The 57,671-nt window shown below is 31.7% G+C and carries 49 protein-coding genes and 1 tRNA gene (2 of these 50 running past the window's edge); 19 read left to right on the forward strand and 31 right to left on the reverse strand.

What is annotated here, in order from left to right; genetic code table 11:
* The 6 genes from ABNT22_RS17770 to ABNT22_RS17795 form a co-directional block, all read left to right on the forward strand.
* Window positions 1–441: the end of an FAD/NAD(P)-binding oxidoreductase gene (locus tag ABNT22_RS17770; RefSeq protein ID WP_348718059.1), read on the forward strand. It extends 900 nt beyond the left edge of the window; only the last 441 of its 1,341 coding nucleotides appear in the window; its start codon lies beyond the left edge, outside the window; the stop codon is at window positions 439–441.
* Between the two features lie 3 nt (window positions 442–444).
* Complete coding sequence (locus ABNT22_RS17775; RefSeq protein ID WP_348718060.1) at window positions 445–2,067, forward strand: 4Fe-4S binding protein; 1,623 nt, start codon at window positions 445–447, stop codon at window positions 2,065–2,067.
* The gene (locus ABNT22_RS17780) at window positions 2,057–2,566 is read left to right on the forward strand and encodes a hypothetical protein (RefSeq protein ID WP_348727186.1); all 510 of its coding nucleotides are present in this window, start codon (window positions 2,057–2,059) and stop codon (window positions 2,564–2,566) included. Before ABNT22_RS17775 ends, ABNT22_RS17780 begins: the two co-directional genes overlap by 11 nt.
* Before the next feature lie 81 nt (window positions 2,567–2,647).
* Window positions 2,648–3,343, forward strand: a complete 696-nt coding sequence (locus ABNT22_RS17785) for a glycosyltransferase family 2 protein (RefSeq protein ID WP_348718063.1) — start codon at window positions 2,648–2,650, stop codon at window positions 3,341–3,343.
* On the forward strand, window positions 3,343–4,833 hold the full coding sequence (locus ABNT22_RS17790) for a cellulose synthase family protein (protein WP_348718064.1): 1,491 nt from the start codon (window positions 3,343–3,345) through the stop codon (window positions 4,831–4,833). The genes ABNT22_RS17785 and ABNT22_RS17790 overlap by 1 nt, the downstream gene beginning before the upstream one ends.
* Window positions 4,833–6,209: a mannosyltransferase gene (locus tag ABNT22_RS17795; protein WP_348718065.1), complete on the forward strand. Its 1,377-nt coding sequence runs from the start codon at window positions 4,833–4,835 to the stop codon at window positions 6,207–6,209. The genes ABNT22_RS17790 and ABNT22_RS17795 overlap by 1 nt, the downstream gene beginning before the upstream one ends.
* Here ABNT22_RS17795 and ABNT22_RS17800 read toward each other — a convergent pair.
* The 8 genes from ABNT22_RS17800 to ABNT22_RS17835 all read right to left on the reverse strand — a co-directional run bounded on the left by ABNT22_RS17800 (window position 6,157) and on the right by ABNT22_RS17835 (window position 19,873).
* The gene (locus tag ABNT22_RS17800; protein WP_348718066.1) at window positions 6,157–7,107 is read right to left on the reverse strand and encodes a carbon-nitrogen hydrolase family protein; all 951 of its coding nucleotides are present in this window, start codon (window positions 7,105–7,107) and stop codon (window positions 6,157–6,159) included. The genes ABNT22_RS17795 and ABNT22_RS17800 overlap by 53 nt on opposite strands.
* A gap of 210 nt (window positions 7,108–7,317) precedes the next feature.
* Window positions 7,318–8,079, reverse strand: coding sequence for an energy transducer TonB (locus tag ABNT22_RS17805; protein ID WP_348718068.1), 762 nt, complete (start codon window positions 8,077–8,079; stop codon window positions 7,318–7,320).
* Window positions 8,080–8,180: 101 nt separating this feature from the next.
* Window positions 8,181–8,903, reverse strand: coding sequence for an energy transducer TonB (locus ABNT22_RS17810; protein WP_348718069.1), 723 nt, complete (start codon window positions 8,901–8,903; stop codon window positions 8,181–8,183).
* A 73-nt stretch (window positions 8,904–8,976) separates the two neighbouring features.
* A complete protein-coding gene (locus ABNT22_RS17815) occupies window positions 8,977–9,240 on the reverse strand; it encodes a VanZ family protein (RefSeq protein WP_348718070.1) in 264 nt (87 codons plus the stop codon).
* 73 nt (window positions 9,241–9,313) lie between these two features.
* Window positions 9,314–9,694, reverse strand: coding sequence for a glycine cleavage system protein GcvH (gcvH, locus tag ABNT22_RS17820; RefSeq protein ID WP_348718071.1), 381 nt, complete (start codon window positions 9,692–9,694; stop codon window positions 9,314–9,316).
* 36 nt (window positions 9,695–9,730) lie between these two features.
* The gene (gene sprA / locus ABNT22_RS17825; protein ID WP_348718072.1) at window positions 9,731–16,936 is read right to left on the reverse strand and encodes a cell surface protein SprA; all 7,206 of its coding nucleotides are present in this window, start codon (window positions 16,934–16,936) and stop codon (window positions 9,731–9,733) included.
* A 6-nt stretch (window positions 16,937–16,942) separates the two neighbouring features.
* The gene (gene ruvA / locus ABNT22_RS17830; protein ID WP_348718073.1) at window positions 16,943–17,524 is read right to left on the reverse strand and encodes a Holliday junction branch migration protein RuvA; all 582 of its coding nucleotides are present in this window, start codon (window positions 17,522–17,524) and stop codon (window positions 16,943–16,945) included.
* A gap of 69 nt (window positions 17,525–17,593) precedes the next feature.
* Window positions 17,594–19,873, reverse strand: coding sequence for an NADP-dependent malic enzyme (locus ABNT22_RS17835; protein WP_348718074.1), 2,280 nt, complete (start codon window positions 19,871–19,873; stop codon window positions 17,594–17,596).
* A gap of 187 nt (window positions 19,874–20,060) precedes the next feature.
* On the opposite strand from ABNT22_RS17835, the gene ABNT22_RS17840 reads away from it, so the two are divergent.
* On the forward strand, window positions 20,061–20,696 hold the full coding sequence (locus ABNT22_RS17840) for a PAS domain-containing protein (RefSeq protein WP_348718076.1): 636 nt from the start codon (window positions 20,061–20,063) through the stop codon (window positions 20,694–20,696).
* Between the two features lie 27 nt (window positions 20,697–20,723).
* Here ABNT22_RS17840 and queG read toward each other — a convergent pair whose 3' ends face one another.
* Window positions 20,724–21,662, reverse strand: coding sequence for a tRNA epoxyqueuosine(34) reductase QueG (gene queG, locus ABNT22_RS17845; protein WP_348718077.1), 939 nt, complete (start codon window positions 21,660–21,662; stop codon window positions 20,724–20,726).
* A gap of 202 nt (window positions 21,663–21,864) precedes the next feature.
* Between queG and ABNT22_RS17850 the strand changes: the two genes are divergently transcribed.
* The 3 genes from ABNT22_RS17850 to ABNT22_RS17860 all read left to right on the forward strand — a co-directional run bounded on the left by ABNT22_RS17850 (window position 21,865) and on the right by ABNT22_RS17860 (window position 27,321).
* Entirely contained in the window at window positions 21,865–24,471 is a 2,607-nt protein-coding gene (locus ABNT22_RS17850) for an AsmA-like C-terminal region-containing protein (protein WP_348718078.1), read from the forward strand.
* Window positions 24,472–24,603: 132 nt separating this feature from the next.
* On the forward strand, window positions 24,604–27,069 hold the full coding sequence (locus tag ABNT22_RS17855; protein WP_348718079.1) for a DUF5686 and carboxypeptidase regulatory-like domain-containing protein: 2,466 nt from the start codon (window positions 24,604–24,606) through the stop codon (window positions 27,067–27,069).
* 9 nt (window positions 27,070–27,078) lie between these two features.
* The gene (locus tag ABNT22_RS17860; RefSeq protein ID WP_348718080.1) at window positions 27,079–27,321 is read left to right on the forward strand and encodes a MoaD/ThiS family protein; all 243 of its coding nucleotides are present in this window, start codon (window positions 27,079–27,081) and stop codon (window positions 27,319–27,321) included.
* A gap of 5 nt (window positions 27,322–27,326) precedes the next feature.
* Here the strand turns inward: ABNT22_RS17860 and ABNT22_RS17865 are convergent, their stop codons facing one another.
* The 3 genes from ABNT22_RS17865 to recO are packed head-to-tail and all read right to left on the reverse strand — an operon-like array spanning window position 27,327 to window position 30,831.
* Window positions 27,327–27,596, reverse strand: a complete 270-nt coding sequence (locus ABNT22_RS17865; RefSeq protein ID WP_348718081.1) for a DUF3817 domain-containing protein — start codon at window positions 27,594–27,596, stop codon at window positions 27,327–27,329.
* A gap of 10 nt (window positions 27,597–27,606) precedes the next feature.
* Window positions 27,607–30,105 carry a TonB-dependent receptor domain-containing protein gene (locus tag ABNT22_RS17870; protein WP_348718082.1) on the reverse strand — a complete coding sequence of 833 codons (2,499 nt, stop codon included), beginning with the start codon at window positions 30,103–30,105 and terminating at the stop codon, window positions 27,607–27,609.
* A gap of 3 nt (window positions 30,106–30,108) precedes the next feature.
* Window positions 30,109–30,831: a DNA repair protein RecO gene (gene recO, locus ABNT22_RS17875; protein ID WP_348718083.1), complete on the reverse strand. Its 723-nt coding sequence runs from the start codon at window positions 30,829–30,831 to the stop codon at window positions 30,109–30,111.
* A gap of 95 nt (window positions 30,832–30,926) precedes the next feature.
* Between recO and ABNT22_RS17880 the strand changes: the two genes are divergently transcribed.
* Entirely contained in the window at window positions 30,927–31,397 is a 471-nt protein-coding gene (locus tag ABNT22_RS17880) for a CYTH domain-containing protein (RefSeq protein WP_348718084.1), read from the forward strand.
* A gap of 200 nt (window positions 31,398–31,597) precedes the next feature.
* Here ABNT22_RS17880 and ABNT22_RS17885 read toward each other — a convergent pair whose 3' ends face one another.
* Genes ABNT22_RS17885 through ABNT22_RS17910 form a run of 6 tightly spaced genes read right to left on the reverse strand, consistent with a single transcriptional unit; the run spans window position 31,598 to window position 37,714 of the window.
* The gene (locus tag ABNT22_RS17885; RefSeq protein ID WP_348718085.1) at window positions 31,598–32,926 is read right to left on the reverse strand and encodes a sensor histidine kinase; all 1,329 of its coding nucleotides are present in this window, start codon (window positions 32,924–32,926) and stop codon (window positions 31,598–31,600) included.
* A 1-nt stretch (window position 32,927) separates the two neighbouring features.
* The gene (locus ABNT22_RS17890; RefSeq protein WP_348718086.1) at window positions 32,928–34,247 is read right to left on the reverse strand and encodes a sensor histidine kinase; all 1,320 of its coding nucleotides are present in this window, start codon (window positions 34,245–34,247) and stop codon (window positions 32,928–32,930) included.
* On the reverse strand, window positions 34,247–34,954 hold the full coding sequence (locus ABNT22_RS17895; protein ID WP_348718087.1) for a LytTR family DNA-binding domain-containing protein: 708 nt from the start codon (window positions 34,952–34,954) through the stop codon (window positions 34,247–34,249). The genes ABNT22_RS17890 and ABNT22_RS17895 overlap by 1 nt, the downstream gene beginning before the upstream one ends.
* The gene (locus ABNT22_RS17900; RefSeq protein WP_348718088.1) at window positions 34,948–36,300 is read right to left on the reverse strand and encodes a sensor histidine kinase; all 1,353 of its coding nucleotides are present in this window, start codon (window positions 36,298–36,300) and stop codon (window positions 34,948–34,950) included. Before ABNT22_RS17900 ends, ABNT22_RS17895 begins: the two co-directional genes overlap by 7 nt.
* Before the next feature lie 6 nt (window positions 36,301–36,306).
* On the reverse strand, window positions 36,307–36,948 hold the full coding sequence (gene trhA, locus ABNT22_RS17905; protein WP_348718089.1) for a PAQR family membrane homeostasis protein TrhA: 642 nt from the start codon (window positions 36,946–36,948) through the stop codon (window positions 36,307–36,309).
* The gene (locus ABNT22_RS17910) at window positions 36,920–37,714 is read right to left on the reverse strand and encodes a lysophospholipid acyltransferase family protein (RefSeq protein ID WP_348718090.1); all 795 of its coding nucleotides are present in this window, start codon (window positions 37,712–37,714) and stop codon (window positions 36,920–36,922) included. Before ABNT22_RS17910 ends, trhA begins: the two co-directional genes overlap by 29 nt.
* A gap of 93 nt (window positions 37,715–37,807) precedes the next feature.
* On the opposite strand from ABNT22_RS17910, the gene trpS reads away from it, so the two are divergent.
* The 3 genes from trpS to ABNT22_RS17925 all read left to right on the forward strand — a co-directional run bounded on the left by trpS (window position 37,808) and on the right by ABNT22_RS17925 (window position 39,505).
* Complete coding sequence (gene trpS / locus ABNT22_RS17915; RefSeq protein WP_348718091.1) at window positions 37,808–38,776, forward strand: tryptophan--tRNA ligase; 969 nt, start codon at window positions 37,808–37,810, stop codon at window positions 38,774–38,776.
* Window positions 38,777–38,882: 106 nt separating this feature from the next.
* Complete coding sequence (locus ABNT22_RS17920; protein ID WP_348718092.1) at window positions 38,883–39,137, forward strand: hypothetical protein; 255 nt, start codon at window positions 38,883–38,885, stop codon at window positions 39,135–39,137.
* Between the two features lie 62 nt (window positions 39,138–39,199).
* Entirely contained in the window at window positions 39,200–39,505 is a 306-nt protein-coding gene (locus ABNT22_RS17925; RefSeq protein WP_348718093.1) for a DUF6370 family protein, read from the forward strand.
* Window positions 39,506–39,535: 30 nt separating this feature from the next.
* Here the strand turns inward: ABNT22_RS17925 and ABNT22_RS17930 are convergent, their stop codons facing one another.
* From ABNT22_RS17930 to ABNT22_RS17945, 4 genes are read right to left on the reverse strand one after another with little or no spacing between them, the layout of a single operon-like run.
* A complete protein-coding gene (locus ABNT22_RS17930) occupies window positions 39,536–39,886 on the reverse strand; it encodes a c-type cytochrome (RefSeq protein WP_348718094.1) in 351 nt (116 codons plus the stop codon).
* A complete protein-coding gene (locus tag ABNT22_RS17935; protein ID WP_348718096.1) occupies window positions 39,886–40,926 on the reverse strand; it encodes an NADP(H)-dependent aldo-keto reductase in 1,041 nt (346 codons plus the stop codon). Before ABNT22_RS17935 ends, ABNT22_RS17930 begins: the two co-directional genes overlap by 1 nt.
* Entirely contained in the window at window positions 40,923–41,420 is a 498-nt protein-coding gene (locus ABNT22_RS17940) for a hypothetical protein (protein ID WP_348718097.1), read from the reverse strand. Before ABNT22_RS17940 ends, ABNT22_RS17935 begins: the two co-directional genes overlap by 4 nt.
* 1 nt (window position 41,421) lies before the next feature.
* On the reverse strand, window positions 41,422–42,609 hold the full coding sequence (locus tag ABNT22_RS17945; RefSeq protein ID WP_348718098.1) for a phosphoglycerate kinase: 1,188 nt from the start codon (window positions 42,607–42,609) through the stop codon (window positions 41,422–41,424).
* 101 nt (window positions 42,610–42,710) lie between these two features.
* Here ABNT22_RS17945 and ABNT22_RS17950 point away from each other — a divergent pair, with 101 nt between their 5' ends.
* The 4 genes from ABNT22_RS17950 to ABNT22_RS17965 all read left to right on the forward strand — a co-directional run bounded on the left by ABNT22_RS17950 (window position 42,711) and on the right by ABNT22_RS17965 (window position 44,924).
* The gene (locus tag ABNT22_RS17950) at window positions 42,711–43,133 is read left to right on the forward strand and encodes a molybdenum cofactor biosynthesis protein MoaE (protein ID WP_348718099.1); all 423 of its coding nucleotides are present in this window, start codon (window positions 42,711–42,713) and stop codon (window positions 43,131–43,133) included.
* An 89-nt stretch (window positions 43,134–43,222) separates the two neighbouring features.
* Window positions 43,223–43,924: a hypothetical protein gene (locus tag ABNT22_RS17955; RefSeq protein ID WP_348718100.1), complete on the forward strand. Its 702-nt coding sequence runs from the start codon at window positions 43,223–43,225 to the stop codon at window positions 43,922–43,924.
* On the forward strand, window positions 43,911–44,666 hold the full coding sequence (locus tag ABNT22_RS17960) for a hypothetical protein (RefSeq protein ID WP_348718101.1): 756 nt from the start codon (window positions 43,911–43,913) through the stop codon (window positions 44,664–44,666). Before ABNT22_RS17955 ends, ABNT22_RS17960 begins: the two co-directional genes overlap by 14 nt.
* 184 nt (window positions 44,667–44,850) lie before the next feature.
* A tRNA-Ala gene (locus ABNT22_RS17965) sits at window positions 44,851–44,924 on the forward strand.
* 5 nt (window positions 44,925–44,929) lie between these two features.
* Here ABNT22_RS17965 and ABNT22_RS17970 read toward each other — a convergent pair.
* Window positions 44,930–47,677 (reverse strand): PD-(D/E)XK nuclease family protein, encoded by a 2,748-nt coding sequence (locus ABNT22_RS17970; RefSeq protein ID WP_348718103.1) that lies wholly within the window; start codon window positions 47,675–47,677, stop codon window positions 44,930–44,932.
* A 75-nt stretch (window positions 47,678–47,752) separates the two neighbouring features.
* On the opposite strand from ABNT22_RS17970, the gene ABNT22_RS17975 reads away from it, so the two are divergent.
* Window positions 47,753–48,538: an amidohydrolase gene (locus ABNT22_RS17975; RefSeq protein WP_348718105.1), complete on the forward strand. Its 786-nt coding sequence runs from the start codon at window positions 47,753–47,755 to the stop codon at window positions 48,536–48,538.
* A 30-nt stretch (window positions 48,539–48,568) separates the two neighbouring features.
* On the opposite strand, the gene ABNT22_RS17980 is transcribed toward ABNT22_RS17975, so the two are convergent.
* The 8 genes from ABNT22_RS17980 to ABNT22_RS18015 form a co-directional block, all read right to left on the reverse strand.
* Window positions 48,569–49,549 carry an acyl-ACP desaturase gene (locus ABNT22_RS17980; RefSeq protein ID WP_348718106.1) on the reverse strand — a complete coding sequence of 327 codons (981 nt, stop codon included), beginning with the start codon at window positions 49,547–49,549 and terminating at the stop codon, window positions 48,569–48,571.
* Window positions 49,550–49,565: 16 nt separating this feature from the next.
* Window positions 49,566–50,297: a lysophospholipid acyltransferase family protein gene (locus ABNT22_RS17985; protein WP_348718107.1), complete on the reverse strand. Its 732-nt coding sequence runs from the start codon at window positions 50,295–50,297 to the stop codon at window positions 49,566–49,568.
* 60 nt (window positions 50,298–50,357) lie between these two features.
* Window positions 50,358–50,768 carry a hypothetical protein gene (locus tag ABNT22_RS17990; RefSeq protein WP_348718108.1) on the reverse strand — a complete coding sequence of 137 codons (411 nt, stop codon included), beginning with the start codon at window positions 50,766–50,768 and terminating at the stop codon, window positions 50,358–50,360.
* A 168-nt stretch (window positions 50,769–50,936) separates the two neighbouring features.
* A complete protein-coding gene (locus tag ABNT22_RS17995) occupies window positions 50,937–53,501 on the reverse strand; it encodes a TonB-dependent receptor (RefSeq protein WP_348718109.1) in 2,565 nt (854 codons plus the stop codon).
* Window positions 53,502–53,620: 119 nt separating this feature from the next.
* Window positions 53,621–55,192, reverse strand: coding sequence for a glucose-6-phosphate isomerase (pgi, locus tag ABNT22_RS18000; protein WP_348718110.1), 1,572 nt, complete (start codon window positions 55,190–55,192; stop codon window positions 53,621–53,623).
* 9 nt (window positions 55,193–55,201) lie between these two features.
* A complete protein-coding gene (locus ABNT22_RS18005; protein WP_348718111.1) occupies window positions 55,202–56,482 on the reverse strand; it encodes a peptidoglycan DD-metalloendopeptidase family protein in 1,281 nt (426 codons plus the stop codon).
* Between the two features lie 96 nt (window positions 56,483–56,578).
* Entirely contained in the window at window positions 56,579–57,358 is a 780-nt protein-coding gene (locus ABNT22_RS18010) for a DUF3108 domain-containing protein (RefSeq protein ID WP_348718112.1), read from the reverse strand.
* Window positions 57,359–57,591: 233 nt separating this feature from the next.
* Window positions 57,592–57,671, reverse strand: the end of a protein-coding gene (locus ABNT22_RS18015) for a tryptophan 2,3-dioxygenase family protein (protein WP_348718113.1). It continues 838 nt past the right edge of the window; 80 of the gene's 918 nt are visible here — the last part of the coding sequence; its start codon lies off the right edge, out of view; its stop codon occupies window positions 57,592–57,594.

A 57,671-nucleotide genomic window follows, 5' to 3' on the forward strand; every position in this document is an offset into this window, starting at 1 on the left:
ATGATGGGGGAAACCGTAGCGCAAACCATTTGTGGAAACCGCATTGAATACAAACCTGGACATTGGTTTAACTCAGCTAAGTTTATTGATATCGAATACCAAACCTATGGTTGGGTTTGGGCGCAGCCTAAAGAAAATGAAGCTCGCTTTTATTGGGAACATGAGAGTGGTAAAAAATGTATTCATATAAATTACGATCAAAAATCTAGAACATTTATAGGTATCAACACTTTTGGTATTAGAATGCGTCATGAGTTTTTTAATAAGGTTCTTACAGAGAAGAAAACAGTTGATTACGTTTTAGAACATTTAGCAGATGCCAACTTTGATCCAGAATTTTATAAGCTTCACGAACCTGAAATCGTGGCAAAATTCAACAAAGAAAACAACACTAACATTCAACTTAAAAAGAAGAGTTGGAAACGAATTTTTAGCGTTTAAAACATGAAGAATATTAAACATACTGGACTAATCATTTTTTTAATTGGTCTATCAATCTTTACAGGAAGTATTTTCTTAGGTTCATTTAGTTTAACCTCAGGAGAATTAGATGAATTCTTAAAAGAGAAAAATTATAAAAGTGAAGTAATTAAAGAAGAACTTACCAAAGCAGTAGTTACTTCTGATGAACTAAACATCTTTGAGTTCTCTAGTAGAGTCCGAGGTGCTTACCAAGCTTCAAATGATCATTACGATGCATTGATTGCAAAGTATGACGCGGAAAAAAACTGGGACAAAAAAGGAGAACAATATCAATATAAAATCTTTGGAAAACCACATACTTTAAGTTTCGATCTAGCAAAAAAAGCAGGAAAAGGATTTGTAAAAGAGAACCAAGGGTTACTTTGGTGGCTTACCTTTGGATTAGGAATCCTTGGAGCTCTGTTATTTATTCTTCCAAATCTTAAATTATTAGGAAATCCTGGAATCAAAAACAATGGAATTTACCTGGAATCAAGTACCAACCGCGGAGCAATTGCATGGTTCGTTTTAGTATACTTAGTAACTTTTTACCTATTGTTATATTTCATGCCAGATTATGTGGTTAACTGGACTTATATATTAGACCCTATTAGCAAGGCTTTAAACGGAGGTGCAGCTTCTCAGTGGTTTGTATACGGATTCTTATACTGCGTTATCATGATTGTGATGGCAGCAAGAATGTATATTAAATACAGACACAATAAGTACCAGGTTGTAAGAACTACTTCAGTTTTGTTTTTTCAAATAGTATTTGCCTTTTTGATTCCAGAAATTATGACCAGCTTAAACATGCCTGGATATGATTTTAAAAATGCATTTCCTTTAGATTACGATTTCTTTTTTGAGTGGAATTTAGACAGTTTAAAAAACAGTGGTGCTGTTGGTATTTTTATACTGGTTTGGGGTATTGTTTTAACGCTTATTATTGTTCCTGTAATGGTTTATTTCTTTGGAAAAAGATGGTACTGTTCTTGGGTTTGTGGTTGTGGAGGATTGGCTGAAACATTAGGAGACCCATATAGACAACATTCTGACAAAAGTTTAAATGCATGGAAATTAGAACGATGGTTAATTCACTCTGTGTTGGTTTTTTCTTTGGTGATGACTCTGGTAACTTTATATTGTTATTTTACAGGAGCCGAGTCATTTATCGGAATTAAATCTCAATGGATAAAAGACACGTACAGCTTTTTAATTGGAGCTTGGTTTGCGGGAGTTATTGGAACTGGTTTTTACCCAATATTCGGAAACCGTGTATGGTGTCGCTTTGGTTGTCCATTAGCTGCTTATTTAGGTTTAGTACAACGTTTCAAATCAAGGTTTAGAATTACTACCAATGGAGGGCAATGTATTTCTTGTGGAAATTGTTCTACTTATTGTGAACAAGGTATTGATGTTCGTTCTTATGCACAAAAAGGAGAGAATATTGTTCGTGCTAGTTGTGTTGGATGTGGAATTTGTTCGGCAGTATGTCCTCGTGGTGTATTAAAACTTGAAAATGGACCGGAAAAAGGACGTATTAATCCTACAGAAGTTCTATTAGGAAACGATGTTGATTTGATGAAATTAGTGAATGAAAAATAATTTTTTATATCTGTATATCTTAAAAAAAGAAATAATGTGTATTGCATTGTTTCTTTTTTCTCTTCAATTATTTTCTCAAAAAGAATATCACAAAGCTTTTTATTCTAATGGACAAGTTAAGGAAGAGGGTTGGTTACAAAAAGATAAAAAAACTAAATATTGGAAGTTTTATTACAAAAACGGTGTCTTAAAAAAAGAAGGTCATTTTAAGAATAATCTTCCTACAAAATATTGGTACTTTTACCGCAAAGATACCTCTAAAGAAAAAGAGGGACATTTTGTAAATGGTAAACAAAATAAATGGTGGCTTTATTATGATAAAAACGGAAATGTAAATCATAAATGTCAACTTAAAAACAACAAAAAAAACGGTTATTGTTTACTCTATAGAAAACAAAAGCTTGTAAAAGCAGTAAAATTTAAAAACGGTAAAAAAATAAATGAATGGACCGATTTTTCTTCCTTTAAAAAAGAAAATAGCTTAACAGACTTACAATAAACCATCTATATTAGTTTTAAGTCATGCTTCTTTTGAGTAAAGAGAAAATTGAGAACATTTAATTAGCGTTAATTCACAAGAATGAAAAAAGTAACAATTAAGGTAATTATTCCTGCTTATAACGAACAAGATTCTATTGCCAATGTAATTAATGATATTCCGAAGATAGTGGATGAAGTAATTGTTATTAGTAATAACTCTACTGATAATACAGAATTAAACGCTAAAAATGCAGGCGCAACTGTTTTAAGTGAGAACAGAAAAGGGTATGGGTACGCTTGTTTAAAAGGAATGGATTATGTTGCCAACCAAGAAAACCAGCCTGATATTATTGTTTTTTTAGACGGTGATTATTCCGATTATCCTGAGCAACTTACAGAAATTGTTAATCCAATTCTTAATGACAACCTAGATTTTGTAATCGGAGCTCGTGTAAAACGACTACGTGAACAAGGATCTATGACTCCGCAACAAATTTTCGGAAACTGGTTAGCAACTTTTTTAATGAAGTTATTTTTTAGTGCAAAGTTTACCGATTTAGGTCCCTTTAGAGCTATCAAGTACGATAAGCTTCTTGACTTAAAAATGGAAGACAAAACTTATGGTTGGACCGTTGAAATGCAATTAAAAGCATTGAAACAAAAATTGAGTTACACAGAAATCCCCGTAAAATATAGAAATAGAATTGGAGTTTCTAAAGTTTCAGGAACCGTAAAAGGTAGTATATTAGCGGGCGTTAAAATATTAGGTTGGATATTTAAATACAGTTTTAAATAATGGTTTTAGAATATATAATTATAACGGTTTATACCATTTCTCTTGTATTAATACTTATGTATGCTTTGGCACAGTTAAACTTATTGTTTAACTATTTAAAATCAAGAAAAAAGCAAGATAATTGCCCTAAATTTGATTTATCAAAACCTGAAGAAATTCCATATGTAACTATTCAATTACCCGTGTTTAATGAATTGTATGTTATGGAACGTTTATTAAACAATATTGCTAAAATAAAGTACCCAAAAGACAAATTAGAAATTCAGGTTTTAGATGACTCAACAGACGAGTCGGTTATTGCTACAGCTAAACAAATAGAAGAACTTCAAAAAACTGGATTAGATATTCAACACATACGTAGAGAAAATCGTGTTGGATTTAAAGCAGGGGCTTTAAAAGAAGGACTAAAAACAGCCAAAGGTGAATTTGTAGCAATTTTTGATGCCGACTTTTTACCGGAAGAAGATTGGCTAGAAAAAACAGTTCCTTATTTTAAAAATGAAGAAATTGGTGTTGTACAAACACGATGGGGTCATATTAATAGAAATTATTCTACTTTAACAAAAATTCAAGCATTTGCGTTAGACGCTCATTTTACCTTAGAGCAAGTAGGTAGAAACAGCAAAGGGCATTTTATCAATTTTAATGGAACTGCTGGTATTTGGCGTAAAGAATGCATATACGATGCTGGTAACTGGGAAGGAGATACCTTAACTGAAGATTTAGATCTTAGTTACCGCGCACAATTAAAGAAGTGGAAATTTAAATATTTAGAGCATGTAGTAACTCCTGCAGAACTTCCTGTAATTATAAGCGCTGCTCGTTCACAACAATTTAGATGGAATAAAGGTGGAGCTGAGAACTTCCAGAAAATGTTAAAAAGAATTATTACAAGTAGTACTATTCCTTTTAAAACCAAAATTCATGGAATTTTACACTTGCTTAATAGCTCTATGTTTACATGTATTTTCTTAGTTGCTGTTTTGAGTATTCCTATGCTGTATATTAAAAACGAATATGCACATTTACGAATATATTTCATTGTTATGAGCTTCTTTGTAATAAGTACGCTTATCTTCTTTGTTTGCTATTGGTTTATGTACAAGCGAACTTATGGTGGCGGTTTTCTAAACTTTATAAAGTACATAGGCGCATTTTTCTCTTTCTTCTCTATAGCAATGGGCTTTTCATTGCATAATACTGTTGCTGTATTAGAAGGGCATATTGGAAAGAAAAGTGAATTTGTACGTACACCTAAATTCAATATAAAAACTTTAGCTGATAGCTGGAAAAACAATAAATACATCAAAAAAAGACCTTCTTTAAATGTGGTAATAGAAGGTTTATTAACGCTTTATTTTGCTTTTGGTATGTATAGTGCGTTTATTGTTGGTGATCAAGGGGGAGATTTCGGTTTATTCCCATTTCATTTGATGTTATTTATTGGATTTGGATATGTATTCTATAAATCTATTTTCTCAAAAGCTTAATGAATAGTTTTAAAAAATACAGTAATCCTTTATTGGTTATTATTTGCCTATTACTGTATTTTTACTTTTCCTATTTTCTGGAAAGAACGGAGTTTAATACACTGATATTTTTATGGTGTTCACTATTCGCGGGTTCTTATATTCTTTGGAAAAGAAACCTAGATAACTTTCAGTTTTTAGCCAGTGCTTCATTGCTTTTTAGATTGGTATTTTTATTTGCCATTCCCAATCTATCTCAAGATTTTTATCGTTTTATTTGGGATGGAAGAATGATCTTTGAAGGATTAAATCCTTATTTATCACTACCAGAAACATTTATCGAACAAAGAAATTACCCTATTCATCAGGCTGTTGAACTTTATGAAGGAATGGGAGCTATGAACGGTAGTCATTATACAAACTACCCTCCAATCAATCAGCTTTGTTTTTTCATTGCTGCTTTATTTTCTAGTAAAAGTATCTTAGGTAGTGTAATTGTATTAAGAGCTTTAATCATATTTGCAGATTTTGGTATTTTATATTTTGGTAAAAAGCTTTTAGAAAAGCTTAATTTACCTGTACATAGTATTTTCTTGTACATGTTAAATCCATTTATCATTATCGAACTTACAGGAAACCTTCACTTTGAATCGGTTATGTTATTCTTTTTAATTTGGTCTTTGTATTTGTTATCTCAAAGAAAATGGATTCTTTCGGCTATACTCTTGGCGTGTTCTGTTTCTGTTAAATTGATTCCTTTATTGTTTCTTCCACTTTTCTTTCAATGGTTTGTAAATAATAAATCATCTCTTTTTAGTGGATTAAAACAATTGGTTGGTTTTTACACATTAACCCTGTTGACCATTCTCTTATTTTTTGTACCATTTTTCTCACCAACATTAATTGATAATTATGCCAATTCTGTTGGTTTATGGTTTCGAAATTTTGAGTTTAATGCGAGCTTTTATTACATCGCTAGAGAAATAGGCTACCTGTTTAGAGGATATAATGAAATTGCCATTATTGGTAAAATCGCACCCGTTTTAACAGTTATATTTCTATTGGTTCTAACTTTTTTTAGAAAGAATAAATCTTTTACAGAACTTATAACCGCAATGTTATTTGGGCTTTCCTTTTACTATTTCACAACAACAACAATGCATCCGTGGTATATAGCAACATTGTTAATTTTATCGGTATTTACAAAATATCGATTCCCTGTGATTTGGAGTCTGGTTATCATTTTAAGCTACCAAGCTTATGCCAACACGCCTTGGAAGGAAAATTTATGGTTTATAGTTCTTGAGTATGTTGTTGTATATGGTTTTATGTTTTGGGAACTTTTTAGTCGTAAAAAACAGTACTCTGACGCTCGCGATTCACTTGTAACCTTGTAACATCTGGTCTTGAATAATGACCTACTGGATCAAAGTTTTGTCGTTCTTCTAATACACTATTAAAATCGATTGTTTCAATTATCAACCCTTCTTTGTTTATTACTGGAGGAATTACCCATTCTCCATCGGGTCCTGCAATACAAGAACCACCATTAGCCAGTGTATCTTTAGCATTGGCCAGAATCTTATCTAAATGTGGAGTATCTTTAGGAAAGTCATCTTTTCTCATCATACTAGATACAGAAATAACAAATGACCTTGATTCTCTTGCTATAAATCTTGTAATGTCTTTGGTATTAAAATCACTTCCAGGCCAAACGGCTATATGCAAATTTTCACCCAAACCATAAAGTGCTGTTCTTGGTAATGGCATCCAATTCTCCCAACAATTGAGTCCTCCCACAGTAAAATCTTTTAGAGGATGCACTTGTAATCCATTTCCATCTCCTGGAGACCAGGTTAAACGTTCTTCATATGTAGGCTGTAACTTTCTATGAACCGATTTAATTTCACCTTGTTGATTTATATAAACCAAAGAAGCATAAATACTATGTCCTCCTCTATTCTGAGCACGTTCCATGATTCCTAAATAAACAGCTATATTATGTTGTTTTGCTAAAACACAAATAGTATCCAACTCTCCCTTTTCAATAGTTATAGAATTCTTTACATAATGTGCATGGATTTCCTTTTGAACTTTGGAATTAAACTGTGCTCCATTTGTTAACTCAACCCAAAAAGGATATCCAGGAAGCAACGCTTCTCCAAAAACGATAAGTTCACAATTACTTTCGGAAGCTTCTACAATACTCTTTTCTATTTTTTCTAAAGTTAATTCTTTGTTTAACCATACTGGGCTAATTTGAGCTAAAGCTACTTTAAGGAAGTTATTAGACATACTATCTTTTTAGATAAAGATATAAAAAAACCCACTCAAAAAAACTGAGTGGGAAAAATTGCTATGAAAAAGAAAAAGAAAGTGGTTTTTCAACCACGTCTCAAATATAAATAAGTTTTTCTTTTAACCAAAAGCTTTTATCGAAAAAATAATATTTTTTTAACCTATGTTAAATACTCAATTAAAACGAGTTTTTTAACTGTATCAAATTTACTCTACTTTAAAAGCAATTGGTAGTGTATATCTAACTTTTACTGGTTCATTATTTTGTTTTCCTGGCTCAAACTGAGGTATTTTAGTAATCACTCTATTTACCTCTTTTTGCAATCTCTTATGAGGTGCTTTAATTTTTACATCGGTAATGTTCCCATTCTTATCAATTACAAATTGTGTATATATTTTATACTTTCCAGACCTTAAACCCGCGTCTTGAGCAATATCAGAATTAAAATAACGCTTTACATGCTTTTGAATTTTGTTTTCAAAGCATATTCTAGTTTCTTTCTCACTTAAGCCTTCACATCCTCTAAAAACAGGCACATTCTGGACATTTCTAATTGAAACTGGATTAGGATCATCTTTTGTATCAATATCTTCTTCATAAGCTTCTTTGAACGAATCCACATCTATAACAGCTGTTGTATCATCTTTCGAAGTATCAATAATAGTTTCAACTACATCATCATCATCTGCTTTGATAACATTACTCAAATCTTTAATTGGCTTTTTCTTTTTAGCTGGCTCTAGCTTTTGCTTTTCTACTTTTTTAACCAAAATAATAGGTTGCTGATCAAAATTAAAAGTTTTAGGCAATTCTGTTCCTTCATTCATAGCAACGGTGCTCTGTGAAACCGAAGTTTCGTGTTCTAAAGCTAAATAAACAACAAACAGTACTAGGACTAGACCTAATTGCATAAAAATTGCTGAGAACTTTTCAAGTTGCTTTTTTGGGTACTTTTTGGGCATTTTCATAGTTTTAAATTTTAATGTTAATATTTTCTTAAAACCAAAAAACATGCCATAAAAAAAGACAACCGATTGGTTGTCTTTATAATATCTTAAATAGCTACGTATTATTCTACGTTGAAAGTAATTGGTAATGTATATCCTACTCTTACCGCTCTACCTCTTTGTCTACCAGGTTTCATCTTTGGAATCTTCTTAGCAACACGCATTGCCTCCTTTTTTAATCTTGGGTGTGGTGCTCTTGCTCTTACGTCAATGATAGATCCATCTTTGTCAATCTTAAACTGAACGTAGATTCTTTTTTTACCAGGAGCTAATCCTAATTCGTTTGCCAATTCAGCGTCAAAATAACGTTGAACGTGCTTTTGCATCTTTTTATTTAAACATGCCTTCTTTTGAGCTTTTGTACCAGAACATCCAGGAAATACCGGTACTTCTTCGATAATTGCAAAAGGTACATCCTCAACTAATTCCTCTTCCTCTTCTACTTCTACAATCTCATCAACCTCAACAGCTTCTGATTCGTCTGTTTCAGTAGATTCAAGGACAGTCTCTTCAATCTCTTTTTCATCCTCTACCACTTCAATCTTTTCAGGTGTTGGTGGTGGTGGAGTTTTAGGTTGTGGTTTTGGGGGCTCAATTTGAAGTTCAATAGTTTCTTCGTCTACGTCAGAAGCCATATCAGCAACTCCTAAGTCTCCATACTCTTTATCGTATGTTTTGTTTTCAATCGCTACATAAGTAACAAATAAAGCTAAAACCAAACCTAGTTGCATGAACAACTTGCTATAATTTTCAAGATTTGATTTTGGATTTTTTTTAATTTCCATCCTAAATGTTTTTACTAGGTTGCTAATTTAATTAATTTATTTCAACTTTTACAAGCCTTATCCTTTAAATAGCTCACTTTTTAACAATAAAAAACCGAAAAAAAATAAATGCTATTAAAATTCCAATAGAATTTGCTAAAATATCGTAATACTCAGCTATTCTATAATTGGTTAGAACACTTTGTAATACCTCAATAATTATACCATAAACAAAGCAACAAAATACAACAATATAGTTCACTGCCTTTTTACGAAAAGATATTAACCAAAAAAAGGTTAACATAAAATAAGCTATGCCATGTTCAATTTTATCTATACCAGAAAAACTGATAGGCATAGGTTGCTTATTGAACTTGACTAAACTTAAAATAGCAATAGATATCGTAATACCTATTGCTATTGTTAAACTGTTATCCTTTAATAATTTCTTGATAAGATTCAGCACTTAATAATCCTTCTATTTGCGAAGCATCTGATAACTTTACTTTAATCATCCATCCTGCTCCATAAGGATCAGAGTTTACTAACTCTGGCTCATCTTCTAATGTTTCATTAAATTCAATTACCTCTCCTGTTAAAGGCATAAATAAATCTGAAACTGTTTTTACTGCTTCAACTGAACCAAATACCTCTTCTATTTCTACAGTTTCATCAAGCGTGTCAACATCTACATAAACGATGTCTCCTAATTCTCCTTGTGCAAAATCAGTAATACCAATTGTAGCAACATCTCCTTCTATCTTAACCCACTCGTGGTCTTTTGTGTACTTTAATTCTGATGGAATATTCATTGTAGTTTTCTTTATATAATTTTGAATTGTGTGTTTCTAGTTTCCTAGGTTGTATACCAAATTAATCCCTGCATTAATTGATTGTCTTGGGAATGTTGTTGAAATTGCATAATTAAATGTTTGATGATTATAATACAATGATGCAGTTAAATTACTACTCAAGTTATAATCTGCTATAAACTTCAACCCAAACAATCTTTCTCCTCCTGTAATTTGATTATTGTTTTCGTCTATACTTCTTATTAACGTTAAATTATCTCTTAAAGAAATATCTGCTCTTAAATTAATATCTCCTTTTAGGGTTTCCTTTTTACCCGTAAAATGAGTTACAAATTTAACATCTCTAATCTTATAACCTAATCCTATTACATATTCTGTTCCTTTAATATCTGTTAACGTGTTATTATTAAAGTTTAAGGTTAAACTTCTATCACGTCTTATTTCTCCTTTAAAAGAGAATGAATTCTTCATTCTAAAATCAACTTTTATTAATGGCGAGAACTCATCTATTAAAGTTGCGGACGAAATTAACAATTGTGGTTGATAATTACCAGAACTATTTGTAATTGGTGGATTTCCTACAGATACTGGCATAGTTGGGTCAACTCCTTCGTATTGTAAATTATTCGTAAAGTTACCAATAGTGTAAGATGACTTGTATCCATGTGAAAGTGTAAATGAAGAGAAATTCTTTTTAAACCACTTATATTTCATTAATCCATTAAAACGTAAAGTCCAATTTGGAATTGGTATGTTTCTAAAAATACCTGTATCAACAGAACCTGGACTACTTCCTGAATACGCAGCCATAAATGCTGGCAACATTACCTGTTGTCCTTTTTCATTAAATCCAGACTGATCGAAACCTGTTTCATTTGCTAACCTTGTGGCAATTGTACTTCTATAATCTAAGAAGTTTTGAAATAACTTTTCACCATCAGTAAACATAGTTCCAATCATAGAGTAACTGATACTAAAGTTACCTGTTTCAAAAGGTCTAATATTAGGGTCTTGGTGAAAACCTCCATTTCCATCAGGAATGATATCTAACTGCTGTGTTATATTACTCGTTTTAATTCGATTTCCTCTAAAATCAATAGTCAATGTTTTAAATGGTTTAACCGAAATATTATAATCAAGTTTTTGAGCACCCGTCTTTCCATAATTCTTACTATAGTAATCATCATCTTCATTACGAGTAACTAACCAACCATTCGCTATTGCAGTATTCAAAATTTCTGTTTGACTACCAAAAACAAATCCTAGAGTAGGAGCTAAACCTCCACCAAAATTATCTCTTCCTAAGAATCCAACTGAAGGCCTATACCCTTGTAACAAAGTACCGTTATTTTCTGTATAACTAATTTTAGCTCTCTTGACTGAAGTTAGCACATCGTAAAAACCTTTCATTACTTTGTGTCCAAAACTTGCATTTTTCTTAAGCTTTGCTTTTTTCTCTGGTTGTTTTGAGCCTAATGCCACCGTACCTTTTTTAGTTGGTGTTTTTCTCGTTCCTTTTAACAACAATTTATCTAACTTCAAGGTTTTGTAAAACCTTCCAAAATCAATATTCGTATTGATACTATGCGTATTTGCATTTTGAATCATGTTACCTACTACATCTTGAAATTTTAGTGTAGTTGGTCCACCAGGAGTAGGATTATCAATAGGAATAATACTTTGTGATCCTGCCTGCCAATCAAAATCAGCAGTATAAGCATAATCTGCACTTAAGAAACTCAAGTAAGGAAACTTGTTTAATGGTAATTTATACGTTGCATTTAACTTTTGACGATACTTATCCGGTCTACCAATATTAAAAAACTGATCATAGATTTCTAAATTTTCATCAGCTCCAAAACTATCATATATATAGTTGTTGTTTGCATTGAAATTTAATTGCAATGATTTTGTCAAATCAAAATCAATTGTATAATCCCAATTAAACATAAATCTCCTTTGAATTAACTCTGGTTGTTCTGGTAAACCTTCAAATAAATTTCTTGATCTTTCAGAAACATAATTTCTATTAATTCTTGAATTTAAAGCTAATGTTTTAGGCACAGGGTTGAAGTTCAAATCCCTTATAAACTGTAGATATTTACTTTTAAATAATTTCGAATTTTTAAAAGGTGATACACTCCAAGGTAAAAAGGTAAAATTATAACTTGCACCAGCCATTACGTTTTGATTCGTAAAATTTTCTATGTTATAATCTTTATGGAACTCTTCGTTGTAAGAATAAGAAACCGAGAAGTTTTCTACATCATAAAATTTTGGTTTTTTCTTACTCTCTGGATTTCTGTTTTTCTTAACGTTGATGAAGCTAATACTTTTTCTACGTGTATAATCTTGTGCGTTTTCTAAGTTTCTTTTTGCTTGTTCCGAATTTGAATTTCTAGCTTGCTCCAGAGTAACATCTTGGAATTGTGGATCATATTGAGGGTCTCTAAATTCTTCACCATAACTATAACTCATTGGAACTTGCATATTCCATTTTTTAGGCATCATTTTACCTAATTGCACGTTTGTAGCTACGCTATATTGCTTTACCTCTTCAATACTTCTTTGTTGAACTCTGTCATCCACATTACCAAAACCAATAGTAGACATTCTACCTGCTAAAGAGATGTCTAATACATCTGCCATATTAGCATCAGCATTTATTACTGCAGCCCAACCTCCCTTGTTATCAAAACCTACAGCACGAAGTTCATTGAACCATACTTCCGCTGATTTTCGATCTGACGCAGCATTATTTACTCCAAGCATTACAGTTCTTACCTGTGCTAAAGTTGGGTTACCTTTCACCGTAACCCTTATGGTTCCACCATCTATGGATGGGTCACTAATATCTTGTGTAAATGGAATATTAAAACTTCCATCAGGTCTTTCTATTTTTAAACTAGATAATGCTTCTAGAGGAATGTCTAAGTTATTTTCTTTTGGCCAAACATCTAACGAAGTAACATTTGATGTAGATAATTTTAACGGTTTTTCTATTTGATAGTAATTATCATTTAAGTCGGTTCCTAAACGAATAACCGCAACTATTTCATCATCTTGGGTTTCTGTTGATAATGCACCTTGTTTATTTTCGGCATGCATAAACATTCTTAACCTCTTATACCTACGCATATCTATACTAATGTTTTTATAAATCGTTCGTATAGAATCGGTAGGTAAATCAGTAACTTTTAGCGTTACAGATTGCTCATTTTGACGTTGAATTCTATTAGTTCCTTGTAATTGCTCTCTTTGAATACCAGGAGGCAGTTTATAAATATCATCATTTTGCTCAATACTTACCACTCCAACCTCAAAGTTGTTTAACTGATCTAAAGATAAGTTTTGAGGAGTTCCTACATCAGGTAATGTCTTTGTATAACGTCTCCAATCTCCTCTTACCAATTCTAACTCTCCAAAACGTAATACTACAGGAATTTTAAACCCAGTTACAAACATTCTCATGAAACGGATACTGTTAAAATCGGTAATACCTCCTACTGGAGATCCGCTTCTTACGGGAATTCTAAACTGATACCATGTAGTAGCTCTCGTTTGCCCATTAGATAACGTAATTGTTTCATTCTTTGAATCTACAATAAATCCATTTCCATTGGATAAATCATTTCTGTTAAGAGAAATTTCATATTCGAAATAACTATTTACAGGATTCATTGTTTGATCCTTATTTATATCTTCTACATCAGGGTATGTACTTGAAGAAGTTGGAAACGCCTCATTAGATTGACCAGGTGTTGGTGAGTTTCCTTCTGTACCATTGAAATTCTTATAACGAGTTAAAATTGAAGGATCTAATGTTTCAATTGCTCCTCCTCTAAAAAACTGGAAGTTATCTCCTGAAGGATCTGGTAATCCACCAAACACAGGAAATTGTGCTCCTTCATCTGTATCATTTAACCCATCAAGTCCAATATCTTGTTGCGCTCTATCATCTCCACTACTATTAAAAGCATATAAAATTGAAGGGTTTGTAGGCACCTTACCCCAAACTGTAGGAGTTGTTTGTGTAGGATCATTAATTGTTGGTAAACCATTTTCATATTGTTTCCTACCATCACGTAAGATATCTTCCGATATATTACCTAAGTTAAAAACAAGTTTTCCATGATTTGAAGGGTCTGTAGGATCGAAACCAGCTGGTAAACCTTCTTCTTCTGTAATCGAATACCCTTCATACGGATCCATTAACCAAAACTGAATATACTCTACATTTGCTTGTTCAAAGTTATTGGTTGTTAAAGCTCTCATTATACCTCCCCAATTTTCTTCAGGAGTTTTTAATATTACTTTATTCTCAGCAACATTAATTTCTTGTACATCTGGGTTATAATTATAAGGTCCTCTTTCAGATGGATAAAATGCTAAATCTAGAGTTCGCACTAAGTTTTGCTGAGTTATATCTAAATCTGTATTTGGATATAGTTCATTATAACTAATTTGACGTACCTCATTTCTCGATAGTTCATTTTCATCAATGTTTCCAGGTCTATTAACACTTCCATAGAATAATTGATCAATATTATACCATGCTAATTTCGCTCTCTTATGGTTGTACGTTAAATCATCAACTCCTCCATTTAAACCTTGTGATTCTGGGGTACTTGCCAAAAACCATTGTTGAGGAGATGTTAATGTGATTGGAATCTGTGAAGCTTCAAAATCATCTAAATATGAAGTTGCTGTTCCATCAACATTAATTCCACTAGGTGCGCCAGGTAACAAATAAGCCATATCCGCTCTAACAGAAACATTGGAAGGCGCATCTGTTTCAACAAATGGTAACTTGTTTGCTAATTTTGTTAGGTATGGCACTTCTGATGAGTAATCTAAATTTAAACCTAACATGATATTATCGATAGGCTCTCCTCCTAAATTAACTTTTGGAGTAATTGGTCTTTCTGTAACATTCAAAAATGTACCTCCTAAAGTAAATTGTTCAGAAAAACGATGTTCTACATCGATTCCTATAAATGTTTTACGTTGTTGATTGAAGAATGTATTATTCTCAACAGAGGCATTAATTGGAATTCCAGAAGCTTCTAACCCTGGATCTAATATTTGTACACGTCCTAACTGATAATCTACTACATAATCAACACCTTCTACTAATTGTCTTCCTCCAGCAGTAACTCTTACCGACCCTCTAGGAACATTGAAGGCTCCTAAAGAAATACCTCTACTGGTTTCTGATTTAAAATATCCTTTTAAGAAAAACTTATCTTTATTTTGATATTCATTCTTTGCTTGAATCTTTGTAGTCAAATACAGTTCTTCGAAAACAATATTGTTCTGATCGTCTGCATCAGTTAATACATCTTTTAAGTCATCTCCAAAAGGTTCTGGCTCTGGGAAAATGATATATCCTCTATCTGAATTAACGGTTATGCCTTCTACATAATCGAAAAAACCATCACCATTTGGTATGGCATACTGACTCTGATCTAATCTATCTAAACTGGCCAATCTCAATAAAGGAACATTTGCAACATTTGGAGTTTCTGCACTTTGTAATGTATTTTGAAGTGTTCCGGTTTGATCGTTTCGATATAATAATTCAAAACGAAATCCTTCACGTTGTAACGGGAATGCTCCAATAGCATACACGTTTTTCATCATTAATCTCCATGTTGGAAACGATTCTCCTAAACTTGTTGCAGTAGCCGTACCAGGTCTTACTGTATTTAAGATTTCACTACGTAAAAGTTTTACTACAATATTATCTGGGGCAACAATTCCATCGTTAGAAAATTCTCCTACTTTAAATACTGTTTCTGTACTTGCTCCACCACTATCTCTAGCTCCAACTACGGTATATTCATAAGCAACAGCTAAAACTTCACCATCATTTAGTCTTCTATTTAAAGAAATATATCCTAATTGTGGATGTAATCTAAATTCATTAGGTTGTAACCTTCTTGCATTTTGTAAATATGAGTAGTTAAAACCTTGTCTTGCAGGAATCCCTAACCCATTTATTGCATTATCTACTGTAGCTACATCTCGAATTCCTCCTGTGGTTGTTGCTAATAAGCTTCCTAAATTGTTTACATCATTATAAGGTAATATACTCCCATTAGCACTAATAGCTCCTGGTGTTCTGATAACTTCGACTGGGTTCACCTCGTTTACATCTTCTGATTCCCCTAAATCGGCTAAGGCAACGATACTACGATAATCACTTACATTTTGAGTTTGATTGGTTACCCAAACCTCAACTCTGGTAATATTTATTGGACTATTTACTAATGGATAATTTTTTAATGCATCTGTATACTTATCCCTAAAATATTGAGATAAGAAGAAGTGCCTATCATTATCATAATCAGACGCTCTTAACTCAAACGGTTCAATCGTTGCTCCTCCTTGGGCAACTACTGTTTTAGATTGTGAATTTTGTTGAGAAAAAGCAGCAGTAACATACGTTTTCCCAAATTGTAATTCTGTTTTTACACCAAACAATGCTTGTGCTCCATTAATTAATGAGTTTTTAATTGGCATACTGATATTACCTGCTTCAATGTTTCTGATAATATCATCTTCTGTTGGTGTATATTCTAATTTAATGATATTCTGAAAATCAAAAGTAGATTGCGTATCGTAGTTTGCAGTAACAGTTAAACGTTTACCTACTTTAGCTTGTAAACTTGCACTAATTTGTTGGTCAAAATCAAAAGTAAAGCTACTTTGGTTTTCTATAGAAATCTGAGGATTTTCATTGTTTTGATAAATGGCTCCTAGCTTGATATTAATCTGCCCCGATGGTATTACTTCAACCTCATTTCCTCCAAAAACTGATTCGAAAAATTTTGAATTCACATAATACTTAGGAAGCAAGTTTTTACGTGCATTTCTATTTCCTTTTTTCTTACTATTTGTTGCATCAACTTTTTCTTTAAAGTACGATTTCATATCATTTTTTAAACGATACTTATCATACTCTTTTGGGGTCATGAAAATAGGAGTTCCTACATAATAATCTCCAATTTTTTCAACCAAAACAAATTTATTGATTGCTTTATCGTATGTGATTTGTACTTGAGAAGGATTGTTTAGAAACAAGCCTCCATTCTGATTATAATTAAAGTTATATTTCAGTGGAATCGAATCCTTTCTTATTAACTGTGTGCTATCTTTCGGGGTACTTTGTGAAAACGAAACAACACTTACCAATAAAGTAAGTGCTGTTAGTAATTTATTAAGAAATGTCTTTTCCAACCTTAATTATAAGTTTTTAAGAGCCATTTTAATCAAATGTTCAACTGTTGAATTTGGTGACTCTTTTAATATGTTCGTAACTACTTTATCGGCTTGCTTACGTGCAAATCCTAAAACCTCTAATGCAGATAACGCTTCTTCTTTGTTTGTATTGTCTTGAACTATTGAAACCTCTTCTAAATCAAAAGTTTTTAACACTTTATCTTTTAGGTCTACAATAACTCTTTGAGCTGTTTTTGCTCCAATACCTTTAACAGATTGTATAAGCTTTACATTTTCAGAAGCTATTGCTTGCTGAATATCTTCTGTTGTCATTGATGACAACATGGTTCTAGCTGTACTTGGCCCTACACCAGAAACCGAGATTAACAACTTGAAAATCTCTCGTTCTGTTTTATTTATAAAGCCATAAAGCGTATGTGCATCTTCTCGAATAGATAAATGTGTGTATAACACAACATTTTCTTCATTGGGTAATGCAGAATATGTATTTAGAGAAATATGCAATAAGTAACCTACACCGTTACAATCCACTACAACATCTGTTGGATTTTTTTCAACAAGTTTCCCCCTAATTTGTGTAATCATTCGCTTTTTTATTCGAGTTGTCTAAAGTAGAAAAAAATATTCTGGTTTAAAAGTCTATTCTTTTTAAGATTATTTGTTCTTTTTTTCCTTGTTTTGAGCATCTACCACAGCAACCGCAGCCATATTTACCATTTCGTCTACACTAGCTCCTAATTGTAAAATATGTACTGGTTTACTCATTCCTAATAAAATCGGCCCAACAGACTCTACACCATCAACTTGTTTCATTAATTTGTAGGTGATGTTTGCTGATTCAAGATTAGGGAAAATTAAGATATTTGCTCTTTTTCCATTTAATTTCGAGAACGGAAATTCTTTCGCCAACAACTCCGGATTCAAAGCAAAATCTGCTTGTAATTCTCCATCAACAATTACATTCGGATGATGACGGTGAATATAAGAAACAGCTTCTCTTATCTTTGCTGAACTCTCTGATTTTGAAGAACCAAAATTAGAAAAACCTAACATTGCTATATGTGGTTTCATACCAAACATTTTTGCTATGACATATGTTAGTTGTGAAATTTTCGCTAAGTCTTTAGCAGTTGGGTTGATGTTAATAGTAGTATCGGCTAAGAACATAGGCCCTTGTTTAGTCAACATCATATTTGTTGCCGCAACACGCGTAACACCTTTGTCTTTTTCAATTAACTCTAACATTGGCTTTACTACAGAAGGATACGATCTAGAATACCCAGTGATTAGTGCATCTGCTTCTCCGCTGTTTACCATCATCGCAGCAAAGTAATTACGTTCACGCATCCATTTTTGCGCTTCTAATAAGGTAATTCCTTTTCTTCTTCTTGACTCCCAAAACTTTTCAGCAAAGCGGTATCTACGCTCTTTCTCTTCGTTTGTCTTAGGATCAATAATTTCAACATCAGCATCAAACCCTAATTCTTCTTTTAGTTCTAGAATAATATCTTTATTTCCTAAAAGAACTGGAATACCAATACCTTCTTCGTGTACTCTTTGAGCTGCCTTTAAAACATCTAAATGGTCCGCCTCTGCAAAAACTACTCGCTTAGGATTTTTCTTCGCACGGTTATGTAATAAACGAATTTCTTTACTTCCCGTTCCTGAACGATCCATTAACTCTTCAATATACTTATCCCAATCTACAATAGGCTCTTGCGCTACTCCAGACTCTATTGCGGCTTTTGCAATTGCTGGAGGAATTTCATAAATTAATCTTGGATCAAATGGTTTTGGAATGATATAATCTTTACCAAATGAAAGACTTACTTCATCGTATACAATGTTAACTTGCTCTGGAACTGTTTTCTTAGCAAGATCAGCAATAGCATGTACCGCAGCCATTTTCATTTCTTCATTAATCTTAGTAGCTCTAACATCTAAGGCCCCTCTAAAAATAAACGGAAATCCTAATACATTATTAACTTGGTTCGGGTTATCAGAACGCCCCGTTGCCATAATAATATCTTCTCTTGTAGCTACTGCTAATTCATAAGAAATTTCAGGCTCTGGATTTGCCATGGCAAAAACAATAGGGTTCTTCTCCATTGATAGTAACATTTCTGGAGACACTACATTTCCTTTTGATAGACCTATAAATACATCTGAGTCAACCATTGCTTCCTCAAGAGTTCTAATATCCCTATCAGTTGCAAATTCTGCCTTTTGAGAAGTTAAGTTGTCTCTGTCTTTTCTAATAACTCCTTTACTATCGCACATTACAACGTTTTCTCTCTTTGCTCCTAGAGCTAAATATAAACGCGTACAAGAAATAGCAGCTGCTCCTGCTCCGTTTACAACAATTTTCACTTTTGAAATATCCTTTCCGTTTATTTCAATAGCATTTTTTAATGCTGCGGCAGAAATAATTGCTGTTCCGTGTTGATCATCGTGCATCACAGGAATATCTAATTCTTCCTTTAATCTTCTTTCTATTTCAAAAGCTTCAGGAGCTTTAATATCTTCAAGATTAATTCCTCCAAATGTAGGAGCGATTGCTTTTACCGTTTCTACAAATTTATCTACATCTGTAGCGTCTACTTCAATATCGAAAACATCAATATCTGCAAAGATTTTAAATAATAAACCTTTACCTTCCATTACAGGCTTTGATGCTTCTGGTCCTATATCTCCTAATCCTAAAACTGCCGTTCCATTTGATATTACTGCTACTAAATTGCTTTTTGCAGTGTATTTATATACGTTGTTTTTATCTTTTGCAATCTCTAAACATGGTTCTGCTACTCCCGGTGAATATGCCAAAGATAAATCGTGCTGAGTTGCATACTTTTTAGTAGGAACCACTGAGATTTTCCCTGGTTTTGGTTTTGCATGATATAATAAAGCTTCTCGTCTTTTTCTTGATTCGCTCATAATAGTTGTTTGTTTAAATGAACCTACAAATATAAAGACTTTGGTTTTAAGTACTCTTATTTTAATAAAGTTGATGAAAAAGATTTTATACTAGTCAAAAATCACTCATAAAAACTGATATAAGTCATTTTTTAAATCCTAATTCCACTCCATTTTTGTATAGAATTAAAAAATAACCATACAAATTATGACAACCATCACACCCCCGAACCACATTATTAACGAAGAAGTTAATTGGGACAAAACAAAAACCATTGTAAGTAAAACCGATACTTACGGTACTATTTTATATGCCAATGACATTTTCTCAGAAGTTTGTGGCTATAGTAAAGTTGAATTAGTTGGAGAACCACATAACATTATTAGACACCCAGACATGCCTAAGGTTGCTTTTAAAGCATTATGGGGAGCTTTGAAGAAAGGAGAAAATTACCATGCTATTGTAAAAAACCTAACAAAATCTGGAAAGTACTATTGGGTAATCACAGATTTTACAATTGATAAAAATGAAAACAATGAAATTTCAGGATTCACGGCGCGTCGTAAAGCTGTTCCTGATGGAGTAATAGAAAAGATAGAACCTCTATACAAAACTCTATTAGAAATTGAACACTTAAAGGGAGAAAAAGCTAGCGAACTTTATTTCAATGCTTATTTGAATGAAGAAGTTGGTAAAAGCTATGACGAATTCGTAATTGACTTGTTTGCTGAGGAAACTATAAAAGAAAACAAACAACAAGAAAAACAGGTTCCAGAAGAAAAAATGAGTAAAATAAAAAAAGGACTCAATTGGTTTTTCTTTGGTGAAACTGACCCCAAGTAGCGTTTTTACATTTAATCAAGACAGACATTATATGTTTGTCTTGGTTTTTATAAACGATATATTTCTAGACAAACCTTTAAACTTAGTTCTTTTTACCGCCGACTTTTTAAATACTTTACTAAATGTTTCTTGCGTAAGTTCTTCCCAGTCTCGTTTTGTCATATCTAACAAACCTTCTTGCGGATTAAATAGTGGTTGATTATGAGATTTAGAAAAACGATTCCAAGGACATACATCTTGACACACATCGCACCCAAACATCCAATCATCCATTTTCCCTTTAAAATCCGTTGGTATTGCCTCTTTTAACTCAATAGTTAAATATGAAATGCATTTACTACCATCTACTGTATTATTGGGCAATATAGCCTGTGTTGGACAAGCATCAATACAACGAGTGCACTTTCCACAATGGTCTGTTTGAAAAGGTTCGTCGTAAGCTAATTCTAAATCAATAATCAATTCTGCCAAAAAGAAAAAAGATCCTTGTTGTTTCTGAATCAACAAGGTATGTTTTCCATTCCAACCCAATCCAGATTTTTCTGCCCATGCACGTTCTAAAACAGGAGCAGAATCTACAAAACAACGCCCAGAAACTTCACCTACCTCATCATTTATTAATTGTAATAATTCACGTAATTTTTCTTTAATTACATGGTGATAATCTTGTCCGTAAGCATACTTAGAGATTTTACAACTTCCTTCTTGCTGTAATTCTTGAGGGTAATAATTATAAGAAAGTGAAATAACAGACTTTGCACCGTCAACCAACAATCTTGGGTCAAGACGTTTGTCAAAATGATTTTCCATATAATGCATTTGACCGTGAAAATCATTTTGCAACCATTGTTCTAACCGAGGCGCTTCTTCTTCTAAAAAATCGGCTTTAGCAATACCACAAGCTAAAAAACCGAGTCTTTGCGCTTGCTCTTTTATAAAATTTGAGTATTGCTGTTTTTGATTCAAAATATGTATTTTTAAAGAAGCAAAATTACCAAAAAGTTTACTTTATGGTTTTATTCACTTTTACTTAACAAATAATTACAGAACTTTGTACGTTACTAATAAAAATAGGATCGATTTTTGTAAAGGTTATTTAAACGATTAAACATTTTTTATTTGCAGAACCCCTTAATAATGTTCCTTTTAGTTCATAAAACATAATTTGATGAAGAAAATATACAAAATAGGATTAACCGTTATAGCAACTTTATTTATCATACTTATCTCTGTTCCGTTCTTATTTCAGGATAAAATAGTAGCCCTTGTAAAGAAAACAGTAAATAATAATATCACTGCCGAGTTTAATTTCTCAGATGCAAACCTTAGTCTGATTCGTGATTTTCCAAATGCTTCAGTGCAACTTTCAAATGTTTCTATAATTAATGACAAACCATTCAAAGGCGATACTCTTTTATACGCAAAAGATGTTAGTTTAGAACTCAAACTTACCGAACTATTTAAAAAATCTTCAGAGCAGTTGAATATAAAATCTTTTGAAATTGAAAATGCAAAAGTTAACGTATTGGTTAACGAAATTGGTATTGCAAATTATGATATTGCAAAACCATCTGAAAACAAGGATACAACTGAAAGCAATGAAGAACCTTCAAATTTTGGAGTTTCTTTCAACTCTTATAAAATTTCAAACTCAGAAATTATCTACGATGATAAAAAAGGAAAAATACAATTGTCTTTAACCGATTTTAACCACTCCGGGAGCGGAGATTTTTCTCAGTCTAATTCAGAATTAAAAACAGAAACTTCAACTGTAGTTTCTTATGGGATGGATAATACATCGTATGTAAAAAATCAAAAATTAGAACTAGATGCAATTTTAGGAATGGACTTGGTAAACAAAAAATTCTCTTTCCAAAAAAATGAAGCAAAAATTAACAACTTACCTCTAGTTTTTGACGGGTTTGTTCAAATTAACAAAAACAATCAAGAGGTAGCCATTAACTTTAAAACTCCTACTTCAGATTTTAAAAACTTTTTAGCTTTAATCCCAGAGCAATATGCAAAAAATATATCTTCAGTGAAAACCTCAGGAGATTTTAGTGTAGCTGGAAAAATAAATGGAATTGTAGATAATAACCACATTCCAAAATTAGATATTGTAGTAGCCTCTAGTAATGCTTCTTTTAAGTACCCAGATTTACCCAAAGCAGTAAACAATATCCATTTAAATATGCAATTAAAAAACGACACTGGTAAAACGGAGGACACTTTTGTTCGTTTTGATAATATCGCTTTTAAAATTGATGAAGATACTTTTTCAGGAAACGGAAGTGTTTATAACTTAACCAGCAACCCGTTAATCAATGCTCGTGTAAATGGGACGTTAAACTTAGCGAATATCAACAAAGCATATCCTATTGATTTAAAAAATGAATTGAGCGGTATTTTAAAGGCCAATTTACATTCTAAGTTTGATATAAAAGCAATTCAAAACAACACCTTAGAAAGAATTAAAAATGACGGAAACATTGAGGTAAGTGACTTTGTGTTTTCTTCGGAAGATGTGGTGAATCCTCTTCATATCAAGAACACAAAAATTAAATTCACTCCTACAACAGCTTCTTTAACAAAGTTTGAAGCAACAACCGGAAAAAGTGACTTAAATGCAAACGGAACTCTTAAAAATGTTTTAGGGTTTTTACTCTCCAATCAAAAACTTCAAGGAAACTTTAATGTAAACTCTACTAATTTTTATGTAAGTGACTTTATGCAAGAAAACACATCAGAAAGTCCAGAAAAAAAAGAAGATACTCCTACAGATGAAAAACCAACGGAAAGTTTAAAAATACCTGCATTTTTAGATTGTTCAGTTACTGCTGATGCCAAAACCGTACATTACGACAATCTTACTTTGAACAATGTAAAAGGTCAACTTTTATTAAAAGATGAAAAAGCTATTTTAAAAAATGTAAATGCCGATATTTTCAAAGGAAGAATTGCTTTGAACGGAGAAGTAGATACGAAACAAAAAACACCAAAGTTTAATATGGATTTAGGTATTAAATCTTTTGATATTTCTCAATCATTTACAAGTCTTGATTTATTACAATCTTTAAGTCCTATTGCAGGTGCTATGGATGGAAAGTTAAATTCCGAAATTAATCTGTCTGGTAGTTTAAATAAAGACTTCACGCCTAATTTAACTTCTATTTCTGGTAATGCATTGGCAGAACTACTTACCACGAAAATAAACCCTAAAAACACAAAAGCTTTAAGCTTACTAAACGATAAATTATCTTTTATTGATTTAAACAAGTTAGATTTATCAGATATAAAAACACATTTATCTTTTAAAGAAGGACAAGTACAAGTAAAACCTTTCAATTTAAAATATAAAGATATCGGTATTAACATTGGTGGAAGTCATGGTTTCGATCAAAGCATGAACTATAATGTTACCCTAGATGTTCCTGCTAAATATTTAGGCTCTGAAGTTCAAGGGTTACTGAGTAAGTTAAGTACCAAAGATCAAAACATCACAGTTCCAGTTACCGCAAATATTACAGGTAATATGACCAGTCCAAGCGTTACAACCGATTTATCCTCTTCTGTTTCTAAACTAACCCAAAAACTAGTTCAGCAACAAAAAGATAACTTAGTTAACAATACTATTGGTAAACTATTAGGAGGCAATAAAAAAGATAGTAGTAAAACTAAAGGTACTGATAAAACAGTTAAAAAAGTAACTGATGTTTTAGGTGGTCTTTTCGGAAAAAAGAAAAAGAAAGAAGAAAAAAAAGAGGGCGGTAATTAGCCTGAGGCAACCATCCTAATTCTTTTTGCGTCTAACTGTTTAAGAATTCTTTGTAATTTATTTAACAGCTTTTAAACATAAACAGGAATCTACTTCATCTATGTTTGTTCTAGATTTCAATTATAACCAACTATGAAAAAAAACATTACGCTATTATTTTTAGCATTTTCCGTTGTTTCTTTTTCTCAAATACGAGGAAAAATAACATCTAACAACAAAAAACCTTTGTCTTTTGTAAGTGTTTATTTACAAAATTCTATAACAGGTACAACTTCAAATGATAATGGAGACTATGAACTCTCTCTTAGTACAAAAGGAAAACACACCATTGTTTTTCAAATCTTAGGGTATAAAACTGTAAAAAAAACGGTTGACATTCAATCCTTTCCTTTTGAATTAAATGTTCAACTTTCGGAAGAGGAAGTTGCATTAGATGAAGTACTGGTTTCTTCAACAGAAAATCCAGCCAATAAAATTATTAGAAATACCATCGCTAATAAGAAGAAAAACACAGATAAGTTTGCTCAGTACAAAGCAGATTTTTATTCTCGAGGCTTATTTAAAGTAAAAAATCTTCCTAAAAAATTCCTAGGGCAAGAGATTGGTGATATGGGAGGTGGATTAGACTCTACAAGAAGTGGGATTGTATATCTTTCAGAAACTATTTCTAAAATTTCCTTTCAAAAAAAGCCGAAAAACTTTAAAGAACACATCATTGCTTCTAAAGTTTCTGGAAGCGATAATGGTATCAGTTTTAATCAGGCAGAAGAAGTTAACTTTAACTTCTACGAAAACTCTTTTAACCTAGCGGAAGCCCAAATGGTTTCTCCTATTGCTAATGGTGCTTTTGGTTACTACAACTATAAACTTGTTGGTACTTTTTATGACAAAAATGGCAACTTGATTAATAAAATTGAATTACTACCAAAACGAAAAAATGACCGTGTTTTTAGCGGTTTTATTTATATTGTTGAAGATGATTGGGCTATTTATGGAGCTGATGTAATTGTTACGGGAAATCAAGTTAGCATGCCTATGATAGACTCCTTAAACATTAAACAAAACTACAATTTTTCATCTAAGAATAAAGCTTGGGTACCAGTAACGCAAACCATAGATTTTAAAGCTGGAATGTTCGGGTTTAATTTTAACGGACGTTTCTCTGCAGCATATTCTAATTATAATTTTACCCCAAATTTTACAACAAACTCTTTTGGTAGTGAGATTTTATCTTTTGCTGAAAACGCAACAGAAAAAGACAGCGTATATTGGAATAAAATACGACCTGTAGCCCTAACCAAAGAAGAGGTTTCTGATTATAAGTTAAAAGACAGTATTAAAGCTATTAGAAAATCTAAAAAGTACTTAGACTCAGTAGACACTAAGAGGAATAAGTTTCGTCTTTTAGATATTCTTACGGGGTACTCTTATAGAAATTCTTATGATAAATGGTCTTTAAACATCTCTTCTCCAATAGAGGATATTAGTTTCAATACTGTACAAGGATGGAACACTTCTATAGGCGGAAGCTACTATAAAACACTCAATAAAAAAGGAAAAAGCATGGGATTTGGTGCTAATGTTAATTATGGACTTTCAGATAAGGAGATTAGACCTACGGGGTACTTTTTTTATAAGTGGAATAATACAACAAGACCTATCTTAAATATTTCTGGAGGTAATACTGTAGCGCAATTTGACGCGAAACGACCTATCTCTAAGTTTTGGAATACAATTAGTTCTGTTCTCTTTGAAAGAAATTACATGAAAATATATGAAAAAAACTTTGCTAAAGTTTCATACTCACAAGAAGTTACTAATGGTATTCGATTAAATGGTTCACTAGAGTACGCAGATAGAAAACCTCTATTTAATACTACCGATTATGTAATGTTTCCTAAAAGTGATGTTGCATATACTTCGAACAATCCACAAGACCCATCAAATTTCACAAGTTCTTTTACCCCACATACCATGTGGAGTTTTAATATTGGAGCAAATATTGTGTTTGGTCAAAAATACCTGTCCTATCCAGACAGTAAATTCAATATAGGAAATAACAAATACCCTTCTTTATACATTGGGTATCGTAAAAACTTTGGATCTGAAAATAGCGAATGGAATTCTGATTTAGTGTACTCTCAATTGTATCAAAATATTTCAATGGGAAATTGGGGACAATTTCAATATAGAGCGAAAGGAGGAATGTTCTTAGAACAAAAAGATATTCCTTTTATGGATTATGCTCACTTTAATGGAAATCGTTTGCTAATTGCTCCAAACAGTAACTATTTAACTGGATTTTTAGCCTTACCATATTACCAATTAAGTTCAAATGACAAATTTGGTGAATTACACGGTGAATATAATTTCAAGGGTGCCTTATTAAGTAAAATTCCTTTGATAAATAAATTAAACTTTCACCTAGTTACAGGTGCCAAAGGTCTATTTACCGGAGGTAACAAACCTTATAGTGAGTATTCTGTTGGTTTGGATAATGTAGGTTTTGGAAAATGGCGATTTCTACGTGTAGATTTTGTCCGCTCTAACTTTAACGGACAAAGTGAAAACAGAGTTGTTTTTGGAATAAAGTTGTAATTTTGTTATATGAATATAACCTTATTACTTTTTGGTGCTGCCACAGATTTATTAGGAACTTCAGAGATAACTCTTGAAGTTCCTAATAATACTAATATTGCTTCTTTTAAAACTTTTTTAAACGAGCAATTCTCAACCTTATCTCAGCTTAATTCTTATGCTATCGCTGTTAATGAAGCATACGCTAATGATACCGTTTTATTAAAAGAAAATGATGTCGTTGCTATTATTCCACCTGTAAGTGGAGGGTAGTATTTCTACTTTAAATATTTACCTACAAAAAAAGTTCCGAAAGGAAGTATAGATAATAAACATACCATTCCGAAGGATTTATTATCCCATTTTAATTCCATTTTTAACATTACGGCTAGCGCTATGTATGCTACAAACAAAATACCATGTGGCATTCCTAGCATTTTTACATATTCAGGATTGTTATACAAGTATTTAATTGGTACTGCTACAAATAATAATAAAATATAAGATATTCCTTCTAACCAGCTTACTAGTTTAAAAATATTGATCATTTTTTTTGACTTAAAAATTGGTTTGTAAAGATATTGAAATATTACGTCCTGCAGCTGAAACTCCTGAAGCAAATTCTTTATAATGTTCGTCAAATATATTTTGAATTTGTGCCTGTAACGCAATGTTCTTGTTTACTTGATATTTACCATATATTCCTACAGTAAACCAAGCAGGTGTTCCGTAGTATTTATTAATATCTTCTGTTGCATTTGGGTTTACAATTGGAGTTTGCTCATGATTATCAATTCCTTCTGTTAAATTATAATCGGTAATATCCTTTTTTGCGTTAAACACTAAATTAGCACCTCCTTCAAATTTATCTTTGGTATAGTTCAATTCAAAACGTCCGAACAACGGTGGAATTGAAGATAAAGGCTCATCAGGAATATCTTCTCTATCTCCAATACTAATAGTATTTCCTTTGGTATAGGTTACGGATCCAGAAGTTCTCCAGTTTTTAAACAACTTCCCTTCATAACTTGCCGTAAACCCAGTAATATAAGCTCTTCCTCTATTATAATTACTTAAAATTTCTCCTTCAGAGGTTTCAAAAGTTTCTCCATCATACTCAACAGAGGTTAACCCGAAAAAATCAAACGGTACTCGAGTAATATTTTGATCTAAAATGGTAGCGTAAGCGTTAATTCCTAGACGAAATTTCCTATTGTTAAAATACTTTTGAAGTCCTACTTCAAAGTTATAAGCAAACTCTGGCCCCAAACTAGTATTTGGTACGGTAAGTCGCCCAGCTTTTTCTCTAATTTTACCAACATCATCAATATTTGGAGATCTGAATCCAGATGAAACCACTCCATTAATTTGCCAATTTTTGGTAGGTTTATATACATACCCTACTGTTGCAGTGATTGATTGATTATCTAATCGAATATCATTTTGAGGAATATTAATAAATGTTTCATCAACCCACCTAGCTTTTAACACTGTATGAGTACCTCTAAGCCCTGTATTCAAAGTAGATTTACTATTAATATCTTGCCTATAATCAAGATAAAATGCTGAACTCAAATAACTACTTCCTCCGTCAGGATATCTCGACTGTACGGTAAAATTGTTACCGAAACCTATAATTTCATTGTCTCTGATTCTCAATGTTCTTCCAAAAGAATTAGAGTTCACATCATTATAAGCTACTTCAAATCCATATCCTAAATTTCGTTTTTTTGCTAATGGAACAGAAAAATCTCCATTAATACTAAACACATCTACTTCTTCCTTTCTATAAGATCTTTCTAAGCTTCCAAATTTACGTTGAATACGACTCTCTTTAATGTTCTGGTAGGCCAATGTAATTGTACCTCTTTCCATCCACTTCTTTTTTGGATTAATTTCTAATTGAGGTGATATTAGCAATCTTTGCTGTGGGCCGTAATACCACTCAGCAAATTTTAGACTTCCATCTTTGGTCTCAGTAAGTCTATCAAAACGAGGTATATCAGATGATGTTGAATATTGAAAATTCAACTTAAAATCTGTACTCTTAGATAACGGAACATAAAATTTTTGTAAAACATCTGTTTGACTATAACCTGTGTTTCGCTGTAAATTAGGATTTGGATTTACGGTTGGTGTTTCAACATAGTTTCCATTAACATTTTCTGAGTACGAATACACCTTTCCCCAATCATCAAAACCATGAGATCGGTTTTTTCCCATTCTTAAATCTCCAAAGTTACTATGTGAAACACTAGTAAATGAGGCCCACTTTTTAAATCCTAGCTCAACAGATGCTACATTGGTAACTTCATTGTTTGCTGAACTATATCTTAGAAACGTATTTCCTTTTACATTTCCTTTGTCTGATAATTTTGGAGTCTTCGTATAATAATGAATTACTCCTCCCAAAGCATCAGAGCCATAAATAACAGATGAAGGGCCAAAAACAACTTCGGTTCTATCTAGCATATTGGGAGCTACTGTTATTGAATTTTGTAAATGTCCTTTTCTATAAATAGCATTATTCATTCTTACTCCATCCACAACTAAAAGCACTCTATTACTTTCCATCCCCCTAAGAATAGGGCTACCTCCTCCAAATTGAGATTTTTGAATTTTTATACCAGGAACACCTGCCAGTAAATCTGCCGATGTTTGCGGTGATACTCTTTCAATATCTTTAGCCGAAATCACAGCAATTTGCTCTGCAATTCTATTGGCTTTCTCTTTGTTTTTAAATACCGAAACAACTACCTCGTCAAGTTGTTCTGAGTTTTTAGATAGGTATATTTCAAAATTGTTTTGACTTAAAGTCGATTTTTTAGCATGTAATTCGGCATATGCTACGTGTGAAAAGATTAGTATCTCATTTGCTTTAAATCCTGAAATATCCACAACACCCTTAGCGTTTGTAATTCCTGATTTTGATTTATCTTTATTAAAAACAGTTACTGTTTCAATTGGTTTCCCTGTTTCACCATCAATTACAGTAAGGGTTTGTGAAAAAACTTGCGTTATTAAAAATAAAAAAAATAAAGTGATCGACTGCCTCATATACTAACTAAACACCGTTTCTAATACTGCTAATGATTTTGGTTTTCTAAAACCTTCCAAATGTAATTCAAAATACTGAATTATCACCTGAAGTATTACTTGTCTTTCTTGCTTATTGTAAGAAATTGTGTTTATGGCATCAAAATTTATGCCTAACAGGCTTTTAAAGAGTAAAAGTTTCTCTCCTGAAATCACTAACTTTTCGTATCCAGCATCAATAAAACAACCATCAATTAAACTAAACCCAGACTTCTCCTTTTCTGACACATCTGGATAAAACCCTAAGAAACGAGACAAGTTTAAAAGAAACAATAAATGAAAATTAGCCACTTCCGAATGTGTATCAAGCCAAATAAGTGCTGTTTCAACATACACATATAATGCGGAGTTCTCTTCCTCTTCTTGAATGATGTTTGCTAAAACCTCAGACAAAAACATTACAATAGTTTGTTTTACTACAGAAGTGTGAATGGTAGTATATGGCTGGACAACTTGAACTTCTTTTAATGTAAAAAGTGTTCCTTTTGAATAATTATTTGCTGTTATTAGAATTTGAGTAAGTGGTTGAAAATATGATGGTTTAAACTTTCCTTTCTTAGACTTAAGTACGCCTTTAATCAAGTACGTTTTTACTCCTTCTAGTTCTGTAAAACATTTAACTATTAAACTTGTATCGCCATATTTTATGGCACTTAAAACAATAGCTTTAGATGTTATTACAGACATTAATTACAAATTCTTTTAACTGATTTTTGTTCAAAGGTATTTAATTGTTATTGATAAAAAATGATACTTTCGTACAAATTTCATTTATTTAAGATATGGCTTTAGAGATTGAGAGAAAGTTTTTAGTGCTTTCAAATGCTTTTGAAGAAGAAGCAATCAAGAAAGATTATATTAAACAAGGATTTTTAAACTCTGATAAAAATAGAGTTGTTCGGGTTCGCATTAAAAATGATGATGGTTTTTTAACCATAAAGGGTCCTTCAAATGAAAGTGGAACAAGTCGTTTTGAGTGGGAAAAAGAAATAAGTTTAGACGAAGCCAAAAGTTTACTTAGTTTGTGTGAAAAAGGTGTCATAGAAAAACACAGATATTTGATTCCTTTAAAAAGTCACTTATACGAAGTGGATGTTTTTTTAGGTGAAAACGAAGGACTAATTGTAGCGGAAGTAGAACTTTCAAACGAATACGAGAATTTTTCAAAACCTACTTGGCTAGGTAAAGAAGTTACTGGTATTGAAAAATATTATAATTCTAATTTAAGTAAAAAACCATTTTTAAAATGGTAACATAAAAAAAAGGTTAAAAGTAAAACTTTTAACCTCCTTTTTTTAACAACCTGAGTTAGCCCCCCACAGATTTATTCTCAGGTTATTCCCCCTTAAAACATAGTTCAAATATACGCAGGCTTATAACGCAAGTTGTATACTTTTAATATTTGGTAGTAATCTCTTAATAAATTACACTGATTTAGCAATTTTCGGTTTTCTTAATCTAATGGAAATCTAATAACTACAAGGGTTCCCGTTTCATTATCACATGAAATTTCTTCTATAACTACATCATAATTATCTCCATACATTAATCGCATTCGTTCTTTAACGATATTGATTCCATAGGACTTCCTCTTAACAGGGTTCGCAGATTTTCTATTCTTACTTGCTCTTATTCCAATACCATTATCTTTAATACTTACTTCTATATTATCCGTTTTCCTTGTAATATTGATGCTTAGTTTTTTATCACCTTTTTTAAGACTTAACCCGTGCCAAATAGCATTCTCGATAAAAGGCTGCATAAACAACGGAACTACTCTAACTTTGTTTAAGGGTATTGTTTTATCAATTGTTTGATTTACTGTAAAATTCCCTTTTAATCTCATTTGTTCCAGCTTTACATAAATTGCAATAATCTGTAGTTCTTCTTCCAAAGAAATTGTATTTTCATTTGTAGCTTGTAAAACCTTTCTAACTAAAGAAGAAAACTTAGTAATATAATTAGACGCTTCATCTACTTTATTCTGAATTACATAGTTATTTATTGAATTAAGAGAGTTGAATAAAAAATGTGGATTCATTTGACTCTTTAAAGCTATCATCTTTAATTCAGAAATTTGATTACTTTGTGTTAACAAACTAATTTCTGCTTCTCGTTTTTTCTCAAAAATTTCTTTAAAATAATTTCCTATTAGAATTGCATAAATAGTACTCTGAATAATTGCTCCAACAAAATAATAGAACATTCTATGCACTTTAAAATCTATTAAATAGAACTCTCCTCTAATCATTTTAATAGAACTAATATTTGCAAAAATTAAAAACAATACAGCACCAACAAGCAAGTATTTTACTTGTCGAGTTTTTCTTTTGGAAAGAATATAAAATACATAAAACGCACAAAATGAAGATAATGGAACCGAGTAAGCGACTACTTTTTTTTGAACTTCATACCCAAAAAAATACTGAACCAAAACAAGCGTAAAAGAAAAAGCAAGCAAAACATACGAGAGTATTTTTGCATTCTTATCTAACTTTGGGAAGTACTTCTTACAATTGACCAAACTTCTACAAAAAGCAACGAAATATGCATATCCCATGTATTGAATGGAAAAACTTATATACTCGTAATAATGTTGTACAACAGGATTGGTAAAAGCATCTCTGATAACATATACAGTCAAACAAAACAAATAGATACTGTAGTACTTATGTACATTATCTTTATTTTGAAGATAAATAACAAAGTGATAGACAAACAAAACCAGCAATCCTCCTCGTATCCATGAATAAAAAGCTGATGTAATATCTAAGAGTTCCATGTTATATTGTTTTAGGGAATAGGATTGTTACTTTTGTTCCCTTCAACTCATCTCTGTCTGCTAAATCAGTAATAAAAATTCTCACATTTTCTTCTCCATAGACCAAATTCATTCTGTTCTTTACCGTATCTATTCCATAAGATTTATGTTCTTTAGTTTTTTTAGATTTATTACTCAACCCTGAACCATTATCTATTACTTCTACAAGAATTAAATCTTCCCTATCTAATACATTAATTAATAATTCTCCATCTTGCTTTAAACTCAACCCATGCCATATTGAATTTTCAATAAAGGGTTGTGTAAACAATGGTACCACCCCTATTTGATTAACTTTTATTGAATCTTCTATAAAAATTTTATAATGGAAGGAATTTCTTAATCTCGACTGTTCTAATTTAATATAGAGTTCTGCTGTTTTTAGTTCTTCTTCTAAAGAAATTGTTACTTCTTCTGTCGTTTGTAGTACTTTTCTAATCAGTTTAGCAAACTTGGTTATATAGTCTGAAGCTAATTCTTTCTTGTTCTGAATTACATAATTATTAATTGAATTAAGCGAATTGAATAAAAAATGAGGGTTCAATTGATTTTTAAAAGCTGTCATTTTCAATTCATACAATTGCGCTGTTTTTCTTGCTAAGTTAAGCTCAATGGAGTTTTTTTCATATGAAACCCGTTGTATTGTATCAGCTATTAAAAAGGTGTAAATTATAGTTTGTACTATAATTCCTACAAATACAAAAAACATAGGATGTAGTTCTAAACTATTTAAAAATTCCATTTTACCATAATCTTTCAACACGGTAATGATAACCATTGCAAAAAAGAACCATGAAGCTACTAACGAGTATACTCCCTCGTTATCTACAATTATTTTCGTTTTAGCAAGTACAACAATAACTACGGTCACATATATGGGAACAACATAAACCAGTGTTTTTAATAGAAAATCATACCCAAAGAGTAAGTTTACTACCAAAAACAAAACTCCTAATATAAACAACTGATTTTTGAAGGATTTCGCTACTCTATCAAATTGCGGATATTCTTCTTTTGAATTATGAAGAACTCGAATAAAATTCAAATAAAATCCACAGGAAAAAGCGCACAATGTAACATTGGTCAATTCAAAAACACTCTGAAAAAAACTATTGTGAATTGTTCCTTTCAGTAAGTAAATAAAAATACCTAATAGATACAAAGAGAAATATTTAACAAGGCTTTCTCGATTCTTTAAAAAAATTACAAAATTGCTTACTAGTAATAAAAAAACACCTCCTCTGATCCAAGAATAAAATGTCGAATTAATATCTGTAAGCATTATTTATCTATGTTCAAGGCATTGATTACATCATTTTTTTTACTTCGGCTTACGGCCACTATAGTTCCATCGTTTAAAGTTAATTCATTTGCTCCCTTATTATATTCAATAACATAATTTAGGTTTACTACATATGAATTATGGACTCTTACAAACTCTGGACAAATAAACTTTTTTTGAACCTCTTTTAAAGTTTTTGTTGCAATAATGTTTTTTCCGCTAGTTAAATTGATGGTTGTGTAACTTTTATCAGATTTTAAATACAACACATCTTCTTTAGGTATTAAGTATACCTTACCATCTGCTTGAATGTTTATTTTTGCTGGGACTTCCTCAAGAACTTTTCCTTTTAAGATCTTTTTTAGTTTGATCATGGCCAAGGTCAGTTCATCAATATCAATAGGCTTTAATAAATAATCAAGGGCCTTTGCTTTTACTGCTTTTATACCATACTCATCATAGGCAGTAGTAAAAATAACCTCAAAACTTCTATTACTAAATTTTTCAATAAACGAAAACCCATCCATTTCTGGCATTTGGATATCCAAAAAAACAAGATGTGGATTTAATTCCTTAACTAACTCCACTGCAATAATAGGAGAACTACATTTGGTTATTGCAACCTCTTCATTAATACATTTTTTAATTTTCCATTCAAGAGCTTCGAGCGCATCTTTTTCATCGTCTACAATTACGATTTTTAACATATACCTTTAATTTTACTTTTTTCCTTAGGAAAAGTAATGGTAACTATTGTTCCTTTACCTTCCTTCTCATTAACTTCATTAATCTCTATAGAAATATTATGGGGGGTATAAATTAAATTTAATCTATCTTTTACTGTTTGTATTCCAAAGGACTTACGTTGAATTCCTTGTGTCTTTTTTCTTTGTAAAGACTCTGTAAATCCAATGCCGTTATCGATAATTTCTGTTACAACAGAATTATCTTTTTCTTTAATATTTATAATTAAGTTCTTCTCACCATCTTGTATACTCAATCCATGCCAAATAGCATTTTCAACGAAAGGTTGTAAGTACAGTGGAACAACTTTTACATTCTCAATATCAATAGTTTTTTCAATATTTATTTGATATGAGAAATTATTTCTCAATCTAGCTAATTCTATGTTAATATACAACTCTGAAATGCGTAATTCTTCTGCTAATGAAATATATACTTCATCTGTTGTTTGAAGTACCTTTCTTATGAGAGTTGAAAATTTCGCAATATATTTAGTAGCTTCTTCCTGTTTGTTTTGAATTACATAATTATTAATGGAATTTAATGAATTAAACAGAAAATGTGGATTCATTTTATTCTTAAATGCCGTCATTTTTAACTCATACAACTGTGATGATTTTTTATGTAAATTAAGTTCTATTCGTGACTTTTCTACTTCTATCTTCTTTAAAACATCTGCAATCAAAAAAGCATAAATAACTGTTTGAATCAATATTCCTATAAAAAAGTAAAACATGCTATGCACTTTTGCATCAAATAAAAACAGCGGTCCCTTAATAATTTTTATGGCTGTAATATTGGCTCCCAAGATTAACACTAATGACCCTATTAAAGAATAAATTCCTGCCTTTGTTTTTATAATTTCTACATAGGCCAATGCCCCTATTAAAACTATAGATAAAAAAGGAGCTCCATAAAAAAGTACTTGCTTTTGTATTTCAAATCCGAAAATCGATTGAACAACAAGCAACAAAATTGCCACAAGCAACAAGATTTTAGAAACCTTTATAGCGGCTCTATTCCATTTAGGGTAGTATTCCTCTGTACTTAATAATTTCCTTGTAAAATGAATATAAAATGAAAATGCTATGAATTGAATTGAAAAAACCAAATATTCATAAATACGTATCATGTACTTCTGCTCAAATACATCCTTGATCAGAAAAATCAAAATTCCAAAAAGATAAATTGAATAGTATTTATATACCTCTTCCTTATGTTTTAAATAAAAAACAAAATGATATAATAGCAGAAGAAAAATTCCTCCTCGAATCCAAGAATAAAACAGTGAGTTTATATCAAGTAGCATACTTTTCTAAATATAGAAAAATATTGTTACAAAGTGAAAAAAGCTTCCAAGAAGTACAAATACATGAAAAACAGCATGGTTATAAGGAATTCTACTAATGGAATACAGAATAGCTCCTAGCGTATAAGCAATTCCACCAGCAAGCAAATAATACAACCCTTCCATTGGCAAGTTATTCATAATTGGTTTGATAAAGAACATTACTTGCCATCCCATTAATAAATACAAAGCAGTAGAGATTTTATCAAAACGTCCTGTAAAGAATAGCTTTAAGATTACTCCTAACAATGCGCAAAACCAAACAAACAAAAACATGTACCAACCAAAAGTATTATTTAATACCACAATACAAAATGGAGAATAGCTTCCAGCTATAAGAACATATATCGCTGCATGGTCAAAAATATTTAGTTTCCTTCTTAAAGAAGGGTTTTTAGCTGCATGATAAAAAGTAGAAGCTGCATAAAGCACAATCATACTTATACCATAAATAACAAAACTTGCTTTATTCCAGAATCCTGAATATGCAGAAGATTTAGAAATTAAAAAAAAGAATCCTATAACACTCATGAACATTCCAAATCCATGGGTCACAACATTTAACCTTTCTTCTTTATCACTATAACGGTGATTTAAATTCTCGCTCATTATTCGGTCTGTTAGTATCTTCCATATACAATTCATCATTAATTAACTCATTGTATACCAAATCAAAAGTTTTCTTTTTCAAACTATCTTTGTCTTCCATACTTAAGCCTTTCGTTTCAATAAACTCTTTTTGTTTCACTCTAAAAGTACCAGGGCGCCCTTTAAAGAAGTCCCATGAAAACAATCGCTTGGCGTCGTAATAAATCTGTGGTACAATTGACATTTGATATTCAATTGATAAACTAAATGCCCCATTGGTAAATGGTGCTAATACCACATTTTCTGTTGGAACCAATCCCTCTGGAAAAATAGCTATACTCAACCCGTCATCTAATCGCTTTTTTACTCTTGTATATACTGCTTTTCTACTCTTAGGGTCTTTTCTATCAACCATTACCACAGCTCTCTTATAAAAATAACCAAAAATTGGCAGTTTTACTAATTCTTTTTTCCCAACAAATAAAATTGGGTTTTTACTCAGCGCTATCATAATCCACGGATCTAATAATGATGCATGATTTGCAATAAACATATAACTTTTACCTTGTACTAATTCTTCTTGTATATCTGCTTTCAAGCGAAACCCCATTCCATATATCAACACATAAGACCATGTTCTCATTAATTTCCAAAAAGTTCCGTAATATTTCTCATCAGATAACAACACTAATACAAATGGAGACATTAATAGCACTGTGACTATTATTAAAACATAAAACCAAATTCTCCAAATGAGTCGTAAAGGGAATAGTATATACTTTATCATATATGCGAATGTAGTAATTTCTTTTGTTTGATGAATTTAAACATTACTTTTGCCTCCTAACTAAAAAAGTTTATTCTTAAATTATAAGTAACAATGCCAAGAATTTTAACTGGAGTACAAAGTACAGGAACCCCACACTTAGGGAATTTATTAGGAGCAATTATACCTGCTATTGAAATGGCAAATGACCCTAATAATGAATCGTTTTTATTTATTGCAGATATGCACTCTTTAACTCAAATTAAAGATGGAAAGCAATTAAGAGAGAACACCTATAGTACTGCTGCAACTTGGCTTGCTTGTGGAATAGATATTAACAAAACAGTTTTTTACAGACAAAGTGATATTCCTGAAGTTACAGAATTGACTTGGTATTTAAGCTGTTTCTTTCCATACCAACGTTTAACCTTAGCACATAGTTTTAAGGATAAAGCCGATAGGTTATCTGATGTAAACTCTGGTTTATTTACCTACCCTATGCTAATGGCGGCTGATATTTTATTGTATGATGCTGAAATTGTACCTGTAGGAAAGGATCAATTACAACATTTAGAAATGACTCGTGATGTTGCCAATAGATTAAACAATGTTGTTGGAGATACATTAATCCCACCAAAAGAAAAGATCAACGAAGAAACTAAATTAGTTCCAGGAACTGATGGGGAGAAAATGAGTAAATCAAGAAATAATTTTATTGATATTTTCTTACCAGAAAAAAAGCTACGTAAGCAAATTATGGGTATTCAAACCGATAGTAAAGCTTTAGAAGAGCCAAAAGACCCAGATACTGATAATGTATTTGCTTTGTACAAACTCTTAGCTTCAGATGACCAAATTGCTGAAATGCGCGCAAATTATGAAAATGGAGGATATGGTTATGGACATGCTAAACAAGCATTATATGAGTTGATTTTGGAAAAGTTTGCTGACGTTCGTGCTAAATACAACCATTATATGGAAAATAGACATGAAATTGACGATGCTTTGGCCGTAGGAGCTGAAAAAGCACGAACTGTTGCTAAAGATGTTTTACAGAGAGTTCGTGAAAAAGTAGGGTATTAACCCTCTTAAATACGATAATTTACCTGATTAAAAACAGGAAATATACAACCTAAAAAAGCGGTACGAATAGCTAGTTTTGTGGTTCTAACCATTAAACTTTAATACTATGCCACATCATGCGCAAGGAACCACGGGCTGGACGAAATTAAAAAGTTACCAAGCTGTATGGGATCCAAAAATTGATTTAGGAAAATTTTATTTCACTACTTTTCAGGGTAAAAGACAAGAAACTCCATACATGACTTCTAGTAACTTTGCTAGAGTTATTGATATTTTAAGAAACGAAACTCCAGTATATGGAAACGCTTCTACCGGTTCAGTAACAACACAAGCAGAAGAAGTTGGAGAAGAAGAAAGTTAAGATGATAAAACTTTAATAACCAAAAAGCCAAAGTATATACTTTGGCTTTTTATTTTTGTAACATGAAAAAACTAATTTTACTTATTGCCTTATTTGGTATGGTAGCTTGTACAAAGACACAATACAAAGAACAAATTGTAGAAGCTTCTTGCGGACAATGTCAATTCGATTTAAAAACGCAAATGGGATGCGATTTAGCCATAAAAATTGATGATAAAGCCTATTTTGTAGAAGGAGCACATATTGATGATTATGGTGATGCGCATGATAAAAAGATTGGTTTTTGCAATGTTATTAGAAAAGCCAAAATAACAGGAACCATTGAAAAAAATATGTTTAAAGTTACTTCTTTTGAAGTGATAAAATAAAAAACTCCGGTGAAAATTCATTGGAGTTTTTTATTTGGTATATTTTAATATTTCAATAATATTTTCCTGAGTCAATTGTGGAAAAGTTGGTGTATGTTTTTTTGATATGAGATATTTGTATAATCTCACAGAATCCATTTCTAAACCACCCAAAGCAGGGCCCACTAATTTTTTATTTAATTTATGACAGCTAGCACATAAGGATTTAAAAAGTTTTTTACCTTCTCTAATTTTTTCCTCATCTACTAATCCTTCTCCAAAATCTTGAACAGCACAATAGGCTATTTCTTCTTTAAATACTTTAGAATCATATAAAACAACAAACCCTAAAGTAAGGGCTACAATCAAATAGGAAATAAATATTTTATTACCAATCCTCATTAAGGAGCTGGATTAGGAATAGCCGCATGCACTGCTTCTATTTCTTTTAAAATATCGTGAGATAATTCAATATTTATAGAATCTATATTCTCTTTTAACTGACTCATTTTTGTAGCTCCGATAATATTACTCGTTACAAACGGTAACTGATTGATATAAGCTAATGATAATTGCGTTAAAGTTAATCCATGTTTCTCTGCAATCTTCAGGTATTCCGCCACTGCTTTTTGAGCTCCATCTGTCATATATCGAGCTATAAAACGAGGAAATAAGGTTCCTCTTGCTCCTTCTGGTTGTCCTCCATTTAAATATTTTCCAGACAACACTCCTTGTGCTAAAGGAGAATATGCTAACAAACCAACATTTTCTCTCATCGATACTTCACTCATTCCTACTTCATATCCTCTATGAATCAACGAGTACGAATTTTGAATGGTTACCATTCTTGGTAAATTGTGGTCTTTAGCTGTTTGTAAATACTTCATAGTTCCCCATGGAGTTTCATTTGACAAACCAACATGTTTTATTTTTCCTTGTTTTACAAAATCATTCAAGGTTTCTAAAATCTCTAAATGGTTTTCAGCTTCTTTTGTAGATGTTTTATAAGGATAATCTCGTATTCCAAAACAATTCACTCCACGATCTGGCCAATGTAATTGATATAAGTCAATATAATCCGTTTGTAAGCGTTTTAAGCTCCCTTCTATAGCTTCGGTAATATTCTTTCTTCCAAACTTACCTGAACGAATATGAGCCGTATAATCACCTCCTCCAGCAATTTTAGAAGCCAACACTACTTGATCTCTTTTTCCGGTTTTCTTAAACCAGTTTCCAATGATTTTTTCTGTAGCTCCATATGTTTCTGGAGTTGCTGGTACTGAATATAATTCTGCAGTATCCCAAAAATTCACACCACGTTCTAGCGCATAATCCATCTGTTCATGTCCATCTGCTTCGGTGTTTTGACGACCCCAAGTCATCGTTCCTAAACAAATCTTAGAAACTTTAATATCTGTAGTTGGTAGGGTTGTATATTTCATCTTCTTTTTGATTTCAGTTTAGTATAGTATTCATTTTTTCTATCTAAAAAACCTTGAGTATACTTTGTTCCTTTTTGCTCAAAGAAATAAGAATTATCTTTTTTCTTAATAAATTTATCTAACGTATTATCTACATTTTGTAATCTGAAGAAATTTAATGGTCCTTCTTTATTAATAACAGAGAAACCTTTTTTATTAAAAGTTAATTTACCAATAGATTCAAAATCTTCATTCTTATTACCTCGAAGAAATAATGTGTCATTTTCTATTTTGTAATAGTACGGTTTTCTAAAACCAATTATACTTTTAAAATGAAAAAATTGACTTTTATTTATATATAATTCTTGATAAACAAAATTCTCATTCCCTTCCCTAAATTCATTTTCATCAGTTGCTAAATCCCCAATGTACCAATTTCCTTCAATACTAATGGAATCTTTATTTTCGGTACAACTCAGAAAAAGAATTGAAAAAAATAGAAAAAATAATCTCATCTTACTTTAATATAGCTTCAATACCTGGCAATGTTTTTCCTTCTAAGCTCTCTAACATCGCACCACCACCTGTAGAAACATAACTCACCTTTTCTCCAAATCCAAATTGTTTTACAGCTGCCACAGAATCTCCTCCTCCAACTAAAGAAAATGCTCCATTAGCGGTAGCTTCTGCAATTGCATTTCCTAACTCAATTGTTCCTTTTGAGAAGTTTTCCATTTCAAAAACTCCTAAAGGTCCGTTCCATAAAATAGTTTTAGATGCTGCAATTACTTGCGCAAAGTTCTCTGACGTTTTTGGACCAACATCTAACCCCATCCAACCATCAGGAATTTCTTTGGTATCTACTGTTTGTGTATTTGCATCATTTGAAAAGTCATCTGCAATTACCGCATCTACTGGTAAATGAATTTTTGTATTCTTTTCTTCTGCTAACTTTAAAATATCTAAAGCTAATTGCATCTTATCGTCTTCTACTAAAGAATTACCAATACTTCCTCCTAATGCTTTTACAAAAGTGAAAGTCATACCTCCTCCAATAATAATATGATCTACTTTTTCAATAATATTTTCTACAATACCAATTTTAGAAGATACTTTAGCTCCTCCTAAAATTGCAGTAACAGGTTTTTCAGAGTCATTTAAAACCTTATCAATACTTTCTATTTCTTTTGCTAATAAACTTCCAAAACACTTATTTCCTTCAAAAAATTGTGCTATCACTGCAGTTGAAGCATGTGCTCTATGCGCCGTACCAAAAGCATCGTTAACATAAACATCTCCCCATTGAGAAAGTTGTTCTGCAAAAGTTACATCTCCTGCTTTTTCTTCTCCATGAAAACGTAAGTTTTCAAGCAATAAAATTTCCCCTGGTTGTAAGTTTTCAACCGCTTCAGCAACATTCTCTCCAATACAACCATTTACAAACTTTACTTGTACTCCAATCACTTCGCTTACTTTATCGGCAATATGACCTAATGAAAATTTATCTTCAACTCCTTTTGGTCTTCCTAAATGCGACATTAACACACAACTTCCTCCATCTTCCAAAACTTTAATAATAGTTGGTTTTGCAGCTTGAATTCTAGTAGCATCTGTTACTTGAAATTCATCGTTTAATGGTACATTAAAATCTACTCTTATTAATGCTTTTTTATTTTCGAAGTTAAAATCGTTTAAAGTTTTCATCTATGTTGTGTTCTTTATTTTTTAATCACAAAAATAATTATTTATATCATATTGATTTCTATTCTTTTTGCGCTTTTAAACTTATATATTTGTTAAAGTTTATGACACGAACTTCTATAAAAATAACCGAAGAAAAACTTAGTTTACAAGAATGTATAGATTTTGTAAGCGAAGATAATTGTGGTGGTATTGTTCCTTTTGTTGGTACCGTTAGAAACGCTACCCAAAATAAAACAGTAACACAATTAGATTTTAGCAGTTATGTACCTATGGCTATCAAGGAAATGCAAAAAATAGCGGATGTTGCTCTTGAAAAGTTTGCTGTTGAAAAAATAGCTATTCACCATGCTATAGGTTCTCTTCAAATTGGTGATATCCCTGTAATTATAACGGTATCTGCTCCGCATAGAAATGCTGCTTTTGAGGCTTGTCAATATGCCATAGACACTTTGAAAGAAACAGTTCCTATTTGGAAAAAAGAGTTTTTTGAAGATGGGGAGGTTTGGGTGAATGCACACCCATAATGATTTTATAACTGGGGCATTAGCTCAGTTGCTTGAGCATTAAAAACAAAGATTTGGAAATAAAAAGACTATACTGATTGCACTAAACAATGAACGATTTATTAATTATTGGATTAATACTAACAGTTTATTTCTCACCTCTATTTTACCAAATCTATGTGGTTTTAAAAAAACATAAAGAAGAAAATAAACGAGTATTGAAAAAATTGATGCTTTATCTAAAATACAGTTTATCAATATTGTTTTTCTGTACTCTCTTAATTGCAATTTTAACCCACATCAACTTCTTAGATTATGAAAAACCTATAACTTTTGATAGATATAATCAAATATCATTTAAAAATTTCAGGGGTTTAGAATTGTTTAAAAAATCAATATATGGAAATAAACGATTTGCATACGTTGTGACTACCATTGATACTGATATTGATGATAATACAATAACAATCAAATCATTATTCCACCCTTCACGCTCTTTTGTTTACAAGAAGAATACAAATAGCTCCGAATTATTAACTCATGAAAAATACCACTTTAAAATAACGGAGCTATTTACTCGAAAAGCAAAAGAAAGAATTTCTAAACTAAAAACTTTTGATAAAAATAAAATTGAGGAAATTATTGAAGATATAAAAGCCAAAGAAAGACTATATCAAAAGAAATATGATTATGACACATTCCATAGCTACGTTTATAGTGAACAAAAAAGGTATGAAAAAGAAGTAGATAGTTTATTAACTTTGCTCACCAAATATCAAAAACCAAAAATTAATATTGATGAGAAAAATTAAATACATCTTCTTAGCTGTTGTTAGTCTTATTTTAACAAACTGTAAGACAGAGAAACATGAATTTCCTCTAGACAAAAGGTATTGGGATATAAACGACTATGACAAAGTTATTCTAAAATTACGTTTCGGATATGAAGATGATGAAAAGAAACCTACTTTTAGTAATCCTGAAGAAAGGATTATTGTAGAGAAATTAACTGATGAACAAAACTACAAAGTAGTTCTAGGTGATAATGAATTAGGTCTTAAACATAGAAATAAAGTTGCTACTGAGTTCTTCAAACACTGGAAAGACATGCATCAAATTTATCAAGCCATAGACCGTAAAGATAAATACATCTATGATATTGAAAAACTTGCGGTATGGCATTTTGGATTAGGTTTACAATTAGATTACTTTAAACTAGGTAATGATGAAATTAAAGAAAGTGCAGATGATCCTAATTCTCATATTGTTAAAGACAATATCAATTCAAATGTTAAAACTCTTATCAATAATTATATAATTTATTTGGATGAAATAAATGAAGAAAAAGCATATTCTAATGAAGGTAAAGCTAAATTAGCAAAGGGAATAGATAAATATTTCACCAAGTTAATTAAACTTTATCCAGAAGCTAATTATGGTAAAATGAGAAAAAAGGCTGAATTAATGATTAATAAAAGTAATTCAGACAAAGTAAAATCTTCATTAAAAAAACTAATTAAATTAATCGATTCAAAGAAAAAATCTGAAGATTAATTTTAATCAAAAAAAATTAAAGGATAAAAACCTATAAAACTCTGGTCAATTACTAAACAATCAATAGTTGTTTTTTGTTCTAGTTGTTCTATTCTTAATATAATAATTTACATCTGTTTGTAACTAATTTTTTACCATAAATCAATAATTAAAAATTTCAGAAAATACAGTATTAAAAAACATTGGGGCATTAGCTCAGTTGGCTAGAGCGTTTGACTGGCAGTCAAAAGGTCATCGGTTCGACTCCGATATGCTCCACTTTTTTAATACGGCAAATCTGCTGGTTCTATAAAAGCAATTTCAGGATTGTAAATTTCTTTAATAATAACTCTTATTTCATTCATAAACTCTTCTAATTTTTCTTGAGTGATTAATGGGTCTGGTGATCGATAGTTTGAAGAAAAGTTCATGGACAAGAACCCTTTTTTTAGATTTTTGAAAGAATAGATTCCTGCATGCAACTCTTTTTCAAAATTGAATTGGGTGTTTTGAGTGTATAAGTATGCATACAACATTACTTGTATGGCTTTATGGTATTTCAGTTCACGAATTATTTCAAAATCAAGAACTTTTAAGTTCGTGGTATCTACCATTCCTGTTTTATAATCGATAATCCTAGTAACTCCATTGAGCTCATCTATTCTATCCACTATTCCTTTTATTTTCACTGGATGATTGATTCCTTCTATGTTTATTTCTGCAGCTAACTCTTGTTCTGTAGCAATTACTTTTAACGCATTATTTTCATCTTGAACTAGCTTTTTTTCTTGTACTAAAAAATTATGTACGAAACGATTTGCTACTTCAAAAACCAATCTATTTTTACCCGTTGATATATCACCATTCTTAAAGTGCTTAGAAAAGAAGTACACAATTAACTCTTTTGTTTTTTGTTGCATGGCTGTAACATCATCTACTGACAAATACTTTCCCAAATAAGGTTGGTACAATTCTTCTAATGTATCATGCACAACCGTTCCCATCGTATTTGCTGCCACTGTTTCTTCTACATTGTCAAACTCATTAATTTTTAAAATCTTCTGCTTATAAAATGCAATCGGATTGTATAAATAATTGGTTAATGCCGATGGAGAGATTCCTTTAGAAGCTATTTCTTTTAACCTTTCAAAAACTAAATCATTCTTTTTTACTTCTTTTAATGTTACTGGTGTTGTTTGTACTTGCGGACTTATGGTTCTTTCTACAACATCATCCCGCATCATTTGTAATTGTGTTACAAAACGACTTTTCTCACCACTTCCGAAAACGTCATGTTCTGTATTGTACAGCAAGTATATGTTCTTCGCCCTTTGCAGCAATCTGAAAAAGTGATACGAAAACAGCGCGTCTTTCTCTCTGTAAGTTGGCAATCCAAATTCAATCTTGACATCAAAAGGAATAAATGTGTTTTGTTGATGATTCCCTGGTAATACTCCTTCATTAACCGAAGTAATAATGACATTTTCAAAATCTAACACACGTGTTTCAAGCACTCCCATTAATTGTAATCCTTGCAATGGTTCTCCTTGAAACGATAGACTTTCTGACTGTATTAATTGTCTAAAAAACTGCTGTAATGTTTTTAAGTCTTGAATATATTTATGGGTTACTTGTAAAGTTTGTAACTGATTAAAGGCTGTGTAAAAACGAAACAAATACTCTTTTTCTAATTCGTTTACTTCTGTTTTTAACAATAAAATCAGATGCAAAATTCTATCAATAAAATCTTCTACGGAGACAAATGCATCAAATAATGTGGATACTACTTTTTTACGTTCCTCTGAAAGCGTACCTAGAAAAGAGGTTATTAATTCTTTCTTTACAAAGGTATTGTTATTCTTAGCGATGCTTTCAGCAATAATATCTGATAAAAACTGATCTTCTAAGGTTAAAATTTTAAACAGTAGCGGATGTTTCAATAATCGAACAACATCTTTATGATAAAAAGCATCTTCTTTCTGCAATTTTTCTTGGTTGATAAATAATTGAAATACCGCAAATAATAAACTTGTTGTAGGAACATCTCTCAAGGGATACCCCATTGTAATATTTATTGAATTTACATTTGAAGGTAATGAGTTCAAAGTAATAGGCAATAACGATTCATCTGCCAATACCAATGCCGAATTATTATGACTTGAGAGTTTAGATAATAATTCTCCTGCATATTTTGCTTGTGTAATGTTTTTAGCTGCTCCAATTACTTCAATCTTTTTTGGTTGACTAAAGTAGTTTGCAACCGTTTGCATAGGGTGTTTTTGATAATACTTCCAAGTGGTTTTATACTTTCTTAAGAAGCTACCTGCTTGATGATTACTTTCATAAAAAGTTTTATCAATATCCCAAAATACTTCTGAAGTACCCACTTCTAAAAAACGCTGAAATAATAACTCTTCAGCAGCGTTTAACGCATTAAAACCAATAAAAAAATACTTCTTATGCTGATTCTGATCAAGATATGTTTCTACATGTTTTGTAGCTTCCCTATATAAAACACCTTGATACCCTGTTTTTTCTTTTACTAGAAAAGCATACAATTCATTGTACAAACTATTGAGCTTTTCCATAAAAGCAAAATGATCTTTCATCAATTCAGTTTCCTGAAAACTTCCTTTTACAGACCATTTTCTTAAACGATGAATATCTCTTAAATACACGAAAATTTCTCGTGTATTAATTAAATGCTGATCAAGTTCATTAAAATCTTGTATTACTGTAAAAGCCCAAGAAGAAAATTTATCGAAAGAATCAGGTGTTGCCTCTTGATTTTTATAAATCGTATAAAAATGAAACAATAATTGAACTGAATCTATCTTTTTAAATCCAGAAATATCTTCAACAAAATCGCCAATATTGATAATTTCTGGTAAAAAACCTGCTGAAATCTTGTTCTTAAAAGTGTTCTTTACAAATACTCCTGCACGTTGAGAAGGTAATACAAAAACAACATTTTCAAAGGTTTCTGTAGTTTGTAAAATAGTGTCTAAAGTTTCAGAGATAAAAGATTGCATAGGGTCACTTTCTTAAGTCCAAAGTACAATATTTATCTTACTTTTGATAAACACAACTATTCATTTTTATAAATTTTGAAAAATAATAATCAGTTAAAAATAGCATTAATACAATCTGATTTAGTTTGGGAAAGTCCTGATAAAAACAGAGAGCAATTTAAAAGAAAAATAGCTGCTATTTCAGAAGAAATAGACCTAATAGTACTACCTGAAATGTTTACTACAGGCTTTTCAATGAATCCGAAAAAAATTGCTGAAACGATGCAGGGTGAAACAGTTCATTGGATGCAAGAACTGGCAGAGGAAAAACGATGTGCTATTACAGGTAGTATTGTAATTATCGAAAACGATCAATATTATAATCGATTATTATTTATACATCCTTCTGGTAAAATTGAATACTATAATAAGAAGCACACTTTTACCTTAGCAGGAGAAGATAAAGTATACACTGCTGGGAAAGAAAAGTTGATGGTAAACTATCAAGGCTGGAAAATATGTCCTCTCATTTGTTATGATTTACGTTTTCCTGTTTGGGCTAGAAATGTTGAGAATTATGACTTACTATTATATGTTGCTAGCTGGCCTAAACCTAGAATTGAAGCATGGGATAGCTTGTTAAAAGCCCGAGCTATTGAAAACATGAGTTTCACGATTGGTGTTAATAGAGTAGGAGTAGATGGCAACGATTATCAATATACTGGTAACACAGTTTGTTATGATACCCTAGGGAATTGCATAGCAAAAAATAATGATGGTGAGGAAACTGTATTGGTAGTTACTTTAGATAAAGAAAAACAAAATGAAACCAGAACTAGGTTTCAATTTTTGGAAGACAAAGATCCATTTACACTTCAATAAAAAAGCGACTTTAAAAGTCGCTTTTTTATTTTATGCTGGTATCATCCACTTGAAATTAAATTTTGTATCAGGAACTACAATCCTTTCTGTAATTCGATACATTCTGTCTGGTAATTTCATTAAATAATCACGCGCCTTTTCTGCTTCTGGAGTTAAATTAGTTATCTTATCTATTTCCCAAGCATTGTTTAACTTCTTTAAAATATCAACATAATCAAATCCTGTATACACACCTATTCTTTGTGCAACGGTAGAAAAGTCATCAAACAAACTTCCTTTAGCTTCAAAAGATTCTCTTAAATGCATGGCTGGCATTACAATTTTATGCTTCATCATATGCTGAAAAGCCAACATCATTTCACTCGGATCAATCTTAAAGATTTCTTTTACAAACTCTGTATATGCTAAATGGTGACGCATTTCATCTCCAGCGATAATACGTGACATTTTAGCTAAAGCTTTATGGCCTTTTTTCTTAGCTATTTTAGCAACATTTAAATGTGAAATGTACGTAGCTAATTCTTGAAAACTTGTATACACAAAATTCTTGTATGGATCTGTAGCAGTACCAATATCGAAACCATCGGCTATTAAATGCTGAGTAGAAATTTCGACTTCTCTCATATTTACTCTTCCTGACAAATATAAATACTTATTTAACACGTCTCCATGACGGTTTTCTTCAGCGGTCCACGCTCGTATCCATTTTGCCCAACCATTATCTGGCTGTTGTGTTACTCCATCTAAATCAAGCAACCAAGATTCATAGGTTGGCAATGCTTCTTCTGTAATGGTATCTCCAACTAATACCACCCAAAAATCATCATCTAATTCTTTAGATATTTCTTGGATTTCTTTTACTTCATCTATAAAGGTATCTTTTTGAGAATTTGGTAAAAAATCGGTTGGTTGCCAAATTTTTTCAATTGGCACTAAAAACTTGTCTACAAAACTGTCAATATTTTTCTCCAGCGTTTGCATCACCTCCTTTCGGATGTTTTGTATAGACATACTATATATTTAAGGGTTATTTAATCGATTTTGTGATTGTTTCTTCAACAGTAGCAATTAAATCATTAAACGGCAATGTACTTGCCTTTATTGGTGGGTGAGTTGTAATTTTAATAGGGCTGAACAATCCTAATGGAAATTTCCCATATTTAAATACTTTCCATGAGTTGTTTATAGTTAAAGGAACTATCAATGCCTCTGGATTGTATTTTAAAAGCATTTTTAAACCATTTGGTGCAAAAGGCTTTGGTTTTCCCGTCCTGCTTCTTGTTCCTTCAGGAAAAATCACCGCAGACCATTTTTTTTCATTGATTGTTTTTGAAAATCTTGCTAACTCGCCTAAAGCTTGTTTTCCATCCTTTCGGTCAATCAAAGCTGCTCCTCCATGTCGTAAATTAAATGATACACTTGGAATTCCTTTTCCAAGTTCTTTCTTAGAAACAAATTTTGGATAATGCTTTCTAAAATGCCAAATAATTGGTGGAATATCAAATGTACTTTGGTGGTTTGCCACAAAAATAAGTGTTTGATTTTCTGGTAAATCTTGTTCATTCTTAACGCGAACAGGTATTCCTAAAATCAACAATGATTTGATTAAAAACCAATTCATAACATCTACAACCTTTTGGTGTCCTTTTTGCTGACCAAACAATTTTAGCCCCAGCCATTGTATAGGGTGAAAGATTAGCAATAGCATAAAGAATACAATTGCAAATATTGTTGATAAAATGTAGCTTAAAATTTTCATTTTTAATTTGATAAGTGGCAAAAATAAAAAATCCCGCGAAAGCGGGACTATTATTTGATGTTAAAACCAATTATTCCAAGGAATTCTAGATAATATAAGTAATAAACCTATTCCGTAGAAAATAACAAAGGTTTTAAACTTTGCTTCACTTTTTACTTGTTTCTTATGTTTTGACCACCCTATTGTTATTGCTGCAATAGCCAAAATCATCATTAATGGGTGTTCTAAAGCTAACAAACGTACTGCTGAATCTTTCATATCTCCAAGGCCTCTTTGAAAACCTCCCATAAAATATACTAAGATTCCTACTAAGAATTGAATGTGTGTTGTTATTAATGTAAATAAACCTAAACGGAATTCTTTATGCGTAAATTCTTTCTTTTGAATTAAACCAATTACCGCATTAACAACTGTATATATTAATACTGCCAATACTATATACGCCCAATAAGAGTGTAAAGTTTTTATCATAATTTGTTAGTTTATGTGCATAAATGCACCGATCGTTATTTAAAAGTGTTACATTTTTTTGAAAAAGAAAATTTCCTTTTGTCTTAAAATTCTTTGTAAAAATACTGAATTTTAATCATAAAAAAACCACCTCATTCGAGGTGGTTTCATATATTTTCTAAACGAGTCTTAGAAGTTTAATCTCATAGACGCATTCCAAGTAATTCCGTATCCGAAACGACCTTGATTGTTTCTATTGATTCCGTTCCAGTTTTCAGCTGGGTTAGCTGAAGCTGCATCGTTACCGTTTAAAGATTCTAAGTATAACTCATCTAATACGTTATCTACGTTTACTCTAAACTCAACACCTTTGATAAAAGTTCTTTCTTTTAACTGTGGTCTGAAGCTTAAACCTAAATCCATAGTATTATATGATGGTAATTCTAATGCTAAATCTCCTTCAGAGAATAATCTTGCATAGTAATTCCAAGTTGCATCGAAAGTTAAGCTAGGTAAAACTCTATAGCTAGCAAAAAGTCCAGCAGTAGTTTGAGCAGCTCCTCCAACTTCTTTACCATCTAAATCTACAACTGCGTTAGAAGTAATTGTATTACCGTTTTGATCGAAAGTAGATTGTGTAGCGTTTCCATCGAAAGTCCAATCACCAATAGAAGCAAAACCATTTACTCTTAATCCTTCGAAAGGCTTAGTGAATACTTCTAATTCGATACCTTTATGTAATTGAGTTACACCTCTGTTTTGAGTTAAAACGAATGAAGGTGTTTCAGGAGTACCTGAAGAGAAGAAGTCAGTTCTGTTACCCCATCTAGTATAGTAAACGTTTAAGTTAATATCAACTTTTTCGCTTCCAAATTGGTAACCTCCTTCTAAACCTAATACGTCTTGGTTTTCAACTGCAGGATTTACTAAAACATTAGAGTTTCTATCGTTAACAAATAAATCTGAGTGGAAAGGTTGACGAGAGTAGAAACCAGCATTTAAGAATACTTTGTGTTGCTCTGCGATAAGGTAAGATCCACCACCTTTAATATTATATCCAATGTTAGATACTTTTTCTGACTTTTCAGAAACACCAGCTTGAGAAACGAAGTAAAACTCTTCTCTTTGGTGATCTTGATTAGATAATGCTCCTTGAATAAATCCAGAAATCTTATCATCAGCATACTCTAATTGTCCGAATACTCCGTAGTAAGTAATTACTTCTTCGTAATCTCTATCTAAACGTTGTCTTCTATCGTTGTTAGGGTTGAATAACATTCCCCATGGGCTAATTCCTCCAAAATCATTATCGATAGTATAAGGTTCTCCAACAAAACTGTTGTACTCCCATGGTCTAGTTGGGTCGTTAAATTGAATAGATCCTCCGTTGAATAATTCAACAGCTCCTCTAAAGTGAACTCCGTTATAAGTTCTTACGTCAGCTCCAACATTTAAAGTTAAGTTGTCGTTTAATTGGTTTTCATAGTTAGTTACTAATCCAAACCAGTCATGGTTGTTAAATGAACCTCTAGCGTAAGTTTCGCTATTCATTCCGTCTCTAGTTACAGAAGCAAAAGCACCTCTACCTAAAGATCCGTATAATACAGAAGATAATGAAGAAGATTCATTGATCTTGTAATCCCAAGATAAGTTAGCAACTGGCTTGTGGTAAATGTTACGTCCTCCAGGGTATTTACCTGTGTTTCCTAAAGTATTAGGACTATCGATATCATCTCTATTCCAGCTGTTAAAACGGATTCCGTTATCTAAGAACGTTCCGATACTAGCTCTACCAGCAGCAGCGTGCCATTGTGGAGCTCCAGTAATCATAAAATTGAATGTATGATTTTCATTTGGTTGGTAACCTACAGATAAGAAGTAAGTTTGTCCTTGACCATGAGTGAAATCAACATATCCATCACCTTGCCAGTGACCGAACATCCCTGCAAAAGACCATCCTTTTTCACTAACTCCAGTTGAGTAGTAAGCAGTAGTTTTAGTATAAGAGTTGTTTCCAACAGTTTGTCTGATGAAACCACCTTCTTTCTTATCAATTGTTTTAGTTACAATGTTTACTGTACCTCCAACAGAAGAGATAGCTAATTTAGAAGATCCTAAACCACGTTGAACCTGTAAAGCTCTAGATACATCTAAAACTCCAGACCAGTTAGACCAGAACATTCTACCATCTTCCATACTGTTAATTGGCTGACCGTTTAATAAGAATGCAGTGTTTGTTTGATCAAAACCACGTAAAAACATTCTACCGTCTCCAAAACCACCAGCTTTGATGTTTTGTACAGATGGAGTAGATTTTAAAATTTCTGGTAAATCCCAAGCACCTGATTTAGCTTGAATTTCAGAAGCCTTAATCGTAGATACAGCGATAGGAGTTTTTCTATCCTCCGCTAAATCGATTACACCACCTCCAGTTACAACGATCTCATCTAATAAGTTAGAAACTTCTAATTGAATTGTTCCAACATTAGGATTTGCAGAAGTAAAAGCTACTTCTTTAGTCTTGTAACCAACAAAAGAAACTACTAAAGTTCCTGAAGTTGCGTTTGTGTTCAACATGAACTTTCCGTCAAAATCAGAAGCTGAACCATTAGATGTTCCTTTTTCTAAAACATTAGCTCCTGGTAATGGCTCACCGAAATCATCAACCACAACACCTGAAAGCTTAGTTTGTCCTAAAACTGCAGCAGAAATAAATAATAATGCTACAAGTAATAAATTGTTAAGTTTTTTCATTGTTTAATTTAATAGTTATTAAATGCGACAGCAAAATTCTTGCTTTTATTGTTAACCAATATTAACTTAATGTTAAGTTTTTTAACGTTAACTTAACATTAGCCCTATGTAAACTCAATCTAAGCTGATAACATTTTATTAGCCAATTCCTTACCCAGCTCTACTCCGAACTGATCGTACGAATATATATTCCAAACAATTCCTTGCACAAATATTTTATGTTCGTACATGGCTATTAACATTCCTAATGTTTTTGGTGTAAGTTTCTCAAAAAGAATAGCATTGCTAGGTCTATTACCCTTAAACACTTTAAACGGTAATAGATCATTTACCTTTTCCAAATTGTTAGACGTCTTTAATTCTAAATGAACTTCTTCTTTAGTTTTACCATAGGCTAATGCTTCCATTTGAGCATAGTAGTTCGCCATTAGCTTTTTATGATGTCCTTCATATCCATACAGAGATTCTTTAAAACCAATAAAGTCTGCTGGAATTAATTTTGTTCCTTGATGCACCAATTGCATAAAGGCATGTTGCATATTTGTTCCAGAGCTACCCCAAACAATATTTCCTGTTTGGTAGGTTACTTCTTCACCATTTCTATCTACTCCTTTTCCATTACTCTCCATAATAGCTTGTTGTAAATAAGCTGGAAGTTTTTCTAAATATTGTGTATATGGTAAAATCGCTTCGGTCTCTGCATCGTGAAAATTATTATACCAAATACTTAATAGGGCCAACAATACTGGAATGTTTTTATCAAAAGATGCTGTTTTAAAATGATTATCCATTTCTTCAGCTCCATTTAACAATTCTTTAAAGTTATCAAATCCTACAGCTAATGCTATAGATAATCCTACTGCAGACCACAATGAAAATCTTCCTCCTACCCAATTCCACATAGGAAAGACATTCTTCTTATCGATACCAAAATTAGTAACCGCATCTAAATTAGTAGAAACAGCAACAAAGTGTTTAGGTACATCAAATAAAGTACCTGATTTTAAAAACCAATCTCTAATGGTATTTGCATTGGTTAATGTTTCTTGTGTTGTAAATGTTTTTGATACAACAACGAATAATGTAGTTTCTGGATTTACTTTTTTAAGAATTTCAGCTACATGATCACCATCAACATTAGAAACAAAATGCGTATTTAGTTTGTTCTTATAATATTTAAGAGCATCCACTACCATTGTAGGTCCTAAATCTGATCCTCCTATACCTATATTAACAACATCTGTGATGGCCTTTCCAGTATATCCTTTCCACTTACCAGAGGTTACTTTATTCGTAAATGCTTTTATTTTACGAAGTGCTGTTTGGATTTTTGGCTTAATATCCTTCCCATCTATTAAAATAGGTTCTTCTGAATTACTTCTCAAAGCAGTATGTAATACCGCTCTTCCTTCTGTTGCATTAATAATATCTCCAGAAAAATATTTTTCTATTGCATCTTCTAAATCAACTTCATTTGCTAAGTCTTTTAATAGACTCATCGTTTCATTTGTTACTAAGTTTTTAGAATAGTCAAGCTCTAGTTCGTTTAATTGAATACTAAAGTTTTCTTTCCTACACGCATCTTCTCTAAACAATTTCTTTAATTGAATAGATTCTGATACTTCTTGATAATGCTCAACAAGCTTTTTCCAAGCATCGGTTTGAGTTGGATTGATATTTTTTAATGCCATACTAAAAGTTTAGTGAGTTGATAAAATTTCTAACTCTTTCTTAATAATTGGTTTTTTTTCTGGAAAAGGAATACTATCTAACTGATTTTTAAAAGGTTTAATATATTCCAAATATGAAGGTTTTATTTTTGGGTCTAAAGGTTCAGCTGCAGGTAATTTTTCTCTAAACGGATCTACCTGTCTACCATACTTCCAAAAACGATAACAAACGTGAGGTCCACTAGTGTTACCTGTCATTCCTACCCAACCTATAATATCTCCTTGTTTTACATAATCTCCTACACGCACATTTCTTTTCTTCATATGTAAATATTGAGTAGAGTAAGTACTATTATGTTTTACCTTGACATAGTTCCCATTTCCTCCTCTTCTTTTCGATTCCACTACAGTACCACTTGCTGTAGTCATAATAGGAGTGCCATAAGGAGCAGCAAAATCAGTTCCTTTATGTGGTCTTACACGATTTCCATACAGTTTAATCCTACGTCTTAAATTATATCGTGAGGAGATTCTGTATTGAAATTTAATGGGTGATTTTAAAAATGCTCGACGAAGCATATTTCCTTCCTGATCGTAATATTCAGCAATATTCTTTATGGTATCTGCCGTAAATCTGTATGCTTGTAAATCCTCTCCTTTATGATTAAAGATGGCTGCCTTTATTTTTCCATACCCTACTAGGGTAGTATCGTTAATATATCGCTCTTCAAAAATCAGCTTAAATTTATCTCCTTTTTGTAATCGATAAAAATCTAAAGTCCATGCATAAATATCTGCCACTCTATTGGTAAGTGTAGGTCGTAATCCTAAACTATCCATAGTTACCGATAAATTTGAATTTATTTCTCCCGCTATTTCTTTTTCAACAATTTTTACAGGCTCTTTATATTTATAAGCAGATATTATAGAATCTTTAAAATCAATTACCGTTGCATTGACTAAATTGTGTTTGTAAATAAAAACTTGTGCTTTCTCTAATGTGTCTTTAGAGGCTAATATCATATAGGGCTTACCCGTTCTTACCCTTCTAACATCAAAAGTATCTTTAATCTTAGTTGCTATTTCGTTAATTTTAGGATACATAACATGGTGGCGATCTAAAATTACCCCAAAGCTCTCACCACTTTTTATGGTATCATTGATTACTTTATAATCGTCTAAATTAAATCCATAAGCATATACCGGCTCCGGAACCTCAATTTTAACAGGTTCTACAACTGGTTCTTTCTTTTCTTCTTTACACGAAAGAAAAGCGCCTACTATAAATAAAAAGAGGGCTATTTTTTTCAAGTAGTAAGTTATTTTTTTGTTAGTAGTTCGAGCAAAAATACAAATAATTGCGATTGCTTCTTACACTTTAACAATAAGTAAACAACTTACTAATAATTAATCAAATACTATTTGAAATGGATTTGCCAATCCTTTATATGCTTCTAATTCTGCTCTTAATGAGCCTACAGCCAAAGAGGCTTTCATTTTTACTGGAATTTTATTGGCGTCTGCAGTAATCCAAACAGTCACACTTTCCTGCTCCTTAAACACACGACCGGCTTGAACCAAAGGTCTGAATTTTTGAGTTTTTACTTTTCCGAATTTTGTTTTTAGTGTTTCATTTCCTAAAAAACGTAGTTTGAAAGGATAGCTTTTATTATCAAAAAACATATCTACCGTAATTTCCTCTCCTTTTTTAAGTTGTTTCGTATTATAATTTCTAAGAAAGTAAAAGGTAGAAATCATGTCTTGCGGACTCTTGATAGAAACCGTAGTATCTTTTTGCTTTAAAAAATCTTGAATATAAGCAGTTTGATTTTCATAATTAAAGGTTGTATGACGATGTTTCTTATACCCTCCTTCATTAATTTTTCTTTTAAATAAATAAGGCTTTACCTCATTTACATCAAAATAACTCTCGTAAACATCATCTACTTTAAAAAACCAGCTTACCATACCAGAGGTCCATCCAGTTCCTCTTGCATGCAACACTTTCTTTCCATTTAATTCTTCTTCTGTTAGTTTTAATTCTGCGGTACCAGCTTTTAAAAATCCACTATAACTCATTCTATATCTTAACCATTCACCTCCTTGAAATGCAGGTGTAGATTTTTCTTGAGCTTTTACATTGACCGTAAAAATAAATACAGCTATAAGGGTTATTATTTTTTTCACAGGTTAAAATTTTATTATTAATCTAAATGTAAGTTTATCATAAAGCAGAAAATATTTCCAATTACTCATTCTCACATTTTAAACTTTAGTTTCTCCTTAAAAAGAAGCTACTCAAATTTACAATTGTTCTTTTCATACTTTCCAAACTTATGAAATATGATAGACAATTACCATTCCAAAATAAAAAAAGAGGTTAAAACTAACCTCTTTTTAAACTTATTATTCCGTTAACATTAAAATGTTCCCCAGTTTTTTAGTTCTTCTTCAGTCCATAAATATGGAAAGAAAATTCTTCGTTGATACTTTGGATGTA

This window comes from Tenacibaculum sp. 190130A14a (assembly GCF_964048965.1).
Taxonomy (GTDB): Bacteria; Bacteroidota; Bacteroidia; order Flavobacteriales; family Flavobacteriaceae; genus Polaribacter; species Polaribacter polynesiense.

Coding starts and splice junctions, on each gene's coding strand:
- ABNT22_RS17880 (WP_348718084.1), top strand. CDS start 30,927: ATGGCTTTAGAGATTGAGAGAAAGTTTTTAGTGCTTTCAAATGCTTTT.
- trpS (WP_348718091.1), top strand. CDS start 37,808: ATGCCAAGAATTTTAACTGGAGTACAAAGTACAGGAACCCCACACTTA.
- ABNT22_RS17955 (WP_348718100.1), top strand. CDS start 43,223: ATGAACGATTTATTAATTATTGGATTAATACTAACAGTTTATTTCTCA.
- ABNT22_RS17935 (WP_348718096.1), bottom strand. CDS start 40,926: ATGAAATATACAACCCTACCAACTACAGATATTAAAGTTTCTAAGATT.
- ABNT22_RS17840 (WP_348718076.1), top strand. CDS start 20,061: ATGACAACCATCACACCCCCGAACCACATTATTAACGAAGAAGTTAAT.
- ABNT22_RS17895 (WP_348718087.1), bottom strand. CDS start 34,954: ATGTTAAAAATCGTAATTGTAGACGATGAAAAAGATGCGCTCGAAGCT.
- ABNT22_RS17815 (WP_348718070.1), bottom strand. CDS start 9,240: ATGCCTATCAGTTTTTCTGGTATAGATAAAATTGAACATGGCATAGCT.
- ABNT22_RS17865 (WP_348718081.1), bottom strand. CDS start 27,596: ATGATCAATATTTTTAAACTAGTAAGCTGGTTAGAAGGAATATCTTAT.
- ABNT22_RS17860 (WP_348718080.1), top strand. CDS start 27,079: ATGAATATAACCTTATTACTTTTTGGTGCTGCCACAGATTTATTAGGA.
- ABNT22_RS17790 (WP_348718064.1), top strand. CDS start 3,343: ATGGTTTTAGAATATATAATTATAACGGTTTATACCATTTCTCTTGTA.
- ABNT22_RS17910 (WP_348718090.1), bottom strand. CDS start 37,714: ATGATAAAGTATATACTATTCCCTTTACGACTCATTTGGAGAATTTGG.
- ABNT22_RS17855 (WP_348718079.1), top strand. CDS start 24,604: ATGAAAAAAAACATTACGCTATTATTTTTAGCATTTTCCGTTGTTTCT.
- ABNT22_RS17870 (WP_348718082.1), bottom strand. CDS start 30,105: ATGAGGCAGTCGATCACTTTATTTTTTTTATTTTTAATAACGCAAGTT.
- ABNT22_RS17940 (WP_348718097.1), bottom strand. CDS start 41,420: ATGAGATTATTTTTTCTATTTTTTTCAATTCTTTTTCTGAGTTGTACC.
- ABNT22_RS17885 (WP_348718085.1), bottom strand. CDS start 32,926: ATGGAACTCTTAGATATTACATCAGCTTTTTATTCATGGATACGAGGA.
- ABNT22_RS17810 (WP_348718069.1), bottom strand. CDS start 8,903: ATGGAAATTAAAAAAAATCCAAAATCAAATCTTGAAAATTATAGCAAG.
- ABNT22_RS17950 (WP_348718099.1), top strand. CDS start 42,711: ATGACACGAACTTCTATAAAAATAACCGAAGAAAAACTTAGTTTACAA.
- ABNT22_RS17930 (WP_348718094.1), bottom strand. CDS start 39,886: ATGAGGATTGGTAATAAAATATTTATTTCCTATTTGATTGTAGCCCTT.
- trhA (WP_348718089.1), bottom strand. CDS start 36,948: ATGAGCGAGAATTTAAATCACCGTTATAGTGATAAAGAAGAAAGGTTA.
- ABNT22_RS17900 (WP_348718088.1), bottom strand. CDS start 36,300: ATGCTACTTGATATAAACTCACTGTTTTATTCTTGGATTCGAGGAGGA.
- ABNT22_RS17945 (WP_348718098.1), bottom strand. CDS start 42,609: ATGAAAACTTTAAACGATTTTAACTTCGAAAATAAAAAAGCATTAATA.
- ABNT22_RS17995 (WP_348718109.1), bottom strand. CDS start 53,501: ATGAAAAAACTTAACAATTTATTACTTGTAGCATTATTATTTATTTCT.
- recO (WP_348718083.1), bottom strand. CDS start 30,831: ATGTCTGTAATAACATCTAAAGCTATTGTTTTAAGTGCCATAAAATAT.
- ABNT22_RS17890 (WP_348718086.1), bottom strand. CDS start 34,247: ATGCTTACAGATATTAATTCGACATTTTATTCTTGGATCAGAGGAGGT.
- ABNT22_RS17805 (WP_348718068.1), bottom strand. CDS start 8,079: ATGAAAATGCCCAAAAAGTACCCAAAAAAGCAACTTGAAAAGTTCTCA.
- ABNT22_RS17850 (WP_348718078.1), top strand. CDS start 21,865: ATGAAGAAAATATACAAAATAGGATTAACCGTTATAGCAACTTTATTT.
- ABNT22_RS17775 (WP_348718060.1), top strand. CDS start 445: ATGAAGAATATTAAACATACTGGACTAATCATTTTTTTAATTGGTCTA.
- ABNT22_RS17925 (WP_348718093.1), top strand. CDS start 39,200: ATGAAAAAACTAATTTTACTTATTGCCTTATTTGGTATGGTAGCTTGT.
- pgi (WP_348718110.1), bottom strand. CDS start 55,192: ATGGCATTAAAAAATATCAATCCAACTCAAACCGATGCTTGGAAAAAG.
- ABNT22_RS17835 (WP_348718074.1), bottom strand. CDS start 19,873: ATGAGCGAATCAAGAAAAAGACGAGAAGCTTTATTATATCATGCAAAA.
- ABNT22_RS17980 (WP_348718106.1), bottom strand. CDS start 49,549: ATGTCTATACAAAACATCCGAAAGGAGGTGATGCAAACGCTGGAGAAA.
- gcvH (WP_348718071.1), bottom strand. CDS start 9,694: ATGAATATTCCATCAGAATTAAAGTACACAAAAGACCACGAGTGGGTT.
- ABNT22_RS17970 (WP_348718103.1), bottom strand. CDS start 47,677: ATGCAATCTTTTATCTCTGAAACTTTAGACACTATTTTACAAACTACA.
- ABNT22_RS17920 (WP_348718092.1), top strand. CDS start 38,883: ATGCCACATCATGCGCAAGGAACCACGGGCTGGACGAAATTAAAAAGT.
- ABNT22_RS17800 (WP_348718066.1), bottom strand. CDS start 7,107: ATGTCTAATAACTTCCTTAAAGTAGCTTTAGCTCAAATTAGCCCAGTA.
- ABNT22_RS17795 (WP_348718065.1), top strand. CDS start 4,833: ATGAATAGTTTTAAAAAATACAGTAATCCTTTATTGGTTATTATTTGC.
- ABNT22_RS17990 (WP_348718108.1), bottom strand. CDS start 50,768: ATGATAAAAACTTTACACTCTTATTGGGCGTATATAGTATTGGCAGTA.
- ABNT22_RS17960 (WP_348718101.1), top strand. CDS start 43,911: ATGAGAAAAATTAAATACATCTTCTTAGCTGTTGTTAGTCTTATTTTA.
- ABNT22_RS17780 (WP_348727186.1), top strand. CDS start 2,057: ATGAAAAATAATTTTTTATATCTGTATATCTTAAAAAAAGAAATAATG.
- ABNT22_RS17985 (WP_348718107.1), bottom strand. CDS start 50,297: ATGAAAATTTTAAGCTACATTTTATCAACAATATTTGCAATTGTATTC.
- ruvA (WP_348718073.1), bottom strand. CDS start 17,524: ATGATTACACAAATTAGGGGGAAACTTGTTGAAAAAAATCCAACAGAT.
- ABNT22_RS17785 (WP_348718063.1), top strand. CDS start 2,648: ATGAAAAAAGTAACAATTAAGGTAATTATTCCTGCTTATAACGAACAA.